Genomic DNA, 57,671 nt, shown 5'->3' with positions numbered 1-57,671 from the left:
CGGACAGCATCTGCGCCTGCGCCTTGGCGTTGCGCTCGATCGCCTGCAGGCCCTGGGTGAAATCGGCCTCGCGAGGCTGGCGCACGAGAATGTCGGCCCAGCCCAGGATCGCGTTGAGCGGCGTGCGCAGGTCGTGCGAGAGCGTCGACACAAACTGGTCGCGTACCCGGCGCGCGTTTTCGCTTTCGCGGCGTGCCGCGCCGGTCTGCAGCAGGCTCATGACCACGGTGCGCAGTACCGATTCGTCGATCGGCCAGGGCAGGTGGGGGATTTCCGACGCATCGGCAGTTTCGCTGCCGATGCAGAGGCTCATCGCCGCCGCCGCTTCGCAGTTCGGCGAGCAGCGGCCCAGGCTGATGTACAGATCGGCCTCGCTGCCGTCGACGCGCTGCAGTTGCCAGCGGCTTAGCCATGCATCGACGAGCCCGAGCATCTCCGCGTCCTCGCCGCTCAGCGCGACACGGCCCGTCTGCTCAATCGCAGGGGCGGTTGCTGAGGCGGTGGTCGAGTCGGGCATCGTAAGTCTTGGCGGCGCCAAACGGCGGCTGTGAAGAACTTTCTGGTCGGTCGAGAGCTTAGGCGTCTTAAGTGAATGAAGGCCGTCCGGACGCCGCCTGCGCGCTACGCGAACGCGACTCAGTGGCGGAAGTGGCGCATGCCCGTGAACACCATCGCCATGCCGGCCTCGTTGGCTGCGGCGATGACTTCGGCGTCGCGCATCGAGCCGCCCGGCTGGATCACCGCCGAGATGCCGGCCGCCGCGGCCGCGTCGATGCCGTCGCGGAACGGGAAAAAGGCGTCGCTGGCCATTACCGAGCCGCGCACTTCGAGCTTCTCGTCGGCGGCCTTGATGCCGGCGATCCTGGCGCTGTAGACGCGGCTCATCTGGCCGGCGCCGACGCCGATGGTCTGGCGGTTCCTGGCGTAGACGATAGCGTTGCTCTTGACGTACTTGGCGACCTTCCAGGCGAAGATCAGGTCGTCGATCTCGGCCGGTGTCGGTGCGCGCTCGGTGACGATTTTGAGATCGTCGGCCGTGATCATGCCGCGGTCCGCGGTCTGGATCAGCAGGCCGGAGCCGACGCGGCGCGAGTCGTTGCCCGGATGCGCGGCGCGCAGGTCGCCGTTCTCCGGCGGCGGAATCAGCAGCACGCGCACGTTGGCCTTGGCCGCGAAGGCCGCGAGCGCCTCGTCGTCGTAGCCCGGCGCGAGCACCACTTCGACGAACTGGCGGCCCGTGATGCTGCGCGCGGTTTCGCCGTCGACCGGACGGTTGAACGCGATGATGCCGCCGAAGGCCGAAGTCGGGTCGGTCTGGAAGGCGAGCTCGTAGGCGCGGCCGATGCCGTCGAGGCTCACGGCGACACCGCAGGGGTTGGCGTGCTTGACGATCACGCAGGCCGGCTTGACGAAGCTGCGCACACATTCCCAGGCGGCGTCGGCATCGGCGATGTTGTTGAAGCTCAGTTCCTTGCCCTGCAGCTGGCGAAAGGTGGCGAGCGTGCCGGGCGCCGGATACAGGTCGCGATAGAACGCGGCGCTCTGGTGCGGGTTCTCGCCGTAGCGCAGGTCCATGACCTTCACGAAGCGGCCGTTGACCTGGCCCGGAAAGGCCTCGCGCGAGGCGATTTCGCTCTGCGTGTCGTCGAGCTTGACCGAGGACAGGAAATCGCTGATCGCACCGTCGTAGTTCGACACGTGATTGAACGCGGTCACCGCGAGTTCGAAGCGACGCGCTTTGGTCACGCCGCCGGCCTGCCGCAGCTCGGCGAGCAGGCCCTGGTACTGCGAGGGCTCGGTCAGGATCGCGACGTGCGCCCAGTTCTTCGCGGCGGCGCGCAGCATCGCCGGGCCACCGATGTCGATGTTCTCGATCGCGTCCTCGAGCGAGACGCCGGGCTTGGCGACGGTCTTCTCGAACGGATAGAGGTTCAGCACCACGAGATCGATCGCGTCGATGCCATGCTGGGCCATGACCGCGTCGTCCTGGCCGCGACGGCCGAGAATGCCGCCGTGGATCTTCGGATGCAGCGTCTTGACGCGGCCGTCCATGATCTCGGGGAAGCCCGTGTGCTGGCTCACTTCCGTCGCCGCGATGCCGTGGTCGACGAGCAGCTTGTAGGTGCCGCCGGTGGAGAGCAGTTCGACGCCGAGTGCGTGCAACTGCTGGGCGAGGTCGACGACGCCGGTCTTGTCCGAGACGGAAATCAGGGCGCGGCGGATCGGGCACAGCCCGGTGGAGGTGACAGTGCTCATGGTCGGGCCTTCGACAGCAAAAAATGAAGAATCGGTGAGTGAGTCGGCGCCCGATTCATGTCGTCTCGAGAGCGCCCGACGGTCGACTCAGTGTTCGGGCTTCGCGGTGATGCGGTGCTGGCGCAGCTTCTTGCGCAAGGTGGCGCGGTTGAGGCCGAGCATTTCGGCGGCACGCGATTGGTTGTGGTCGCAATAACGCAAGGTGGCGCGCAGCAGCGGCGGTTCGATCTGGCCGAGGATCATTTCGTAGAGTTCGGCCGGCGCATGACCGTTGAGGCTGCTGAAGTAGTCGTCCAAGCACTCCGACACCGAATGGCTGAGCGGTTTGATGTCGTGAGACGACTTGTAAGCAGACATGCGCGGCCCTCGGGCACTACAACTGACTTTCCTGACGGCGAGAACATCCGCCCGGGTCATGTTTTTGGGGGCGCGAATGATAGCGCCAAGTCTGGACCGAAAAAAGCCAGCACCGAAATGTGGCGACGATGTTAAAGCCGGCGTTTTTTTCGGCTCAACTCTCGAGTTCCGCGGGGCTCGGTAAATCAAGGCCTCGCGTCGCGAGCTGCTCCGAAATGAAGCGTGACCAGACCGCGTCGGGCGTCCATACCGAATACAGATCGCGCGCAGCGTCGGCCAGGTTCACGCTGCGATGCAGCACGCGCCACAGGAACACGAAAGCCGAGACGCGCAGGTTGAGCGCGCAGTGCACGAGGCGGCGACGATCGCCGAGCTGATCCATGAGCACGCGAAAGCGTTCGAAGTCTGCGGCTGTCGGATTCGCCCACTCGATCGGTAGCCAGTGGTAGTCCATGCCGGCGGCGCGCACGAGATCGCCTTCGTTGGCGAGGAAGTTCGGCGAGGTCGGCATCGCCAGATTGATGACGGCGGTGAAGCCGCTGCCCGCGAGTACCGGGAAATGTTCGGGACGTGGCTGGCCGGCCGTGAGCAGTTCCGGGCCCAGGCGACGCGGGCTGATCATCGCCGGCATGCGGCAGCGGCCGGCCAGGCGGGTCCAGCCGTCGCGGCTGACGTCGGGTTCGAATTCGATCCAGGCCTCGTAGGCGCTGCGCACTTCGTCGGCCTGGCGATCAAGCAGGCCGGCGAGCACGATCCAGCCGCCCTGGCGCACGCTGGAGCACAGCAGCGGGGCGAGCGAGATCAGCGGCTTGGCGAGAATGTTGGCGAGCACCAGATCGGCCGGGAACGGCGTGACCGATTCTTCCGGCGGCACCGTGGTGAGCCGGGCGGCGACGCCGTTGGCGGCCGCATTGTCCTGTGACGCCTGGATCGCCTGCGGATCGATGTCGTAGCCGATGGCGCTCGCGGCCCCGAGCTTGAGCGCGGCGATCGCCAGGATGCCCGAGCCGCAACCGTAGTCGAGCACGCGCCAGTGATTGATTTCGTGCGTCGCCAGCCAATCGAGGCACAGCGCAGTCGACGGATGGGTGCCGGTTCCGAACGCCAGGCCCGGATCGAGCAGCAGGGTTACCGCGCCGGGCTCTTCGATCTTCTTCTCGTGCGGGCAGACCCACAGGCGATCGCCGAACTTGATCGGCGGACAATCCTTGAGCCAGACGCGCACCCAGTCGCGATCCTCGACGAGCTCGGTTTCGATCTTCAGGTGATCGCCATCGGGCAACTGCTCGGCCAGGGCTTCGAGCACCGGCGCGATGTCGGTCTGCTCCGCGAACAGGCCGAGCGTGACCGTATTGGTCCATAGCGGGGTTTCACCCGGCGCGGGTTCGAGCACCGGATCGTCCTCGGCATCGACGAAGCTCACGGCCGATGCGCCTTGAGCCTGCAGGATCTCGTCGGCGAACTCGGGGTATTCGGTGTGGATGCGCAGCTGGAGCCAGGCCATTTTTGCGGGGGACGGGGAACGAGAGACGGGAGACGTTACAGCAGCGGCATCGCGTTAACCAACACTTCTCGATGCCTCAAGCTTTTACGTCTCCCGTCTCCCGTCTCCCGTCTCCCGGCTTTTATTCCGTCTGCCACTCCGCGAGCATGTCCGCCAGATAGTGAATGTTGTGCTCGCCGCGCTGGAACACCTTGTCGGCCATGATCCGGCGCTGCAGGTTGATGTTGGTCTCGATGCCCTCGATGATCATCTCGGACAGCGCCACCTGCATGCGCGCGATCGCCGACTGGCGCGTGTTGCCCCAGCAGATCAGCTTGCCGATCATCGAGTCGTAATGCGGCGGCACGCGATAGCCCGCGTAGATGTGCGTATCCATGCGCACGCCCGGTCCGCCCGGCGGATGGTACTTGGTGATGGTGCCGGGCGAGGGCACGAAGGTGCGCGGGTTCTCGGCGTTGATGCGGCATTCGATCGCGTGACCGCGCATGCGGATGTTGCCCTGCTTCTTCGTCAGCGGCTTGCCGTCGGCGATGCGGATCATCTCGCGAATCAGGTCGACGCCGGTGACCATCTCGGTCACCGGGTGCTCGACCTGGATACGCGTGTTCATTTCGATGAAGTAGAACTGTCCCTGGTCGTAGAGGAACTCGAAGGTTCCCGCGCCGCGATAGCCGATGCGCTTGCAGGCCTCGACGCAGAGCTGGCCGATCTGGTCGCGCTGCTCGTCGGTGACGCCCGGAGCGGTGCATTCCTCGACCACTTTCTGGTTGCGGCGCTGCATCGAGCAGTCGCGCTCGCCGAGATGGATCGCGTTGCCCTGGCCGTCGGCAAGCACCTGCACTTCGACGTGGCGCGGCGTCTCGAGATATTTCTCGAGGAACACCGTCGCATCCTTGAACGCATTGAGCGCCTCGGTGCGCGCGATGCCGATCTTGTCGATCAGCTCGGCCTCGGTCTTGACCACCTGCATGCCGCGACCGCCGCCACCGGATGCCGCCTTGATCAGCACCGGATAGCCGACCTTGGCCGCGATCGCGAGGCACTCCTCGTCGTTCTCGGGCAGGGCGCCGTCGGAGCCCGGCACGCACGGCACGCCGGCCGCGATCATCTCGGCCTTGGCGTTGGTCTTGGAGCCCATCAGGCGGATGGTTTCCGCGCGCGGACCGATGAAGCGGAAGCCCGAGCGCTCGACGCTTTCGGCGAAGTCGGCATTCTCGGACAGAAAGCCGTAGCCCGGGTGGATCGCGTCGGCCTGCGTGACCTCGGCGGCGCTGATGATGGCCGCCATGTTGAGGTAGCTCTTCTGCGCGGCCGGCGGGCCGATGCAGACGGCTTCGTCGGCCAGCAGCACGTGCTTGAGGTCGCGGTCGGCCTGCGAATACACGGCCACCGTCTTGATGCCCATTTCGCGGCAGGCGCGCAGGATGCGCAGCGCGATCTCGCCGCGGTTGGCGATCAGGATTTTCTTGATGTCTTTCATGGCGCGATGCAGCCCATCGGCTTCGTCATGGGGGCGCTTACTCGATGACGAAGAGCGGCTGGTCGAATTCCACCGGGCGCTCGTTGTCGACCAGGATGTCGACGACCACGCCGGCGCGATCGGATTCGATCTGGTTGAGCATCTTCATCGCCTCGATGATGCAGAGCGTCTGGCCGACCTTGACGGTCTGGCCCACTTCGACGAACGACTTGGCGTTGGGCGACGGCGAGCGATAGAAGGTGCCGACCATCGGCGCGCGGACCACGTGTCCGCTCGGCTTCGGCGCTTCGGCCGGGGCGGGCGCAGCGGCCGGTGTGGCAGCGGGAGCTGGGGCGGCGGCTGGAGCGACGGCTGGCTGGGCGGCCGGAGCGGCGGCCGATGCGATGTATTGCACCGGCGCGGTCTGGCGGCTGATGCGCACCGATTCCTCGCCTTCGCGCACTTCGAGCTCGGAAATTCCGGACTGCTCGACGAGCTCGATCAGCGTCTTGATTTTTCTGAGATCCATTGTGATGTCTCTTCCCCTTAAATTTGACTGTGCAGCTCAGGTGTTGTTGGACAGGCGCGCATGCGCGGCCTGTAGCGCCAGGCTGTAGCCCTGGGCGCCGAGGCCCAGGATCACGCCCGCCGCGACGTCGGACAGATACGAGTGATGGCGGAAGCGCTCTCTCGCATGCACGTTGGAGAGATGAATTTCGATGAACGGGATGCAGACCCCGAGCAGGGCGTCGCGCAGGGCGATGCTGGTGTGCGTGTACGCGCCGGGGTTGATCAGGATGAAACCGACTTTTTCATCGCGTGCCCGGTGGACCCGATCGACCAGGGCGCCTTCATGGTTGCTCTGGAAGACCGACAGCTGATGGCCGAGTGCCTGGGCTTCGCGAGCCAGCTGGGTCTCGATGTCGGCGAGCGTGGTCGAGCCGTAGACCTCGGGCTCTCGCGTGCCGAGCAGATTCAGATTGGGGCCATTCAGCAGCAGCAGATGGCTCACGTGGCGATGGTCCGTGGTCGAGAGAACCGGATTCTGCCCTAGCTCTTGGCAAAAAGCCAAATTGCCAGATTTTGCCTACACGATGGGCGCCGATGGCATGGATTTAGCCGCAGGTTGGCCGTAGCGCCACTCGACCGCTCGTTCAACCGGCCTTCGGAAGATGGCTTGCGATGAGCTTTTCGAGCTCATCCCGCTCGAACTCGCCATGCTTGCGGAACACGATTTCTCCATTCGCATCAATCAGAACGGAGTATGGAAGCGCCCCGAGCGTGTCGCCGAGCGCCTGCATCGCATCGACGATTTCGGCGTCGCCGACGAGCACCGGGTACGGGATGCCGAGCTGCGGCGCCTTGTTGCGCACGGCCTCCGGAGTATCCATCGCCGGGCCGACGATCTGCAGGCCCTGTTCGCCGAAGCGGGTCTGCATGTCGATCAGCATCGGAATTTCCTTGAGGCAGGGCGTGCACCAGGTCGCCCAGAAATTCACCAGCACGAGCTTGCCGCGAAATTCCGCGAGCGTGCGCGGCTGGCCGGTCAGGTCGGGCAGCGAGATCGCGGGCGCCTGGCCGCCCGGCTCGTCGATGACGGTGGGGCTCGCGAGATAGCGATAGGCGCCGTAGCCGCCGGCGGCCGCGACCACGCCCAGGCCGAGCACCACGGCCAGCTGCGAGAACTTGCGTGACATCAGTTGAGCTTCTCCACGGTCAGGATGCGGGTCTGCGGCGGATAGCAGACGCGGTTTTCGGCACAGCCTTGGTAACGGACGCGAACCTGCTGCGGCGCGTTGGCGACCGCGGCGCGTGCGAGCACGCTACCGCGCAGCACGCGCACGTCGCCGAAGTGGTCGTCGTGATGCGGCTCGCCATCGGGAAGCTTGAGCTTGCCGAGCCTGGCGCTCGCGGGCTGCAGGGCCTCGAGGCTGAGCTTGTCGCGATACACATAGACGCCTTTGGCGGCTTCGAGGCCGACGCTGAGCTCGCCGTTCTGCCAGACCGCGGCCTGCACCTGAATCGCCTCGTCGGCGGGCAGCAGATCGTCGTCGGTTTTGGGCTTTAGCCAGTCGACGGCGGCCGCCGGCATCGGGGTCGCCATCGACAGCGAGCCGATCAGCAGACCGGCGACCAGGCTCAGAGTGTGTTTTCGAGAACCCATGCGAGATAAGGCGTGTGTGCGGGCGTGAGCTTGACCGCGACGATTTCGGGAAGTTCGTAAGGATGATGGTCGAGCACGAAGGCCTTGAGCGCTTCGAAGCGCGATTCGGCGGTCTTGATCAGCATCAGCGACTCGTCATCGCTTCGCACTTCGTTGTTCCAGCGATAGATCGAGCGCACGGTCGGCACGATGTTCACGCAGGCGGCGAGGCGGGCGTCGACGAGCTGGGCGGCGAGGGGCTCGGCGCGCTCGGGTGGACAGCTCACGGTGACCATGAGCACAGCTTCGGATGCTTCGGTGCTCATGGCGTTGTTGGGGAGGCCAAACCAGGACAGCACGCATTGTAGAAGCCATGGGCGCGCCGCGTCACAACGCCGCTTTGCCGTGATCAGTTCTTCTCGACGAATTCGGTGCCGAACGGCAGTTCCAGCGACAGGCCGATGTTGGTCGAGCCGTCGCGCGGCTTGTTCGGATCGATGCGTGGCCAGCTGTAGCCCGCGGCCCACTCCAGATACATCCTCCGCTTGAGGAACGGATGGCGGAACAGGATGCGCGCCCCGTATTCGTAGAGCGGCTCGGGCTCGTCGGTTTCGCCACGGATGAACGCTTCGTAGGCCAGGCCACGCCGGTAGTTGAGGTTTTGGTAGAGCACCAGCGAGTTGCGCCAGTTGAGTCCTTCGCTGCGCTCGGAGATGGTGCCGATGGTGTACCAGCGCAGCAGGTGCTTGGGCGTCAGCACGTGGCTGAAATCGAAGTTCTGGGTGATGCCGAAGCCATCGCGCGTGTTCCAGAACGGGGTTGTGCGCAGGTAGGCGACGTCATTGTCATCCGAGTAGAGCATGTAGCGAACGCGCGATTGCACGAACGCGCGAGGCGAGGTCGCCCCGCGCACGCCCACGCGAAACTGCGTCTGCAGGTTGGTGCTGGAAGGCAAGGCATAGCCAAGGCCGGCGAGCCATTGGTTCTGGCCGTCGAGCGTCGGAAAGGTATCGCGCAGTTCGGAGGTCTCGGTTCGGCCGCGCACGAAGTCTTCGTCGCTGTCGCGGCCGATGAAGGCTGAAAGCCGGTCTTCCATCGTCGGCAGGTCGAACTCGACGCGCATGCGCATGCGCGAGTTGTAGCCGTCGAACTCCGACCAGGTGTTGTTGAGCTGCACGAAACCGTGCGTGCGCTTGGCTGCTTCGACGTCGCCGCCTTCGTCGCCGAACAGGCCGTCGAGCCACAGCGCGGCGGTGCAGGTGCGCTTCTGCAGCATCACGCGCGTGTCGTCGATCACCGGCACTTCGTCTTCGCTTTGGAATTCGCAGGGGTTGTTGCGTTTGCGCTCGTCCTTGAGCCGGCGCTTACGTTCTTCCTTCTCGGCTTTGGCCTGCTCGGCCGCGATCGCTTCAGGGGAGCCGGGCTCTGGCTTGTGGCGGAACACTGAGCAGGCGTTCAACAACGCGAGACAGCCGAAGATCACCAGCAGGCGTTGCCATACGAGCCGTCCAGGACGATACGACGCGCACAGGCTGCGTGATGACTGGCCCCTCATTCCCCCTGTGTCCTCCTCGTTGTGACTCTGGCTACCGGTATCGATGACCGGTTTTCGGTCCTGCCGACCGCGCGAGTCTGAATCGGCCGGCTTGATCCGGGCTGAAGATCGGACCAACGGCGGATGCGAGTCCAGCGAGGGGCAGGCTGGGCGTTTTCCCGGCAGGTTCGATCGCCGTTGCAGGCCTAGAATCTCACGACACTATCGAGGAGCGCCGTCGTGACCGACTCCAGCGAATTCGTCGTCAGCCGTCCCGCGCCGTTGCGCGACGCTCTTTTCACCGCCATCACCTCGGCCTGGCTGGCCGATGAAACCAGCTTGTTGCACCGGCTTTGCGCCCTGGCCGAGCTGCCCGCGGAGCGCGCCGCGGCCGTGCAGGCGCAAGCGGTCGACTGGGTCCGGCGCGTGCGCGCGAGGCGCGACGATCAGAGCCCGCTCGATGCCTTCATGCGCCAGTACGATCTGTCGTCCGAAGAAGGTGTGCTGCTGATGTGCCTGGCCGAGGCGCTGCTGCGCATTCCGGACGACGACACCGCCGAAGCGCTGATCGCCGACAAGCTCGCGGGCGCCGACTGGGAAAGGCATCTCGGTCGCAGCGACTCGCTGTTCGTCAATGCCTCGACCTGGGGCCTCATGCTCACCGGCAAGATCGTGCGGGTAGCGCCGCAGACCGAAGGCAATTTCAAGTCGGCGATGAACCGTCTGATCGGCCGATCGAGCGAACCGGTGATCCGGCTCGCGGTACGCCAGGCGATGAAGCTCATGGGGCATCAGTTCGTGATGGGGCGCACGATCGCCGAGGCGCTCAAGAACACGCGCGATCGCGATCAGATCCGCTACCTGCATTCCTTCGACATGCTCGGCGAAGCCGCACTCACGCAGGCCGATGCGGATCGCTATTACCAGGCGTATCGCGATGCGATCGTGGCGATCGGCAGTCGAGCCGATTCGAACCGCGACGGTGATGTGGCCGAAAGACCGGGCATTTCGATCAAGCTCTCGGCGCTGCATCCGCGCTACGAGTTCGCCAAGCGCGAGCGCGTGCTCGCCGAACTCACGCCGCGCCTGCTGGTGCTCGCGCAGATGGCGCGCGAGCAGAACATCGGCCTGACCGTCGATGCCGAAGAAGCCGATCGGCTCGAACTGTCGCTCGACGTGATCGTGCCGGTGTTCCTCGATGCCTCGCTGGCCGGCTGGAGCGGCTACGGCCTGGCCGTGCAGGCCTTCCAGAAGCGCGCGCCGGCCGTGATCGACTGGCTCGAATCGGTCGCACGCAAGGCGGGCCGCAAGCTCGCGGTTCGGCTCGTCAAGGGCGCGTACTGGGACACCGAGGTCAAGCGCAGCCAGGAGCAGGGCTTGCCGGGCTATCCGGTGTTCACGCGCAAGCCCAACACCGATGTCGCGTATCTGGCCTGCGCACGCAAGCTGCTCGCGGCGCGCGACGTGTTCTACCCGATGTTCGCGACGCACAACGCGCACACGATCGCGGCCGTGCGCAGCTTCGCGGGCGATGAGCATGCGGCGCGAGCCGCAGCGGGTTATGCAGCCTCCGTCTCGACGGCGGCGTCAGGCTATGAGTTCCAGCGCCTGCACGGCATGGGCGAGGCGCTCTACGAAGTCGTGCGCGAGCAATGGCCGGTGCCTTGCCGCGTCTATTCGCCGGTCGGCTCGCACGAAGACCTGCTGCCGTATCTCGTGCGTCGCCTGCTCGAGAACGGAGCCAACACTTCGTTCGTCAATCGCATCTTCGACGAGCAGGCGCCGCCCGAATCGCTGGTCGCCGATCCGGTTGCGCAGGTCGCCGAGTTGCCGGTCAAGACCCATCCGAGTCTGCCGCTGCCGCGCGATCTCTACGGCGCCGCCCGACGCAATTCGGAAGGCTTCAACTTCGCCGACGAAGCGGGCGTGGCGGCGCTCGCGCAGGCGCTGCGTTCGGCTGCGGTTCCGACGCAGGCCGCGTCCCTGCTCGCCGAGGGTTTGCCGAACTCCGGGCCGCGTTATGCGATCACCGATCCGTCGGACCGCCGTCGTCGCTTCGGCGAATGGATGGCGCTCGACGTCGCCACGGTGCCGGCGGTGCTGTCGGCCGCGGCAAGAGCGCAACCGGCCTGGGCTGCGACGCCGGTCGCGCTGCGCGCCGATGCGCTCGATCGCGCCGCCGACCGGCTCGAAGCGCGTCGCGCCGAATTCCTGCACCTGCTCGTGCGCGAAGCCGGCAAGACCTTGCCCGACGCGATGGCCGAAGTGCGCGAGGCCGCCGATTTCCTGCGCTACTACGCGACACATGCGCGTCGTCTGTTGTCGACGCCCGAAGTCATGAACGGCCCCACCGGCGAACACAACGAACTGCAGCTGCATGGCAAGGGCGTGTTCGTCTGCATTTCGCCATGGAACTTCCCGCTCGCGATCTTCACGGGCCAGATCGCGGCCGCGCTGGTCTGCGGCAATGCGGTGGTCGCCAAGCCGGCCGAGCAGACCAACCTGATCGCGGTGCAGATGGTGCGCCTGCTGCACGAGGCCGGCGTGCCGGCCACCGTGCTGCAATGCGTGCTCGGCGACGGCGAGGTCGGCGCCGCGCTGTGCGCCGGCGTGGGCATCGCCGGCGTGGTGTTCACCGGCTCGGTCGAAGTGGCGCAGGCCATCAATCGCCAGCTCGCCGCAAGGCCCGGCGCGATCGCCACGCTGATCGCCGAAACCGGCGGCCAGAACGCGATGATCGTCGATTCGTCCGCCTTGCCCGAGCAGGTCGTCAAGGACGCGATCGCATCGGCCTTCCACTCGGCCGGCCAGCGCTGCTCGGCCCTGCGCGTGCTCTACGTGCAGGAGGAGATCGCCGACAAGGTCGAGCAGATGCTGCGCGGGGCGATGCAGGAACTCGCTGTCGGCGATCCGGGCCTGCTCGAAACCGACGTCGGCCCGGTCATCGACGACGCCGCGCTCGCACGGCTCAAGCGGCATGCGGACGAGCTGCGCTGGCAGGGGCGCATCGTCGCCGAAGTGGCGTTGCCACAGGCCTGCGCGCACGGAACCTATTTCGCGCCGACGGTGGCGAGGATCGAGGACATCGAGCAGCTCGACGGCGAGTATTTCGGCCCGATGCTGCACTTGGTGCGCTATCGCGCGAAGGATCTCGACCAGGTGATCGACGCGATCAACGCGACCGGCTACGGGCTCACGCTCGGCGTGCATTCGCGCATCGAAACCACCTGGCGGCGCGTGCAGGCGAGGGCGCGGGTCGGCAACTGCTACATCAATCGCGGCATGACCGGCGCGGTCGTCGGCGTGCAGCCGTTCGGAGGCGAGGGTCTGTCGGGAACGGGCCCGAAGGCGGGCGGGCCGCATTATTTGCTGAGGTTCGTGACCGAGCGGACCTTGACGGTGAATACGGCGGCGGTGGGTGGGAATGCGCGGCTGCTGGCGGGTGGTTGAAGGTTGGCAATGTCGAGCTGGACTGCCGTTCCTCTCTCCCGCTTGCGGGAGAGAGTCCTCGCGACAGCGAGGGAGAGAGGGGCTTTGTTCGTGGGCGCTCCGCTCGGGCTTCGTTGTGAACTTAGAGTTTCGACCTCGCCGGTCGGGCCCTACTTCTCTTTGCTCGTGCATCGATCCGTAGGCTAGAGAAAGCACGCCCCGAAGTCCGCGCCCGTTTGTCGGTTCCCGACAAACGGGCCCCCCGGCTGAAGCGCCGTGCTCGGGGTCGCTTCGACGCGACATCCTGTCGCGGCGAAGCTCAGCCGGCCGTCCTGGCCGGCTGAGCCGCTGCGCGCGACGCTTCAGCCGGCGCTGCCAGGGGTTGAACCTCTACAGCCACGGCAACGGCACAGTGACTCGCGCTGTTGTCGGTCTTGTCTTGGCAATGCAGTCTTCGGCCTCTACCATTCCGGCCCCCTGGTAGTCAGGGCAGTCCCAGTGACGCATCAGACGTCACGGCTTGCCCGAGAGGCGTCATGAAATCCTTCACCGTTCGGAGCCTCGTTCGCGAGGCCCGGGATAACCTGTTTCTCGCTGCGCCCCTGATCGCGGCCCAGCTGTCCTTCGTCGGCATGCATACCGTCGACACGATCATGGCCGGGCAGCTCGGCGAGACCGCGCTGGCGGCCGTCGCGGTCGGGGCCAATGTCTGGTTCCTGAGCTTCATCGTGTTCATGGGCCTGTTCATGTCGGTGTCCCCGATAGTGGCCCAGCGCGTCGGAGCCGGCCGCTTCGCGGCCGAGACCGGCGATTTCCTACGCAACACGCTGTTGCTCGCGGTCGGGCTCGGCCTGTCGTGGACCGCGATCGTGCATCTGATCGCCCATCCGGTCATGAGCCGGCTCGGCCTGAGTGCGGAAACGGCGCGGATCGCCGAGGCTTACCTGCGCACGATCTCCTACGGCGCGATTCCGTTCTGCCTGTGCTTCGCCCTGCGCAACGGCTGCGAGGGCCTGGGCGTGACGCGGGTTCCGCTGATCGCCGGCCTGGTGGGGCTCGGCACCAACATCGCGGTGAACTTCCCGCTCATGTACGGGGCCTTCGGCTGGCCCGGATTCGGAGCGGTTGGAACCGCCTGGGGAACGGTCGTCGCGATCAGCGCAATGCTCAGCGTCTACCTGGTCTGCTACCGCTTGGAGCCGACGCTGGCCGGGCTGCGGTTATATGCACACGCGCCACGCTGGAGGCCCGAGCTCTGGGAGATCTTCCGGCTCGGCGCGCCGATCGCCGCGACCGTGATCGCCGAAGCCTGGCTGTTCAATCTCGGCGGGCTGCTGATGGCGCGCTTCGGCGACACCGTGGTGGCCGCGCACCAGGTGGCGCTGAACTTCGCCTCGCTGGCCTTCATGGTGCCGCTGTCGATCGGGCTGGCGACGACGATCCGCGTCGGCCAGAAAGTCGGCGCGCGCGATACCGGGGCGGCGACCTTGAGTGGCTATGCGGGCATCTGGCTCGGCGCGGCGTTCGCACTGCTGTCGGCGGGGATCATGGTGCTGCTGCCGGGCGCCATCGTCGGGCTCTACACGAAGGTGCCCGAGGTCTCCGAGCTCGCGGTGCGCTTTCTCGGCTTCGCGGCGCTGTTCCAGATCTTCGACTGCGTGCAGGCCACGGCCAACGGGGCGCTGCGAGGGTTCAAGGACACGCGTGTGCCGATGGCGGTGACCCTGGTCGCGTACTGGTTCGTCGGCCTGCCGGTCGCCGCGCTGGTGTCGTTCCATACGCCGATCGGCCCCGCAGGCGTATGGTGTGGCTTCATCGCCGGGCTGTCGGTTGCGGCGGTCGGACTGGTGTTGCGCTTCCGTCGCCGGACGCGCCGACTGGCGTTCGATCGCAGTGGTTCTGTTCTTATGACTTGATCTTCCTTGTCAAGGAAGGAATAAGAGCCGAGGCTCGGCGGTCTCAGGAATCTGGCTGAACAGCCTGATACCGGTTCGACTGACAAGGAGATGAGCATGACCCTGCAACTCGGCGATATCGCCCCCGATTTTGAAGCGGACACCACCGAAGGCCGTGTGTCGTTCCACCAATGGCTCGGCAATTCCTGGGGCGTGCTGTTCTCGCACCCCAAGAACTACACGCCGGTCTGCACCACCGAGCTCGGCTACACCGCCAAGCTCAAGCCGGAGTTCGACAAGCGCAACGTCAAGGCCATCGGCCTGTCGGTCGACGAGCTCAAGGATCACGAGGGTTGGAGCAAGGACATCGCCGAGACGCAGGGAACGCCGCTGAACTTCCCGCTGATCGCCGATCCGGACTTCAAGGTGGCCAATCTGTACGGGATGATCCACCCGAACGCCTCGGACCGTTTCACCGTGCGCTCGGTGTTCGTGATCGACCCGAACAAGAAAGTGCGCCTGACGCTGACCTATCCGGCCAGCACGGGCCGCAACTTCGACGAGATCCTGCGCGTGATCGACTCACTGCAGCTCACCGACCAGTACAAGGTGGCGACGCCGGTGAACTGGAAGCCCGGCGACGACGTGATCATCGTACCGTCGGTCAATAACGAGGACGCAAAGAAACTGTTCCCAGGCGGATGGAACGAGATCAAGCCCTACCTGCGCGTGGTGCCGTCGCCGAAGCGCTGAGCCGGCACGCGGCACGGTTTCGACAGACGGGTGCCGGCCTTCGGCGCCCGGTGCGTAAAAACGGCGCCGGTGGCGCCGTTTTTTTGTCCATCATGCACACCCGACCGCTGTCACTCGCTGTGGAGAAGGCCATGCCGGCACGAAAGCCAATGATCGAGGGCGGCTGCAAGCCCACGCTGCTGCAGATCGTTCTGAGCGTTCTGGCGGCGTTCTTCGGAGTCCAGAACAGCCGCAATCGGGCCCGTGATTTCACGCATGGCAGCGCCATCCCCTTTGTCCTTGTCGGTATTTTACTGACGTTGCTGCTGGTCGGATTCCTGACCCTGCTGGTGAGGTTTGTGGCTTCGGTCCCAGGCTGATGGTGTGGCCCGCTTTCGGACGTAACTTGGATAACCGATATAAAAGAAGGAGTTCCGTTCAGCTTCTGTAGGAATATTGATATATCGAAATGAAAAGGCCGCGTGTAGCCTCTGAACGGTCGGTGAATATGCGAACCGGCAAATAAACTTACATATCAATAAGCGCTCACACGCCGAGGCCGCCCTTTTTCATGGCTGGACACAATCTCGTTTTCATCGTCATGGACAGCTGCCGGTTCGACAGCTATCAGCGCGCCAAGCGTCCGAACATGGATCGCATTGGAGCCGGTAGCCGCCGGTACTCCTATGCCTCCTGGACTTCGCCGTCGCACTACACCTATCTCATGGGAATGGTTCCGCATGAGAGCCCGCAGGGCGTCTTCGCTTCCGAGGTCTACAAGAAAGAATTCAGCCAGTGGGTCGGCCGGCTCGGCATCGCCGACCTGTCGTTCAAGAGCTTCGTGCCGCAGCTTTCGCTGCCCAAGGTGCTCAAGGACAACGGCTATCGCAACGTCGCGCGCGTGTCGATGCCGGTGCTCAATCCGTTCTCGCATCTGAACAAGCATTTCGACGACTACAAGCTCATGGCGAACCACAGCGATTTCGCCGGCATGGTCGAGGAGATCGAGTTCTACGATGACGAGCCCAGCTTCCATTTCCTGAACCTGGGCGAGACGCATTACCCCTACATGCTCGATCCCAAGTCGCTGCCGCACATCTCCGGCGTGCACGGCGTGTTCAAGCGCATGGATGACGAACTCGGGCATGCCAGCGACGACCGGTTCTTCGACGATGACCAGATGAAGGATCTGCATACCCAGCAGGTCAAGACCGTCGAATACGTCGATCAGGTGCTCGGCGCGCTGATCTCGAAAGCGCCCGTCGATACGCATTTCATCATCACCGCCGATCACGGCGAGTGTTTCGGTGAAGGGGGCTATTTCGGCCACGGTCCGATCGTGCACGAGAAGGTGCTCGAAGTGCCGTTTCTGGAAGGTCGCAAGCGATAGCGCAAAAGGCGTTTGCGGCCAGCGACGGCCGCTTGCGGCGTCGGCTGTTGCGTCTGATTGGTAGGGTGGTGTCATGAGCGAACCAAGCTTCGATGTCCTTGCATTGGCCCCCGCAGCCTGGGCGCATCCCGGAGTCGCCGTGTCGGCGGCGCGAGCGGGCGGCGTCGGTCTGCTGGATCTCGAGTTCTGCACCGACGCGGGGCTCGCGCATGCGAACTTCGCGCGACTGCTGAGCGCCACGTCGGGCTCCGTCGGCCTGCATGTTCCGGCCGCGCAATTCGAACTCGCGCGCGACTTGCTCGCGCATGCGGGCGAGCGCGCGCTGACCGTGCTGCTCTCGGGGCCGTTCGACGGCTTGAAGTCGCTCGACGGGGCCGTGCTTGCGCATCACCGCACGTGGCTGCAAGTCACGCGGGCCGACGATCTCGACGTGCAGCTCGCGGCGCTGCCGAAGGTCACCGGCCTCGTCGCCAAGGGCCATGAGGCTCCGGGCTGGGTCGGTGAGGATTCGAGCTACATCCTGATCCAGAAACTCCTGCGCAAGACCTCGCTGCCGATCTATGTGCGCGGCGGCGTCGGCCTGCACACGGCGGCCGGTTGTCGTGCGGCCGGCGCGGCCGGCGTGGTGCTCGACGATCAGGTTCTGCTGCTCGACGATTCGGCGCTGCCCGAAAGCCTCAAGAACGAACTCGCGCGCCTGGTCGGTGCCGAGACGCGGCTGTTCGGCGAGCTCATCGATGCGCCCTGCCGCGTTTATGCCAAGCCCGCTGCGGCACAGCTCAAGCACGCTGACGCGGATGCAAGGCTCGCCGAAGCCGGAACGCTGGCGATCGAATCCTGGCGGCAGGCCCTCGACGCGCGCATCGGCTGGGACGAAGCCTCGCTGCTTCCGGTGGGCCAGGGCATCGGTGCCGCGGCGATCTATCGCGCGCGTTTCAAGCGCATCGGACGCCTGATTCAGGCCTTGCGCAAAAGCAGTTTCGACGCGCTGCGGCAGGCTGCCGAACTCGGTCATCTGGCCGAAGGCAGCGCGCTCGCGCAATCGCAGGGCACGCGCTATCCGCTCGCCCAGGGGCCGATGACGCGCGTCTCCGACAGCCCGGCTTTCGCGGCGAGCGTGACCGAAAACGGCGCGCTGCCGTTTCTCGCGCTCGCGCTGATGCGCGGTGACCAGGTGCTCGACATGCTCGAGCAGACCGCGGCGCTCGCGGGCGATCGCGCCTGGGGCGTCGGCATGCTCGGCTTCATTCCGCAGGCCCTGCGCGACGAGCAGTGCGAGGCGATCTGGAAGTGCAAGCCGCCGTATGCGCTGATCGCGGGCGGGCGTCCGGACCAGGCCGCGGCTTTCGAATCGCGCGGCATCAAGACCTACATCCACGCGCCGGCGCCGGCGCTGCTCAAGATGTATCTCGAACAGGGCGCCAAGCGCTTCGTGTTCGAAGGCCGCGAATGCGGCGGCCATATCGGCCCGATCGCGAGTTTCCCGCTGTGGGAGCAGATGATCGAGGTGCTGCTCGAGAACGTGAAGCCCGGCAGCGAAGCCGACATTCACCTGCTGTTCGCGGGCGGCATCAGCGATGCGCGCTCGGGCGCGATGCTCGCCGCGCTGACGGCGCCGCTCGCCGCGCGTGGCATGAAGGTCGGCGCGCTGATGGGCACCGCGTATCTGTTCACGCACGAGATCGTCGCCACTGGCGCGATCGTGCAGGGCTTCCAGGAGCAGGCCGTGGCCTGCGCGCGCACCGTCAATCTCGAAACCGGGCCGGGCCATGCGACGCGTTGCGCGGACACGAAATTCGCGCACGACTTTTTCGAGGCGCGCCGCGCGCTCATGCGCGAGAACCGCAATGCCGACGAGATTCGAGACACGCTCGAAGACCTGAACCTCGGCCGTTTGCGCATCGCCTCCAAAGGCAAGAACCGCGACGAGTCCGGCAAGGTCGTCGACATCGATCCGGCGCAGCAGCTGACCGATGGCATGTACATGATCGGCCAGGTGGCGACGCTCACCGATGCGCCGCTGTCGATCGCCGAACTGCACGATCGCGTCAGCAACGGCGGCCACGCGCTGTTGCAGCGGTTCGACGACGCGGTCTCGGTCCGGATCGAAAAGGCGCAGCCGAGCGACATCGCGATCGTCGGCATCGGCCTGATGCTGCCGAAGGCGCAGGACGCCGAAGCGTATTGGGACAACGTGCTCGGCAAGGTCAACGCGATCACAGAAGTGCCGCGCGATCGCTGGGACTGGCGCCTGTACTTCGACGCCGACCGCAACGCCAAGGACAAGATCTACAGCAAGTGGGGCGGCTTCATCGACGAGGTGCTGTTCGACCCGACGCGCTACGGCATTCCGCCGAACTCGATGAAGTCGATCGATCCGCTGCAGCTGCTCACGCTCGAAGCGGTCAATCGCGCGCTCGAAGACGCCGGGCTCGACCAGAGCCATGCGGATTTCGATCGCGAGCACACCAGCGTGATTCTCGGTGCGAGCGGAGGCGCGGGCGACCTCGGCCTGCAATACGGCGTGCGCTCGGAGCTTCCGCGCTTCGTCGCCGATCTCGATGCCGACGCCTACAAGCGCCTGCCCGAGTGGAGCAACGAATCCTTCGCCGGCGTGCTGCTCAATGTGGCCGCGGGCCGCGTCACCAACCGCATGGATTTCGGCGGGCTCAACTTCACGATCGACGCGGCCTGCGCCTCGTCGCTCGCGGCGCTGTCGATGGCCTGCAACGAACTCGAATCGGGGCGCAGCAACGTCGCCATCACCGGCGGCGTCGACACCGTGCAGAGCCCCTATGGCTTCATGTGCTTCGCCAAGACCGGCGCGCTGTCGCCCGATGGCAAGGCCAAGGCTTTCGACAAGAAGGCCGACGGCATCGTGATCTCGGAAGGCGTCACGATGGTGGTGCTCAAGCGCCTGGCCGACGCCGAAGCCGCGGGCGATCGCATCTATGCGGTGATCAAGGCGGTGGCCGGATCGAGCGACGGCAAGGCGCTCGGCATGACCGCTCCGCGTCCGGACGGGCAGATTCGCGCGCTCAACCGTGCTTACGGCAAGGCCGGCTTCTCTCCCGCGACGCTCGGCATGCTCGAAGCGCACGGCACCGGAACCGCCGTCGGCGACAAGGCCGAAGCGGAGACGATCACGCGCGCGCTGAAAGCGCATGGCGCGTCGGCGAAAACGGTCGCGCTCGGCTCGGTGAAAACCATCCTTGGCCACACCAAGGCCAGCGCGGGTATCGCGGGCCTGGTGAAACTCGCGCTCTCGCTGCATCACCGCGTGCTGCCGGCGCACGCCAATGTCGACGATCCTCTGGATGCGATCGCCGAGCAATCCTCGCCGGCCTTCCTGCTCAAGGAGCCCAAGCCCTGGCTCGCGAACGTCGATGGAACGCCGCGTCGCGGCGGTGTCTCCGCGTTCGGTTTCGGCGGCACCAATTTCCATGCGGTGCTCGAGGAGTATCGCGACGGCATGGCGCACGCCGAAGTGCCGGGCGCTCGCAGCTGGACGCAGGAACTCATCGTGTTTCGCGCGGCCGATGCGGCGAGTCTCAAGGCCGATGTCGAACGCGTACTCGAACTCGCGAAAGCCGGCCCGCGACTCAAGCTTGCGCTGCTCGCCGCGAGCCTTGCTCGTGAAGCCGACCGCAAGCGGGGCTCGCGTGCGCTGCTCGCGTTCGCGACGCGCAATCGCGCCACGCTGATCGCCGATCTCGAACTCGCGCTCGCCAGACTCGCGGGCGATGCCAAGCCGCTGCCGCCGCACATCAAGCTCGCGCTCGAGCGTCCGCTCACGGCGCCGACGCTCGCCTTCGTGTTTCCGGGGCAGGGCGCGCAGTACGTCAACATGGGCCTGGAGTCCGCGCTGTTCGTCGAAGAACTGCGCTCCGCGCTCGAACGCGCCGATCGCACGCTCGCGACGCTGTTGCCCGAGCGCTTGTCGCGCCGCGTCTGGCCGGAGTCCGCGTTCAATGCGGCCATCGAGGTCGCGCAGCAACAGCAACTGACCGATACCCGTTACGCCCAGCCGGCGATCGGCACGCTCTCGCTCGGCTATCTCAATCTCGCGCGCCGGCTCGGCTTGCAGGCGGTTGCGACGGCCGGTCACAGCTATGGCGAATTCGCGGCGCTGCATGCGGCCGGTGTGATCGACGAAGCCGATTTCCTCAAGCTCTCGGCCACGCGCGGCAGCGTGATGGCCGCAGCGGCAAGCAGCGGAACGCCGGGCGGCATGGCGGCGGTCTCCGCTGCGCGCGACAAGGTCGCCGATGCGATCGCGGCATTCGCGGGTGTGAAAGTCGCCAATCACAACGCGCCCGAGCAGACCGTCATTTCGGGCCCGGCGGCGCAGATCGATGCGGCCGTCGCGGCCTTGTCGGCTGCCGGCTTGCGGGTGACCCGGCTGCCGGTTTCGGGCGCTTTCCATACCGAACTCATGGAGCCCGCGAAAGCGCCGCTGTCGGCGGCGATCGCCGACGCCAGCTTCAACGCGCCGACGATCGCGGTGTACTCGAACGGTAGCGGTGCGCGCTATCCGGAATCGATCGCCGCGATGCGCGCCCAGCTCGATGCGCATCTGCTATCCAGCGTCGAGTTCGTGCGCGAGATCGAGGCGATGTACGCCGATGGCGTGCGCGTGTTTCTCGAACTCGGTCCCAAGAGCATTCTGAGCAACATGATCGGCGCGACGCTCGCCGGTCGCGATGCGCGCTGCGTGTCGCTCGACGGGCAGGGCGGTGGTTTGCGCGGCCTGCTGTCGGGCCTTGCCGACTTGCTCGCGGCCGGTGTCGATTTCGAACTTTCGCGCTTGTTCGCGGGACGCCCGATCGAAGCCCTGCCGCTCGCTCGCGTCGCCGAGCTCGCCAAGCCCGCGACGGTCAAGCCCACCGCCTGGTATCTGTCGGGCGGCTATGCGCGCCCGCATGCCGACCCGATCAAGCGTACCGGCGTCGAGCCGCCGATGACGCTCGAAAAGGCCGCCGAGGCCAAGCAGGCGATCGTGCAGAAGATCGCCGATTCGCTGCCGAAGCCAGAGCCTGTCGTCGTGCAGGCAGCGGCTCCCGTTTCGGCGCCGGTTCACGCTCCGGCGATGCCGGTTGCGGCGTCGGCGCAAAGCGGCGATGCGCTCGCGGCGTATCACGAAACCATGCGCCAGTTCCTGAGCTTGCAGGAACGCGTGATGGCGCAATTCCTCGGTGGTTCTGCCGCGCCTGCGGCGATGCCGATGGCGGCTCCGGTGCAGATGCCTGTGCATGTGGTGGCGCCTGTGCAGGTTCCCGTTGCTGCGCCGGTTCAAATTCCGGCACCGGTCGTCGTGGTTGCTCCTGCCGTGATGGTTGCAGCCGTGCCGACACCGGCAGCATCCGCAGCGCCGACGCTCGACACCGCAGCGCTTTCCGCGATGCTGCTGCGTCTGGTCGCCGATCGCACGGGGTATCCGGAAGACATGCTGTCGCTCGATGCCGATCTCGAAGCCGAGCTCGGCATCGATTCGATCAAGCGTGTCGAGATCGCCGGCAGCTTGCAGAAGGCGCTGCCGGCCGCACTCGGCGAGGCGATGCAATCGCAAATGGAGCGCTATACGCGCGCCAAGACCTTGCGTGCGATCGTCGAGCCGCTCGCAGGCATCGCCTCGACCTTGCTGCCGGCCGCAGCGACGTCGATCGCGGTGACGCAGTCGGTTGCGTCGACGATGCCTTCCCCGGCGGCTCCGCCTGTTTCGATCGACGTACAGGCCTCGCTGCTCAAGCTCGTCGCCGATCGCACGGGCTATCCGGAAGACATGCTGTCGCTCGATGCCGATCTCGAGGCCGACCTCGGCATCGATTCGATCAAGCGCGTCGAGATCGTCGGCGCGTTCCAGAAATCGCTGCCGGCTTCGGTTTCCGAAGCCTTGCAGTCGCAGATGGAGAAGCTCACGCGGGCGAAGAACCTGCGCAGCATCGTCGATGCCGTGCAGCCGCTGCTGTCCTCCGCGGTGCCGGTCTCGATCACGGTCTCCGTGACGGCTCCCGCGCCGCTCGCAGTTGCGGCCGCCGTCTCGTTCGATGCGCGCGACCTGCTGCTGACGATCGTCGCCGATCGCACCGGCTACCCGTCCGAAATGCTTGCGCTCGATGCGGACCTCGAAGCCGATCTCGGCATCGATTCGATCAAGCGCGTCGAAATCGTCGGCGCGCTGCAGAAGCAGCTGCCGACCGAGATCGGCGCTGCGATGCAGGCCGCGATGGAAAGCTTCACGCGCGCCAAGTCGCTCGCGACGATCCTCGAACGCCTGTCCGCGCTCGGTGCTTCGTCGCCCGCATCGGCGGCCGTCGCCGCGGCGCCGGTCATCGTGCAGGCGAGCGTTGCGACGAGCTTCGATGCGCGCGAACTGCTGCTGGGCATCGTCGCCGATCGCACCGGCTACCCGGCGGAAATGCTTGCGCTCGACGCGGATCTCGAAGCTGATCTCGGCATCGATTCGATCAAGCGCGTCGAGATCGTCGGCGCGCTGCAGAAGCAGCTGCCGACCGAGATCGGCGCTGCGATGCAGGCCGCGATGGAGAGTTTCACGCGGGCCAAGTCGCTCGCGATCATTCTCGAACGCATCGCTGCCCTGGGCTCCGGGTCCGCTGCGCCGAGCATCCCGAGTGCACCGATCCCGACGGCTGCGAGCGAACCCGTCGTCGCGCAAGCCGCCGACGTGCCCCGATACGTGATCCGCCCGCGTCCGGCTCCGCTGACCGGCGCCCGCGTAAAGCTGAGCGGTCCGGTCATCGTCGCAGGCGGACGCGATGCCATCGTGCTGCCACTGATCAGGCGGCTCGAGAGCGCCGGGCTCAAGCCGATCCGCCTCGATGCGATCGATGCGGCGACGCTGGCGTCCTCGGTCGCCCGCATTCGCGCGGAACACGGCGTCATCGCTGGCGTGATTCATCTGCACGGCTTGTCCGAAGACCAGCCGCAGACGCTCGTCGAATGGCAGCAGCTCGGCGAGCGCAGCGTGATTTCGCTGTTCCGCCTGCTGCAGCCGATCGGCGAGGGGCTCGCGAACATTCGCGTGATCGCCGCGAGCCGTCTCGGCGGAACCTTCGGCCGCGATGCGGTCGGCCCCGGCACGCCGCTCGCGGGCGGCCTCAACGGCATGCTCAATTGCGTGCGCGACGAGTATCCGCAAGCGACTTTGCGCGCGGTCGACTTCAACGGCCAGACCGACGACACCATCGCCTCGCATCTCGCCGACGAGCTGCTCGCCGACGATCGCAGCGTCGAAGCCGGCCACACCGGCGATGCGCGCTACAGCGTGGCGACCGTCGAAGAAGCGCTGGCCGACACGCCGTTCGCACCGCATCTGCAACCCGCTGCGGATTGGGTCGTGCTGGCGACCGGCGGTGCGCGCGGTATCACCGCCGAGCTGCTCGAAGAAATGGTGGTTCCGGGCATCACGCTCGTGCTGCTCGGCCGCACGCCGGAGCCGGCACCTGAATCATCAATTTTTGGGGGCGCCATCGCGAGCGCGACCGACCCGGCCTCGCTCAAGCGCGTGCTGATCGAGCAGATGCGCGAGCGCGGTGAAATGCCCAAGCCCGTCGAGATCGATCGCGCGGTACAGAAGATCCTGACCGAGCGCGAAGTGCGCGCGAACCTGCAACGCCTGCGTGCCAAGGGGGCGACCGTCGGCTACTTCGCCTGCGACGTGCGCAACGAGGCGGCGTTCGGCGGCGTGATCGATGGCATTTACGCGAACTATGGCCGCATCGACGCGGTGCTGCATGGCGCGGGCGTGATCGAGGACAAGCGCATCGCCGACAAGTCCGACGATTCGTTCGCGCGCGTGCTCAACACCAAGCTCGATTCGAGCTTCATCCTCACGCAGAAGCTCAGGCCCGAAACGCTCAAGCTGCTGGTGTTCTTCACCTCGGTCGCGGGTCGCTACGGCAATCGCGGGCAGATCGACTACGCCGCCGCCAACGAGGCCTGCAATCGCCTGGCCTGGACGCTGTCGCGTCGCTGGCCCGAAACGCGCGTGATCGCGGCGAACTGGGGACCGTGGGACGCCGGCATGGCGAGCGAAGGCGTGAAGCGCCAGTTCCGCGAGCGCGGCATCGAGCCGATTCCGGTCGACGGCGGACGCCGCTACTTCCTGCGCGAGCTCGCCTGCGGACCCAAGCACGAAGTCGAACTCGTGATCGGCAAAGGGCCTTGGCAGCAAGCCGAAGTGGCGAGCGTGTCGAGCAAGGCGGCGGCTTCGCAGTATCCGCTCGTGCGTGGCCCTTTGCGCATGGGCGCGGGCGGCGCGCTCGTGCTCACGCATCGCTTCGGGCTCGACAGCGATCCCTATCTCGGCGATCACATGATCGACGGCAAGCCCGTTCTGCCTGCAGCGGCTGCGACCGAATGGGTCGCGCAGGTCGTCGGCCAGGGCTGGCCGGGCTGGCAGGTCGCCGAAGTACAGGAGCTGCGCACGCTGGCCGGCGTGGTGCTCGAACCCGGCGCGACGCGCGAGATCGAAATCCGCGCCAAGGCCACGAGCCATTCGGGCCCCGGCGAGCAGACCGTGACGGTCGATATCGCCGATCCAACGCGCAAGGCGCCGCTGTATCGCGCCTCCGTACGGCTCGTCGAACATCTCGAGGCGCCCGTCGTCGATGTGCCGCAGCCGATAGCAGGCCTGCGCATGGACCCGCATCAGACCTACGAGCGCATGCTGTTCCATACCGGTCGTTTCCGCCTGTTGACCGGGATCACGGCGGTGGCGCCGGCCGGCGTCGATGCGATGGTGTCGCCGAGTTCGCTTGGCGAGTGGATCGATGCCGAGGGCGAGTGGCTGTTCGACCCGGGCCTCATCGACGTGGCCGCGCAGCTCGCCTGGATCTGGGGACGCACGCACAGGCAGCAATCGGCGCTGCCGAGCCGCTTCGGACGTGTGCTGCGCGTGCCGGGCCTGCCGAAGCCCAAGGGCTCGCTGTCGCTGCGCTTCCGCATCAAGCCGGCCGATCACGATCAGGCGGTGCGCTACGATGCGGTGTTCATCGACGAAGAAGGGCGAGTGCGACTGGCGATGCTCGATGCCGAAAGCACCTTGAGCGCCGCGCTCAATCGCATCGGCAGCGAGCGTCTTTGATGGCCGCTCCGGTCGACATCGCGATCATCGGCCTGTCGGGCTGCTACGCGGGCGCGGCCAACGCGCAGCGCTATTGGCAGAACATTCTCGACAAGGTCGATGCGGTGGCGCCCGCGGATGAGGAGTGGACGCGTCACTTTCTCGACCGCGATCACTGGCAGCAGCGCAACGATCGCATCTACACGAACCGTGGCGGCTTTTTGCGCGATCTCGCGGTGATCGATCCGACCGAATATGGCGTGATGCCGAGCCAGGCCGACGGCGGCGACCCCGATCATCTGCTCGCCTTGAAGCATGCGGGCGATGCGCTCGCCGACGCGGGCTATCGCAAGAAGGATTTCGATCGCCAGCGCGCCGGCGTGATCCTCGGCCGCGGCACCTACACCAATCGCGGCCAGGCCAATGTGCTCGCGCATGCGCTGTTCGTCGACGAGCTGATGGATGCGGTGCGCGGCCTGCGGCCTGATTTTTCCGAAGCCGAAATGCGCGATCTGCATGCCAGGCTCAAGCAGCAGCTGCCGCCTTACAGCGGCGAACTCGTCGGCCAGCTCACGCCGAACGTCATCACCGGTCTGATCTGCAATCGTCTCGATCTGATGGGTCCCAACTACATCGTCGACGCGGCCTGTGCTTCGACGATGATGGCGCTCGACCAGGCGGTGCGCGAACTCGTCACCGGGCGCTGCGATCTGATGATCACGGGCGGCGTGCAGGCGCAGACGCCGCCGCAGCTCTATGTGCAGTTCACGCAGATCAAGGCGCTGTCGAACGGCCAGCTGCGTCCGTTCCAGAAAGGCCATTCGGGCACCTTGCTCGGTGAAGGCGTCGGCATGCTCGTGCTCAAGCGCCTTGCCGATGCCGAGCGCGACGGCGATCGCGTCTACAGCGTCATCAAGGGCATCGGCGTGGCGTCGGACGGTCGCGCCAAGGGCCTGCTGACGCCGCGGCCAGAAGGCGAAGTGCTCGCGATGCGCCGCGCCTACGAATCGAGCGGCATCGATCCGCATACGATCGATCTCATCGAAGCGCATGGCACCGGCACCGATGTCGGCGATCGCACCGAGATCGACACGCTCAAGGCGATCTACGGCGGCCGCGGCATCGGCCCGCAGATCGCGATCGGAACGGTCAAGTCGATGATCGGCCATTGCCTGCCGGCATCGGGCTCGGCTTCGCTGATCAAGACCGCGCTCGCGCTGCATCACAAGGTGCTGCCGCCGACGCTCTGCGACGAGCCCGATCCGGAATTGCGGCTCGACCAGTCGCCGCTGTATCTGAATACCGAAACGCGCCCGTGGGTGCACGGCAAGTCGCATGCGCGTCGGGCCGGCGTGAATGCCTTCGGCTTCGGCGGCATCAACGCGCACGTGATTCTCGAGGAATATCGCGGACCGTCGAAGACGCAGGTGCAGGTTCTGCACCGTCCTGCACCGACCGAACTCGTATTGCTCGCTGCGAATTCGCCCGCCGAACTCGCGAGCAAGGCAGCCGCGATGCTCAGGCACGTCGAAGCCGGCGCCGACCTCGCGGTGCTCGCCAAGGCCAGTGTCGCGCAGACCGCGGGCGCGCATCGTCTCGCGATCGTCGCAGACGACATCGCCGATCTCGGCAAGAAGCTCGCGCAGGCGATCGACAAGCTGCAGCGTGCGGATGCCAAGCCGTTCAAGACGCGCTCGGGCCTGCACTACGGAACGGGCGCCGCGCCCGGAAAACTGTGCTTCGTCTATCCGGGCGAAGGTGCGCAGTACCCCAACATGCTCGCCGATCTGTGCCTGCAGTTTCCGCAGGTGCGCGACTGGTTCGATTTCATCGAGCGCACCGCGCTCGAAACCGGCCGCGAATCACGCGCCTCGGCGGTCTTTGCGGCTCCGACCGGCTACGACGAGGCGCAGCGCAAGGCGCTCGAAGCACGGCTGTTCGAAATGGATGTGGCGGCCGAGAGTGTGTTCGCCGCGAGCATGGCGATTCAAAGCCTGCTCGATGACCTGAAGCTCGCGCCCGATGCGATGCTCGGCCACAGCACCGGCGAGAACACCGCCGTGACCGCCTGCGGCGTGCGCCGCTTCAAGACGCGCGAAGAGATCGCCGAATCGGTGCGCGACCTGAACCTGATCTTCCGCAAGCTCGAAGCCGAAGGACGCATCGCCGAAGGCACGCTGCTGACGATCGGCGCCCTGCGTGGCGAAATGCGCGAAGCGCTGCTCGCCGATCCGGGTTCGATGCAGGTGGCGATGGACAACTGTCCGAACCAGCTGGTGATGTTCGGTCCGCCGGATGAAGCGCAGGCGCTGGCCAAGAAGCTCGCGGAAGAAGGCGCGATCTGCCAGGAGCTGCCGTTCGGCCGCGCGTATCACACGCCGCTGTTCAAGCCGCTCGCCGACGCGTACCGCGAGTATTTCCGCGAGGCCGATTTCGGTCGCGGACGCACGACGCTGTATTCGGCGCGTTCGGTGGCGCCGTTTCCGACCGAGCCCGATGCGATTCGCGAGCTTGCGGCCCAGCAATGGGAAAACCCGGTTCGCTTCACCGACACGCTGCGCAAGCTCTACGACGACGGCTATCGCGTGTTCGTCGAAGTGGGCCCGAGCGGCAACCTGACTTCTTTCGTTTCCGACACCTTGCGCGGCGTCGACGACGTGATCGCGGTATCGAGCAACAGCCGCCGCAAGGCCGACATGGCGCAGCTGCATGCGATGCTCGCGCAGCTGTTCGCCTGCGGCGTGAGCTTCGATCCGGCCGCGCTGTATGCGCACCGGCGCATCGATGGCGAGATCGATCTGCTCGCCGAGCCCGTCAAATCCACGCGCCGCACGATCACGCTCAAGCTGCAGATGCCGACGCTGCGCATGCCGCAGGACTGGGCTCCGGCCAAGCGTCCGCTGCCGGTGCCGGCGAGCGAAGCGCCGAAGCCTGCGGTCGTGGCCGGGCCCAGGCCGGTCGACGCGACGCTGCCACAGGCGGCGATCGCCACGCCCGCGACACCGATCGATCCGCGCATGGCCGCGCTCCAATCGCACTTCGCGCTGATGCAGGATTTCATGCAGTCGCAGGCGCGCGTGCTCGGCATCAGCGCCGGCATCGGTAGCGGTGCAGCGGCCGCCGTCGCCTCGGCCGCGCCCCTCGCGACGAGGGGCGATGATCTCGATCCGCAGTATCCGCTGCTCGGCCGCATCGTCGAACTCGACGCCGCGCATCTGCTCAGCGAACGCGTCTACAGCGTCGAAACCGATCCGTTCCTGCTCGACCACGCGATGGGCGAGGCGCCGTCCGGGCGCAACGCCAAGCTGCTTCCGCTGATCGTGGTGCCGTTCACCTTCAGCGTCGAGATCATCGCCGAGGCCGCCTGCCGGCTCTGCGGCGATGCGCTCAAGGTCACCGTGGTCGAGAACGCGCGCGGCCATCGCTGGCTGGCGCTCGACGAGCTCGGAAAGCTGTCACTGCGCATCGTTGCCGAGCGCCAGCCTTCGCCCGATGCGACACCGCGCGTCGCGGTGAAGCTGTTCCAGCTCGATACGAACGAGGCCAAGCCCTTGCTCGTGTTCGAAGGCCATGTCTTGCTCGCGGATCGCTATTTGCTTGCACCGACGCCGATGCCGGCGCTCGCGCAGCCGCTCAACGCGGCGCGCAACAATCCGGCCGGCGAGCTCTACCGTCATGGCATGTTCCACGGTCCGCGCCTGCAGGGCGTCAAGCGGCTGCGCGGCTGGAACGAGCAGGGCATCGAAGCCGACATGGCGACGATTCCGACGCACGATTATTTCGGCTTCACGCAAACGCCGCGCTTGCGCACCGACCCGGCGCTGCTCGATGCGGCCGGCCAGCTCGCCGGATTCTGGCTCACCGAGAAACTGAGCTGGGAGTACAACTGCTTCCCGTTCCAGATCGGGCGCTACGAGCAGTACGCCGATCCGCAGCCCGCGTCGCGCGCGATGCTCGGCCGCGGCGAGTTCCGTCTCGAAGGGCTCAAGCTCGATTGCCAGTTCGATCTGCTCGATGCCCATGGCGCGCTGCTCTCACGCGCTACCGGCTGGGAGGATCGCAAGTACGCGGTGCCGCAGAACCTGTTCCAGCTGCGCCTGGCACCCTTGCGGCACTCGCTGTCGCTGCCGACGCTGCAGCGCGAACTCGCGTCGTCGGGGCTCGTCGCACGGCGCATCGATGCCTTCGACGAGGGCTATCTCGAACAGGGCGGGGCGGTGTGGATGCGCCTGCTCGCGCATCTGACGCTGACCGAGCGCGAGCGTCACGAGTTCTATCGCGTGCTGCCGCGCAGCGGCCCGCGCCGCGAGGAATGGCTGCTCGGCCGCGTCTGTGCCAAAGAGGCCGTGCGCGAATGGGCCGCACGCGAATGGCAGCTCGATATCGCGGGCGCGGATATCGAGATCGGCTATCGCGACAGCGGTGCGCCTTGCGTCGTTTCGGTGCCCGGCTGGCCCGAAGGCATGGCGCTGCCGGCGGTTTCGATCAGCCATAGCCGCCGCTCGGCGGTGGCGGTCTGCGGCAACAGTGCGATGCTCGGCATCGATTTTTTGCCGCATCAGGCGATCGAGCGCGTCAACGTGGACGACTTGATCGCCGGCGCATTCACGCTCGCGGAGGCGCAGGCCTTCATCCACGGCTGGCCCAAGAGCGATCAGCGCCGCGCCGCGACGGCGCTTTGGTGTTCGAAGGAAGCCGCCGCCAAGGCATCCGGCACGGGTCTTGAAGGAAAACCCCAGGAGTGGGTGATCGCCAGCGCGAATCTCGAGCGCCGGGCATCCAATCAGCCACTCGTGAGCGTACGCAGGGGCGGAATCGATTACGACGTCGAGCTCTACTTCGGCGGCGATGCCCTGATCGCGCTGTGTCGAAAGGCCAGCGCGGCGACGGTGAAGGCCGTGGCGCAGCCGCGTGAGATGAACGATGGCGCGGTGCAGCGCATCAGCTGATCGCCCGGTGATCATCGGGCGATCCACGATGCGCGAGGCGAACCATAACGAGATGGATAACGAACAAGCGAGGAACCTGCCATGAGCGCGCAGAACAGCAAGACCAAGACACTCTTCATCGGCCTCGACGGCTGCACCTACACGGTGCTCGACGAGATGACGCGCGAGCTGCCGGACGTGGGCGTGACCATGCCGTTTCTCGCCAGGCTGCTCAAAGGCGGCGTGCGCGCCAAGCTGCGCTCGACGCCGAACCCGCTGACGCCGCCGGCCTGGACCAGCATCATGACCGGCAAGAATCCGGGCGCGCACGGCGTGTTCGATTTCATCCGCGCCGAAGACAAGGGCGGCGAGGTCTACTGGACGCTCTACGACAGCCGCGACGTCGATTCGGAAATGATCTGGTCGATCGCCAATCGCAACGGCAAGAAGATCGCGGCGCTCAATTTTCCGCTCACGGCGCCGCCGCCTCCCGAAACCAGCGGCGTCATCGTTCCGGGCTTCATTCCGGCCAAGCATCTGCGCCGCAACAGCCATCCGAGCGGGCTGTTCGAGACGCTCAAGAGCGAGATTCCGGGCTTCGATCCCAAGGAACTGGCCTGGGATTTCGACAACGAGAAGCAGGCTACCGAAGTGCTCTCGGAGGAAGAGACCTACAAGTGGGTGAGCTATCACCTGCCGCGCGAGCACCAGTGGTTCCAGGTCGCCGAGTACGTGCTCAAGACCGAGCAGCCCGAGCTCATGGCGGTGATGTTCGACGGCACCGACAAGATCCAGCATCAGGCCTGGCCGTATCTCGATCCGGCGCTGCTCAAGAACGATCCGAGCGCGCACGACCTGCGCATGCGCGAGGTCTGCCTCGAATACTTCCGCAACGTCGACGATTACATCGAGCAGCTCGTCAAGCTCTGCGGCCCGGACGTGCAGGTGTTCTTCGCGTCAGACCATGGTTTCACCGCCTCGGTCGAAGTGCTGCGCATCAACGTGTTCCTCGAAGAGAAGGGTTACCTGAAGTGGGCCGTCAACGACGGCAGCGAGCAGGCGCTGCGCCGCGAGGCTTCTGATTTCGCCAACCTGGACTGGAGCAAGACCACCGCGTACTGCCGCACGCCGTCGAGCAACGGCATCCATATCCGCGTGGCGAACCAGCCCGGCGAGCCGGGCATCAAGCCCGAAGAATACGAGAGCTTCCGCGAAAGGCTCATCGCCGATCTGAAATCGCTGCGCAACGAAGACGGCGAGCCCGTGGTCGTCGACGTGCTCAAGCGCGAGGAGTGGTTCCCGGGCGCGCACATGGACAAGGCCTGCGATCTGACGCTGGTGCTGCGAGACAACGGCTTCGTCTCGATCCGCAACATCCAGCCGGCCGTGGTCAAGCGGCCGACGCCGGCCGGCACGCATCATCCGGACGGCATCTTCATGGCGGCGGGCGCGGGCATCGTCGCGGCCGACATGGTCGAGCGCCGCGATATTCGCGATGTCTGTCCGACATTGCTTTACAGCCTCGGTCTGGCGATTCCCAAAGACATGGAAGGCAAGGTCGCGGATACTTTCTTTACCGATGCCTACAAGGCCGCCCATCCGCAGAAAAAAGGCGCGCCGACCAGGAAGTCCCAGCGCCAGGCCGGCGAAGACATGGATGCGTCGGAGAAGCAGCAGATCATCGAGCAGCTGCAGATGCTCGGCTACATGGAATGAATCTATAGGGGAGCCAGTTCTGGCGGGTCATGGAAGAACATAGTGTGGGCGAGGGAAGGCCTCTGTTCGAGGCCGGGTTGGGCGGGGTTGGTATCGGTGCAGGACTGCATGGAAGCTTGCGCTTCGAGCGGCCGTGCTGGCCGCAGGGGCACAGGCTCAAGCACTGCACCATGGGGGCCTTCACGTTCTTCAACGCAGCGGGCATGACGAGCGCGTTCCGTGTGCATTTCGGGCGCTACGCGCAAATCGGCGAATCGTCGATCCTCGGTCCGCCCGAGCATCCGCAGGACTGGTTCAGCTCGCACCCGTTCGCGTTCACGCGGCCGCGTTTCACGCCGGGCATGTACGAATTCGAGGAGTTCGCGCGGCTCGCGCCGGAGGCCGAAGGCGGGCCTTCGTACGTCGATACCGTGCCGTCCGAGACCTTCATCGGCCACGAGGCCTATGTCGGGGCGGGCTGCTTCGTGAAGCGCGGCGTCACGATCGGCCCGGGCGCGACGATAGGCGCCCGCTCGGTGGTCACGCGCGATATTCCGGCCTATGCGATCGCGGTCGGCTCTCCGGCTCGCGTGATCAGGCTGCGCTTCGGCGAATCCATCGTCGAACGCCTGCTCAAACTCGAGTGGTGGCGCTACGACCTGGCTCCGTTCAAGAAGCAGGTGGACTATTCCAAGATGGAAGCGACACTGGCCTTCTTCGAGCAGAAGCTCGCGGACGGCGAGCTCGAAGCGCTGCGGCCGCCGACCTACCACGTCTCCAGGAGCGCACAGGGCCTGCGGATCGATAAACTGGCGACACCTCTCTACTACAACGATTAAAACCTTATGAGCGCCACGAGCGAGGAACTGGTCGGCAAGCTGGCCGAGCTGTTGCAGGATTTCACTCAGGACTGGGATAACGAATTCGAAGGCGAGATGACGCGGCAGACCAAGCTGCTCGCCGACCTCGGCTTCGAGTCGATCGACATCATCCAGCTCGTCGTCGCCATCGAGGAGATGGTCGGCAAGCGCAAGCTTCCGTTCAACGAGCTGCTCATGCGGGACGGCCGCTACGTCGACGATCTGTCGATCGGCCAGATCGCCGATTTCCTCGCCACCAAGCTCTGAGTCGCGGCACTTGAAGCTCGCCTGGCAGCAGATCGGCGAAGGGCCCGATCTGGTCTTCGTGCATGGGCTCGCGGCGAGCCGGGCGTTCTGGTTCGCGCAGTACGCGCTGCCGCTCGCCGGCCGCTATCGCTGCACGCTCTACGATTTGCGCGGGCACGGCTACAGCGAGGCGGCGGATGCGGGCTATTCGGCGAGCGCGCAGGCCGATGATCTCGCCGCGGTGCTCGACGAGGCCGGCATCGAGCGCTGCGGGCTCGTCGGGCATAGCTACGGCGGCGGCGTGGCGCTGGAATTCGCCGTGCGCAATCCGCAGCGTGTTTCGTCGCTCTGCATCATGGATACCAAGGTCAACGCCTTGCAGCCCCGGCAGATGCTCGCCGACATGCCGTATCTGTCCGCGTTCGAGATCGAAGTGGCCAAGCGTTCCGGCATCGATTGGGATCGGGAGGAACAGATCGGCCTGCGCTTCCTCGAAGCCGTGGCCCGGCTCAAGACCTCGGGTGAAGAGATTCCGACGCGCGATTCGGTGACGCCGTTCGGCGAAGGCCGCGGCGCCCTGCGCACGGCCAGGGCCTGGGTCGAGCTGATCGACAAGCCCGGCGTACGCGAGGAGCTGCTGATGGCGGGCGCCGATGCGCAGACCATCGCCTCGCGGCTGGCCGACGTGCGCCTGCTGCTGATCTACGGCGAGCTGTCGCGCTGCATGCCCTCGTGCCGGAGCTTGCAGGGCCTGCTGCCGAAGGCCGAAGTCGAGATCGTGCCGGGCGGCGGGCATTTCTTTCCGCTTTCTCACGCGCAGAGCGTGCGGTCGCGGCTGGAAGCTTTTGTTGCGGTCTGAGCTGGAGGCTATCGAGTGTCGATTCCGAACTATCGCGGCTACGTGTTCACGCTGATCGCGATCTACGCGGTGCTTTGGGCGGTGCTGGCGATCGCGCCGTTCGATCGCCACGACTGGCTGCTCGAAAACGTGCTCGTGCTGCTGTTCGGCGTCGGCCTGTTCGCCCTGCACAGGCAGTTCGTGTTCTCGCGCATTTCGTACACGCTGATCTTCGTCTTCATGTGCCTGCACGCGGTCGGCAGCCATTACACCTACGCCGAGGTGCCGTACGAGCAGGCCTGGCAGGCGCTCACGGGGCGCAGCTTCAACGCCATGCTCGGATGGGAGCGCAACAACTTCGACCGGCTCGTGCACTTCTCGTACGGCCTGCTGCTGGCGTATCCGCTGCGCGAAATCTTTCTGCGCGTGGCCGATGCGCGCGGCTTCTGGGGTTACTTCCTGCCGCTGGACTTCACGCTGTCGACCTCGGCGCTTTACGAGCTCGTCGAGTGGGCAGCGGCCGAGTTCTTCGGCGGTGATCTCGGTGTGGCCTACCTCGGCACCCAGGGCGACGTCTGGGACGCGCAGAAGGACATGGGCTGCGCGGGAACCGGGGCGCTGATCGCCATGCTGATCACCGCTGGGCTCAACTTCCGGCTGCAGCGGGATTTCGCCCGCGAATGGAGCGAGAGCCTGCGCATCAAGAGCGAGCTTCCGCTCGGCGAAAACGAGATCGCGCGCCTGCTCGGGGAGCGGCGCGGGCGGGTCGACTGAAGGCTCCAGCCTCGCCCGGATGGGCGATGGTAAATGCCGATCCAGCTGGGCCGAAGCGATCCGGCGCTTGGTATAGTTGAGAAGAATTCTCAATTGTCGGGGCGTCTGGGGAGATGGGTACGACGTGGAAGAAGGCTCGGGGCTGGCCTGCGCTGATGTTGATCGCCTGCGCGGCGGCCCAGGCGCAGAGCGCGGATGAGAGCCAGCCTGCGCGGGAGCCGGTTTCCGCGATCCCGCTCGAATCCCCTGCCTCCGAGACGCTCGAGCGCTCGACGGACGAACCCTCCGATCGGGTCGAGACGGCCATCGAAACGGTGATCGTGACGGGCGAGCTGCTGCGTCGCGAGATCGTCCAGACCACCAGCAGCGTCGCGGTCAGGAGCGGGGCCGAGATCGAGCGCAGCACCGCGCGCGATGTCTACGACGTGATCCGCGCCACGCCCAACGCAAGCCTCGAAGACAGTGACTACGGCGTCGGCGGCATGACCCTGCGCGGCATCGGCAGCTACGGGGCCAGCGGCTCCGGCGCGTATGCGTCGTACGGCACCACGTCGGTCGTCGTGCTCGATGGCGTCGGCCTGCCGCGCTCGGCGCTCGCGTACGCCGATCTGTCCGCCTTCGATCTCGATACGGTCGAAATCTTCCGCGGTCCGCAGTCGACCAGCCAGGGCCGCAATGCCATGGCCGGCGCGGTGATTCTCAACAGCGTCGCTCCGCAAGCGCTGGCTCGCTTCTCGCCGCAGTTGCGCGGGCGCTTCGCCGCCGGCGAACACGGAGTGCGCCAGTACGCCGGCGCCGCCGAAGCCACGCTGTGGCCGGATGCGCTGGCGATGCGCGTGGTGATCGACGATCGCCGCGACGACGGCGACATCACCAACGCGACGCGCGACGACGACCACGCGTCGCGGCGTGACAGCCGCAGCCTGCGCGCGAGGCTGGCGTTTACGCCAGGCGGTGCGGACGGCGCCTACAAGGCGCTGCTGAGCGTGATGGACCTGCAGCGCTTCCAGGGCAGCACCTATGTTCCGCTCGCCAACGAGCGCAGCCGCGTCTCGCTGAGCGATGCGCCGCAGGATTACGACAACCAGGCCCAGCTCTACGCGCTGAACCAATCGCTGCGCTTCGGCGATGCCTGGGAGCTGCGTGCCGTCAGCGCCTGGTTCCGCTCCAAGACCCTGAGCCATTTCGATATCGACTACGGCGCCGAATCCGGCGGCGCGACCACGCAGTGGGAAGACTCCGACGGCTTTTCGCAGGAGCTGCGGCTGAGCTATCTCGGCGAGCGCCTGCACGGCACTTTCGGCGCGTACTACTACGACGAGAAGAACCGCGACGATTCCAGCGGCTTCATCAACCTCAACTTCCTGATCGGCCTTCCCGCGCCGCAGCTCGGCAACGTGGTGTACGACTCGGGCTCGCCGTCCAAGGTGAAGGACATGGCGCTGTTCGGCGAGCTCGACTGGCTGCTGACCGAGCGGCTCACGCTGACCGGCGGACTGCGCGTCGATCGCGAGAAGAACAGCCGCGTCACCACCTCGAGCTACGACGGCGACTCACTCGCCTCCAGGCTGCTGGTCGCCTCGCTGCAGGGCTCGGTGCTGCCGCCGGACGGCTCGGTGCCGGTGTCGCGCGAGTTCTCCGAGGTGATGCCCAAGCTCGGCCTTCGCTACGAGCTGTTCGACGGCTGGTTTCTCGGCGCCACGTATTCCGAGGGCTATCGTCCGGGCGGCGACGGCTACAACGCGGTGTCCGGACGCCAGTTCAGCTTCGATTCCGAGCGCACGCAGAACACCGAGCTGTCGCTCAAGGGCAGCTACCGGCCGTGGCGCGTGCAGAGCGCGCTGAACCTGTTCTACACGCGCTGGAGCGACATGCAGATCCAGCTCGGCGAAGGTGTCGACAACTACATGGGCAACACCGGGCCGGCCTACGTTCGCGGCGGCGAGTTCGAGTTCCAGTGGCGCGCGCATCGCATGCTGCAGCTCATCGGCGGCTACGGCGTCACCTGGGGCCGCTTCGCGAGCGACATGGCGCCGGTGGCCAACGGCGCCGACTATTCCGGCAACCGCCTGCCGAAAGCGCCCGAATACACCGGCACCGTCGCGCTCGAGATCAACCCCTGGCGGAGTCTGCTGATCCGCCCGGACATCACCTTCGTGGGCAGCGCGGCGGCCAACTCCGACAACGAGCCGCTGCACGAGCTGCCGGCGTTTCACCTGGTCAATGTCGCCGTGCGCTGGCAGATCGGCCATTTCGGGCTGTTCTTCTCGGGCACCAACCTGACCGACGAGACGTATCGTCGCGATGCCAACCGCTACAACACCTCGCAGATCGATGTCGTCAGCCTCGGCGAGCACCGGCGCATGGTCGGTGGCTTCGAGCTGCAGTTCTGAGCAGGGTCCGGGCATGAGCAAGCCCACGCAAAAGAGCGGCGCCTCGCGCTGGTTTCGCGCCAATCTCTGGCTGCATCGCTGGGCCAGCCTCGTCGCCACGCTGCCGTTCCTGGTGCTCTGCATCACCGGAACCGTGCTGATCTTTCACGAAGAAATCGACCATGCCTTGGGCGTGGTGCCGACCGCGCAGAGCACGGGCGGCGACGCGCAATCGATGGCGCGTGCGATCGCCACCGTGCAGGCCGCGTATCCGGACGAGCGCGTGCTCAGCACGGGTATCGATCCGGACGATCATCCGGGCGTGCAGCTCGTCGTCACCGGGCCGAAGGCGAACCAGGATTTCACCGGCGCGCAGCTGCGCTTCGTCGATCTGGCCTCGGCGCAGCTGATCGGCGAATCGAATCCGCAGAAGACGCTGACGGGCCTTCTGCTCGAGCTGCATGCGCAGTGGTTTCTCGGGCCGGCGGGCGAGCTGCTCGGCGCGCTGATCGCGCTGTTCGTGCTGCTGTCCCTGCTGTCCGGGCTCGTCGTCTACGCGCCTTACGTCAAGCGCATCGCCTTCGGCGTCCTGCGTCGTGGCAAGGATGCGCGTCTGCTGCAGCTGGACCTGCACAACTTCATCGGCATGGTGGTGCTCGGTTGGGCGCTGGTGGTGACGATCACGGGTTTTCTGCTCGGCTTTTCGACGATCGCGATCGGGGTCTGGCAAGCGACCGAGCTGCACGACTTGCAGCGCATGGCCGATGCGGCCGAGCCGGTCGACGTGCTGAATCCGCCGATCGACCTCGATCGCGTATTCGCGGCGGCACGCTCCACGGCCGAAGCGGGCTGGCACGTGGAGACGGTGATCTTTCCGGGCACCACGTTCTCGACGCCGCGCCACTACACCGCGCTGCTCGTCGGCGACGAAGGCATTCAGCAGCGCTTGTTCCGCGTCGCGGCGATCGATGCGGCAACCGGCGAAGTCGCCGCCGCCGTGCAGCCGCCCGCATATCTGAAAGCCATCGTGCTGTCGCAGCCGCTGCACTTCGGCGACTACGGCGGCTTGCTGCTCAAGCTGCTGTGGACGCTGTGCAGCTGGCTGACCCTGTTCATCACCGCGAACGGCGCCTGGCTCTGGTGGGATCGGCGTCGCAGGCGCGTACCGAAAGCGGCCGGAGCGCCGGCATGAGCGCGCGGTCCCGTCTGTTGCCGCTGCTCGCGCTTTCGCTGCTGAGCGCGGGCGCCATCATCGGCATGCTGCTCGTTGACGGCGTCTGGGACTATGCGCTTCTGCTGTTCGCGGCTTCGCCGCTGATCGTGGGCGCGGAACGCGCCTGGTTGCAGCGCAAGGCGCGAGCGAAGGAGTCGAAAGCATGAGCACGGACATCGCCGACGTCGCCGGTCTCGAAGCCTGCATCGGCAAGACGCCAGGGCCGATGCATCTCAAGGTCATCGATCATCTCGACGCCGGTGCGCAGCGCTGGGCGGCGAGCTCGCCATTCTGCTTCGCCGCATTTGGAAATCGCAGTGGCGAAAGCGATCTGCGCATCAGCGCATGCGGCGGTGAGCCTGGATTCACGCATGCGATGGACGCCTCGACGCTGGCCTTGTCGCGGGCCGCGATGGACGATGCGGGCATCGCGCGGATCGGGCAGGGTTTCGGCGCCTTGTTTCTGACGCCCGGCATCGGCGAAACCTTGCGCGTCAATGGCCGCGTCGCAGGCATCGATCGCGACCGCATCGAGATCGCGGTCGAGGAATGCTTCGTGCATTGCGCGAAAGCCTTGATTCGCTCGGGCTTCTGGTCGGCACGGCCGGCGACGCCAGCGACGAACGGCGACGAGGCGTTTCTGTTCGCAAGCCGCTTCATGGCGCTCGCGACGATGGATGCGCAAGGCCACGCCGACGTGAGCCCGAAGGGTGATCCGCAAGGCGCCCTGCTGCGTCTGCACGAAGGCGCGGTCTGGTATGCGGACAGGCCCGGCAATCGTCGTGCGGATGGCTTTCGGAACATCCTCACGCAGCCGCGCATCGCCGCGGTGGCGCTGATCCCGGGCTCGACGCGGATTGCGCTCGTAAGCGGTATCGGGCGCATCGGCACCGATGCACGCATGCGCGAGCTGTTCGCTGTGGAAGGCAAGACGCCCATCGTGGCGACGCGCGTCGAGCATCCGCGCATCGAATTGCGTGAGAGCCAGGCCGTGGCGCGTGCGCGCTTGTGGCCGGTCGGAGAGGTCGCCCAAGGCATCGATCCGGCGGCGCTGATGGTGGCGCACGTCAAGCACAGCAAGCATAAAGGCCTGCAGGCGAGTCTCGTGCGTGCCGCGATCTCGATTCCGGGCTTCATGGAGAAAGGCCTGGCGATCGACTACAAGCGCAATCTGTACTGAAGGCTTCGCCGACAGCGGCCCAACAAAAACGCCGCCCTTGCGGGCGGCGTCTGCATCTGCATCGGTTCGAGTCGGGCTTCAGCGGTGATAGCGCACCTGCTCGTAGCGGTCATGCTTGTGATCATGCTGGTGGTTTTTTCGATGATCGTAGCGACGGTTGTCGCGGTGGTCGTGACGATGGTCATGGCGATGATTGTCATAGCGCGAATAGCGATAGTCGCGGTTGCGCTGATCGTAGTAGCGAGCCTCGTTGCGACGATCCTTCTTGTCGTCGTAGTGATCGCCAACCGCCACGCCCAGGCCCGCGCCGGCCACCGCGCCGATCGCAGCGCCCTGGTTGCCGCCGACGCTGTGGCCGACGACACCGCCCAAGACCGCGCCGATCACGCCGCCTGTGGCCTTGTCGCTGGCGGAGCTGGGGGCCGACACCCCGGCCATCAGAACGGCGGCCAGGACAATCGCGGGCTTGAAGATCTTGTTCATGACGTTGCTCCTTTCTGCATTGAACCTCTCTTGAGGTCGAGTCCAGACTAGGCCTGGACTGCGCAGACAATGTGCAGCGAATGTGGAATCGAGATGCGGGGTGCGGACAGCCGAGATTCAGTGGCGAACTGTCGGGGATAGACGGGCAGGCATTGCGACGATGCAAGGTTTTGACTGCCCGATCATGTCCGTTCGCATCGGCTTGTCAGGAGCGTATCGCCGTCGAGCCGGCAGCTGCGTACACGATCGGGGTCTTGGCCCGGTTTCAGCGCTGCGTGAATCCACGCGCGGTGATGAACAGTCTTTTGAGATCCACGCCCTGCGCCATCAGTGATTCGTAGACCGCGCTCTGCAGGGCCAGCAGGCCGATCTGGTCGCCCTGTATCGTCAGCGACTGGCGGTTGGCGTTGGTCACCGCAGTGACGATGCCGAGCGTCTCGGACGAACGCTGTTTTTCGATATCGGACATCAGCATGATTTCGGGGCTGCGCGATAGCGAGCGCGCCACTTGGTTGCGCACTGCGCGCCAGCGATCAGGCGTGACCACCGACTGGTTCACGATCTCCCAGGAGCCGATGTAATACGAGGTCAGCACGTCGGCGACGTTACGGCCTGAGTAGCCGAGCCGATTCAGCAGCGCATCGTAGTCGCGCCAGATCGCCCCGCTGAGCATCAGCGATTGGATGCGCGGCGCCTGCTTGGGATCGTAGCGCATCATGCGGCCGGCGATCTGCTCGTGCAGCGTGCGGCTGATGCTGTCGTTGGCCATGTAGAACAACTGCGCCGAAGCCACCGGCGCCAGTCCCATGGCCTGAACCGTCGAGGCCGAGGCCGGGGCACTGTTGCCGAGCACGCTGCGCTGTCCGGCTGCGAGCATCGGTCGTCCGACTTTCTCCAGCAGATCCTTCTGGCAGGAAGCCGACAGATAAAGCGCCGCCTGATCGGTCAGCTCGGGCTGGTTGAACGGTGAGGGTGCAGACCTTGCGGGGCCGACGACGAGCGCGGCGACGACAGCCAGCACATACGAAATTTTCATGGTTCTTCAGCGGCGGCGCTTGGGGGATCATCGCCATTGACGATCCTCGAAGTTTCAATGCAAGCGGTTTGCCGACTCGTGACGGCCCGGTGCTCGCCGGTGATCGGAGCCGGATTTTAAATGCTGAGGCCGCTGGAGGGCGATTCAGGCGGCTGCGAAGCTCGACATCAGGCCGCACAGCAGGGCCGCGAATACGATGGCTCGGGGGAATCGTCTTTGATTCAATGCCTTGCGGCGCACCGGAATGGCGACCGTAACGGTTCCCTGCACGCCGCTGACGATTTGGACGGTGGTCAGACCGATCATGGCCGTTCGCTCCCTTCGGCTTCGAAATCCGGGCCGCCCGAGGCGGCGTCGCGTGGTGATGCCCAGATGCTGTAGCCCCGACGCTCTGAATTCAAGCTGACCTCCAGCCAAAGCCGAGCCCACTCCGTCGAATCCGCGCCGCCGCGTCCAGAAAAAAGCCCGGTACGAGTCCGGGCTTTTTTTGCGGCTGAAGGGTCTGGCGCGGCTTAGAACGAATCGCCCGGCACGCGCACCCAGCCTTCCATCAGCACGCGCGCGGAGCGGCTCATGATGGCTTTCTTGACGACCCACTGGCCGTTCTCCTTCACCGCCGCCGCGCCGACGCGCAGCGAGCCCGACGGATGGCCGAAGCGCACCGCCTCGCGCTCGCCGCCGCCCGCCGCGAGATTCACCAGCGTTCCCGGAATGGCGGCGGCGGTGCCGATCGCCACTGCGGCCGTGCCCATCATCGCGTGGTGAAGCTTGCCCATCGACAGCGCGCGCACGTTGAGGTCGATGTCCTCGGCATTCACCTGCTTGCCGCTCGACGACAGGTAGCTCGCCGGCGGGGCCACGAACGCGACCTTGGGCGTGTGCTGACGCTTGGCGGCTTCGGACACGTCCTTGATCAGGCCCATGCGCAGCGCGCCATAGGCGCGAATCGTCTCGAACTTGAGCAGCGCCTCGGGACTGGTGTTGATCGCCTCGCGCAGCTCGGTGCCGGTGTAGCCGATCTCCTCGGCCTTGATGAATACGGTCGGGATGCCCGCATTGATCATCGTCGCCTTGAGCGTGCCGATGCCGGGCACTTCGAGATCGTCGACGAGGTTGCCGGTCGGGAACATCGAGCCGCCCTCGTCGCCTTCTTCGGCCGGATCGAGGAATTCGATCTGCACTTCGGCGGCCGGGAAGGTCACGCCGTCGAGCTCGAAATCACCGGTTTCCTGCACTTGTCCGTCGGTGATCGGCACGTGCGCGATGATGGTCTTGTTGATCTGCGTCTGCCAGATGCGAACGATGCAGATGCCGTCCTGCGGAACGCGCGCCGCGTCGACCAGACCGTTGCTGATCGCGAACGATCCGACCGCCGCCGTGAGGTTGCCGCAGTTGCCGGACCAATCGACGAAGGCCTTGTCGATCGATACCTGGCCGAAGCGATAGTCGACGTCGTGATCGGCCTTGTTGCTCTTGGACAGGATCACGGTCTTGGACGTCGAAGACGTGGCGCCGCCCATGCCGTCGATCTGCGCGCCATACGGATCGGGCGAGCCGATCACGCGCAGCAGCAGCTTGTCGCGCGCTTCGCCGGGGACTTGCGCCGCTTCGGGCAGATCGCTGAGCTTGAAGAAAACACCCTTGCTGGTGCCGCCACGCATGTAGGTGGCGGGGATTTTGATCTGGGGGACGCGGAGCATTGGTCTGTCCTCAATTCTCAAAGAAAAGAGGCGGCGCGTTGCCGGGCCGCCTCGGGAATCACCACTGTGGGGCCAACTCAGGCGGCCTTGTTCGAAGCCAGGAAGTCCACCGCGAAGCGTTGCAGCACGCCGCCGGCTTCGTACACCGACACTTCTTCGTCCGAATCCAGGCGGCAGGTCACCGGAATCTCCACCTTCTCGCCGTTCTTGCGCGTGAACACCACCGTCAGCGTGGCGCGCGGCGTGAGCTTGCCGATCACGTCGTAGGTTTCGGTGCCGTCGATGCCGTAGGTGTTGCGGTTCTGGCCCGGCTTGAACTCCAGCGGCAGCACGCCCATGCCGATCAGGTTGGTGCGGTGAATGCGCTCGAAGCCTTCGGCGACGATCGCTTCCACGCCCGCCAGGCGCACGCCCTTGGCCGCCCAGTCACGCGAGCTGCCCTGGCCGTAGTCGGCGCCGGCGATGATGATCAGCGGTTGGCCGCGATCCATGTAGGTTTCGATCGCTTCCCACATGCGCATGACGGTGCCTTCCGGCTCCACGCGAGCGAGCGAGCCCTTCTTCACCTTGCCGTCGACCACGGCCATCTCATTCACCAGCTGCGGGTTGGCGAAGGTCGCGCGCTGAGCGGTGAGGTGATCGCCGCGATGCGTGGCGTAGCTGTTGAAGTCCTCTTCCGGCACGCCCATCTTGTGCAGGTAAGCGCCGGCGGCGCTGTCCATCATGATCGCGTTCGACGGCGACAGATGGTCGGTGGTGATGTTGTCGGGCAGCACGGCCAGCGGGCGCATGCCCTTGAGCGTGCGCGGACGCGCGGCGAGCGCGCCCTGACCTTCCTTGTCCCAGTACGGCGGACGGCGGATATAGGTGCTCATCGGGCGCCACTCGTACAGCGGGCTGACCTTGTCTTCGATGACCTTGAACGTGAACATCGGGTCGTAGACCTGGCGGAACATCTCGGGCTTCACGCTCTTGGCGATGATCGCGTCGATCTCCTCGTCGGTCGGCCAGATGTCCTTGAGCGTCACCGGCTGGCCGTTGCCGTCGAGGCCCAGCACGTCCTTCTCGATGTCGAAGCGCACGGTGCCGGCGATGGCGTAAGCCACCACCAGCGGCGGGCTCGCGAGGAAGGCTTGCTTGGCGTACGGATGGATGCGGCCGTCGAAGTTGCGATTGCCGGACAGCACGGCCGTCGCGTACAGATCGCGGTCGATGATTTCCTGCTGGATCTTCGGGTCCAGCGCGCCGCTCATGCCGTTGCAGGTGGTGCAGGCGAAGGCGACGACGCCGAAGCCGAGCTGCTCCAGGTCGCCCAGCAGATTGGCTTCCTTCAGGTACAGCTCGACCGCCTTGGAGCCGGGCGCCAGCGAGGTCTTGACCCACGGCTTGCGCGCGAGGCCCTTGGCGACCGCGTTGCGCGCCAGGATGCCGGCGGCGACGACGTTGCGCGGGTTGCTCGTATTCGTGCACGAGGTGATCGCCGCGATGATCACCGCGCCGTCGGGCATCTTGCCATCGGCCGGCAGCTCCCACGGTGCGGCGATGCCGCGCTCGGCCAGGGCCGAAGTGGGCAGGCGCTTGTGCGGGTTCGACGGGCCGGCCATGTTGCGCACGACCGTCGACAGATCGAACTTGAGCAGGCGCTCGTATTCGGCGGTTTTCAGCGCATCGGCCCATAGGCCGGTGTGCTGCGCGTAGGTCTTCACGAGCTTCACCTGCTCGGCTTCGCGGCCGGTCAGCGTGAGGTAGTCGAGCGTGTTCTGGTCGATGAAGAACATCGCCGCGGTGGCGCCGTATTCGGGCGCCATGTTGGAGATGGTGGCGCGATCGCCGAGCGTGAGCGCCGCGGCGCCGGGGCCGTAGAACTCCAGGTAGTGGCCGACGACTTTTTCCTTGCGCAGGAATTCGGTCAGCGCGAGCACCACGTCGGTGGCGGTGATGCCGGGGTTCGGCTTGCCGCTGAGTTCGACGCCGGTGATGTCGGGCAGGCGCATCCACGACGCGCGGCCGAGCATGACGTTCTCGGCTTCCAGGCCGCCGACGCCGATCGCGATCACGCCGAGCGCATCGACGTGCGGCGTGTGGCTGTCGGTTCCGACGCAGGTATCCGGGAACGCGAGGCCGTCCTTGGTGTAGATGACCGGCGACATCCGCTCCAGATTGATCTGATGCATGATGCCGTTGCCGGGCGGGATCACGTCGACGTTCTTGAACGCGCCCTTGGTCCAGTTGATGAAGTGGAAGCGATCGTCGTTGCGACGGTCTTCCACCGCGCGATTCTTGGCGAATGCATCCTTCTCGAAACCGCCGTGCTCCACCGCGAGCGAGTGATCGACGATCAGCTGCACGGGCACCACCGGATTCACCTTCGCAGGATCGCCGCCCATGTCGGCGATCGCATCGCGCAGGCCGGCGAGGTCGACGAGCGCGGTCTGGCCGAGGATGTCGTGGCACACCACGCGCACCGGGAACCACGGGAAGTCGAGATCGCGCTTGCGCTCGATCAGCTGGCCCAGATAAGCGTTGAGCTGCGCAGGATCGGCCTTGCGGACGAGGTTCTCGGCTTTGACGCGCGAGGTGTAGGGGAGCTTGTCGTAAGCGCCCGGCTTGATGGCGTCGACGGCGGCGCGCGCATCGAAGTAATCGAGCGTCGTGCCGGGAAGGGATTTGCGAAAGGCGGTGTTGGTCATGGCTTGCACTTTAAGCTGGCAACAACAGTGAATGACGCATGGTGAGTCGCAGCGCTGGTGCCTCTCTACGCGAGGCACCAGCGGCGCAGACTCGCGACGCTAGGATCCCAGCGCTTGCGCGCTGGGGCCCTCCACGCTGCTCGCTGCGCTACTTGCGATCCTTGATCGGCACGAACTTCAGATCTTCCGGGCCCACGTAGTTGGCCGAAGGACGGATGATCTTGCCGTCGATGCGCTGCTCGATGATGTGCGCGCTCCAGCCGGAGGTGCGGGCGATCACGAACAGCGGGGTGAACATGTCGGTCGGCACGCCCATGACGTGGTAGCTGACGGCGGAAAACCAGTCGAGGTTCGGAAACATCTTCTTGATGTCCCACATCACCGTTTCGAGACGCTCGGCGATGTCGAACATCTTGGTGCTGCCGGCTTCCACCGATAGATCCTTGGCCACCTGCTTGATGACCTTGTTGCGCGGATCGGCGATCGTGTAGACCGGGTGGCCGAAGCCGATCACGACTTCCTTCTTCTCGACGCGGGCCTTGATGTCGGCTTCCGCTTCGTCGGGGTTGTCGTAGCGCTTCTGGATTTCGAAGGCGACCTCGTTGGCGCCGCCATGCTTGGGACCACGCAGAGCGCCGATGCCGCCGGCGATGCACGAGTACATATCCGAGCCGGTACCCGCGATTACGCGCGAGGTGAAGGTCGACGCGTTGAACTCGTGTTCGGCATAGAGCACCAGCGAGGTGTGCATCGCCTTGACCCACGAAGCCTTGGGCTTTTCCTGATGCAGCAGCTCCAGGAAGTGACCGCCGATGGAGTCTTCGTCGGATTCGTCGACTTCGATGACCTTGCCGTTGTAGGCGTAGTGATACCAGTACAGCAGCATCGAACCGAGGCAGGCCATGAGCTTGTCGGCGATGTCGCGAGCGCCGGCGTGGTTGTGATCGTCCTTCTCGGGCTTGACGCAGCCGAGTACGGAGACGCCCGTGCGCATCACGTCCATCGGATGCGAGGACGGCGGCAGCTGTTCGAGCGCGGTCTTGACCGCGGCGGGCAGGCCGCGCAGCGACTTGAGCTTGGTCTTGTAGGCGGCCAGTTCGGCCGTGGTCGGCAGCTTGCCGTGCACGAGCAGGTGGGCGATCTCTTCGAATTCGCACTGGGCGGCGACGTCGAGGATGTCGTAGCCGCGATAGTGCAGGTCGTTGCCGCTGCGGCCGACGGTGCACAGCGCGGTATTGCCCGCAGCGGTGCCGCTCAGCGCGACGGACTTTTTGGGCTTGAAGCCGCCTGCGGCGGGTGCGGTGGTTTCGCTCATCTTGATCTCCGTTGGATGTTTGTCTTTACGGTGAAAGCGCAAAGCGGTGCTGCAGAGTCCTTACTTCTTCTTGGCGGCGAACAGCGCGTCGAGCTTGTTCTCGAAGGCGTGATAGCCGATGCGGTCGTAGAGTTCGGCGCGCGTCTGCATGAGGTCGAGCACGTCCTTCTGATGGCCCTGCGTGCGGATCGAGGTGTAGACCGCTTCGGCCGCCTTGTTCGCGGCGCGGAAGGCGCTCAGCGGATACAGCTGGATCGCGACGCCGACGCTGGCGAGTTCGTCGCGCGTGAACAGCGGCGTGGCGCCGAATTCGGTGATGTTGGCGAGCACCGGAACCTTCACCGCATCGACGAACTTCTTGTACGTCGGCAGATCGTAGGCGGCCTCGGCGAAGATCGCGTCGGCGCCGGCTTCGACGCAGGCGATGCTGCGCTCGATCGCCGCATCCACGCCTTCGGCCTGGATCGCGTCGGTGCGCGCGATGATGAAGAAGTCCGGATCGGTCTTGGCGTCGGCGGCGGCCTTCACGCGATCGACCATTTCGTCCTTCGACACGATCTCCTTGCCCGGACGATGGCCGCAGCGCTTGGCGCCGACCTGGTCTTCGATGTGGCAGGCGGCCGCGCCGGCCTTGATCAGCGTCTTGATCGTGCGCTCGATGTTGAACGCGCTCGCGCCGAAGCCGGTGTCGATGTCGACGAGCAGCGGCAGGTCGCAGACATCGGTGATGCGACGCACGTCGGTCAGCACGTCGTCGAGATTGTTGATGCCGAGGTCGGGCAGGCCCAGCGAGCCCGCGGCGACGCCGCCGCCCGACAGGTAGATGGCCTTGAAGCCGGCGCGCTTGGCGAGCAGGGCGTGATTGGCGTTGATCGCACCGATGACCTGCAAGGGTTTTTCGGCGGCGAGGGCGGCGCGGAAGGCTGCGCCGGCGGAAGTCGTCATGAGCGGCTCCGATGGTTGAGGGGCAAGGCGGCCGGCCGGACCGTGCGGGTGGGTGACCGCAGGTTCGCGGGTGCCGTCGGGTTTCAAGGCTTGTGCCACGCCCGGCCCGCGATATCCGCGACTGCTAACTGACTGAATCTGAAATGACTTTGTCCTCGCGCAAGTCCATCGGACATTCAGCTGGCGTTTCATTCTGAGTTTCATGAAACAATGAAACGTCGATTGCGACATAATCCGAAACATGCAAACCCAGGACAGCAGCCTGCCCATCATCTGGACGGTCAGCGTGACCCGGCTTTCGAGCCTGCTGCGCGACGTCACGCCCGAGTTCGACGGACGGGCTCAGATCGACACGATCAATCTCGGCTTCGAAGAGGCCGTCACGCTGATTCGCGAGCGCCTGCGCACCGAAGACTGCGACGTGCTGCTGTCCGCCGGCGCCAACGGCGAATACCTGCGCAATCGCATCGACAAGCCCCTCGTGCTGATCCAGCCCGATGGCTTCGACCTGATGCAGGCGCTCGCGCGGGCAAGACGCCACTCGAATCGCATCGGCGTGGTCGTCTACGGCACCGATCTGCCGGCGTTCACCGCGTTCAAGCAGCAGTTCGGCCTGCAGATCGAGCTGCGCTCGTATACGAACACCGAAGAGGCGCGCGACCTGGTGGCCGAACTGATCGCGCTGGGCTGTGGCGCGATCGTCGGCACCGGCTTCATTTCCGAGCTCGCCGAGCGGCTCGGCGTGGTCGGGATCCTGATGTATTCGGCCGATTCGATCCGCAAGAGCTTCCAGCAGGCGATCGATCTCGCGCGCATGCTCTCGGCGGCTCGCAGTGGTCCGCGTCGCGCGCTCGCGGCGAAGCCGGCCGACTCGAAATTCAGCCTGCGCCGGCTGATCGGCAACAGCGAATCGACCACGGTGCTGCGCGACCAGATCCGCCTGTATGGGGCGAGCGATCGCACCGTGCTCGTGACCGGCGAAACCGGCACCGGCAAGGAACTCGTCGCCCAGGCCCTGCATGGCGCGAGCGCGCGTCGTTCGTCGCCGTTCGTGGCCGTGAATTGCGGCGCGATCGCCGAATCGCTGCTCGAATCCGAGCTGTTCGGCTACGAGGAAGGCGCGTTCACGGGCTCGCGTCGCGGCGGGCGCGTCGGCCTCATCGAAGCGGCCAACGGCGGCACTTTATTCCTCGACGAGATCGGCGAAATGCCGCTGGCCTTGCAGACGCGTCTGCTGCGCGTGCTCGAAGAGCGCGAGGTACTGCGCGTCGGCAGCGTGCGACCGACGCCGGTCGACGTGCGCGTGATCGCGGCCACACATGTGGAACTCGATGCACGCGTCGCCGACGGGCGTTTTCGTCGCGATCTTTACTACCGTCTCAACGTGCTGCGCATCGCGCTCGCTCCGCTGCGCGAACGGGTCGACGACATCCCGCTGCTGCTGATGAACTTCCTGCGCGCGGCCGGCGCCGGCGCGATGGTGCTCGACGGTCCCGCGCATGCTTTGCTGCAGCGCCACGGCTGGCCCGGCAACCTGCGCGAGCTGCGCAATCTCGCCGAGCGCCTCGCCGTGCTCGCACATGCCGAATCGCCACTGTCCGCGATCACGCGTCCGCTGCTGCTGCGCTGCGCGCCGGAGCTGTTCGGAGGCGCGCAGACGATCGCGGAGCCGGCCGGCTCGCTGTCGAACGACACGGCGCGCCTGCAGGCCCACGCACTGTCCTCGCGCGTCGTCAGGCCCGACGCCGCGAGCTTGCAGCGTGCGCTCGCCGCCGTCGGCGGCAGCCGCGAAAAGCTGGCCGACCAGCTCGGAGTTTCGCGCACCACGCTGTGGCGTTGGCTGCGCGAGCGATCGCTGGGATAGGCCGCTTACGAAGCGCGATCAGAACAGCTGGGCTTCGCCGCTTTCGTGCGCGAGCAGCCAGCGCTTGCGCTCGATTCCGCCACCGTAGCCGGTCAGCGAGCCGGTGCTTCCGACCACGCGATGGCACGGCACGATGATGCTGATCGGATTGCGCCCGTTCGCGAGCCCGACCGCGCGTGAGGCCTTGGCATCGCCGAGCGTTCTGGCGAGTGAACCGTAGCTCACGGTCTCGCCGTACGGAATCCTCAGCAGCTCATCCCAGACGCGTTTCTGGAACGGACTGCCGACCACCGACAGCGGCAGATCGAAATCGCGCAGCTCACGGCCGAAATAGGCGCGCAACTGCTGCTTGGCCCGGGCAAAGCGGGCCTCGTCGTGTTGCCAGTCGGCCGCGATGGGCGGATAGCGGCGGTACTCCATGTAGAGCGCGCGCAGCCCGAACTCGTCGGCGAGCAGCAGCAGGTCGCCGACCGGGCTTTCGAGCGTCGATGCGAACAGGGCGCTGCTCATTTGCGGACCCCCAACAAAAAAACCGGGGCGCAGGATGCCATAGCGGCATCCCGGCCCCGGTGGGGTCAAGCGAAAGACTTAGAAGCGGGCGCGGATCGTCAGACCGTAGGTCTGCGGGTCGCCGGGCTGGCCGACGTACAGGCCGGTGCTACCCGAAGCGGCGGCCAGCAGTTCGAAGTAATCCTTGTCCGTGAGGTTGCGGATCCAGAACGAGAATTCCCAGCCGTCGTTGGCGCGGAAACCGGCGCGGGCGTTGTACAGCGTGTAGCCGCCCACGTTCAGATAAGCCGACTCCGTTGCCGCCGACGAGAAGTCGGAACGCGAGCTCGCATCGGCCCCGATGTAGTAGTCGCCAGCGCGACCGAGCAGGCCGCCCGTGATCACGTATTCGCCGCCGAGCGACCCCGCCCACTTCGAAATGCCGGGCAGGCGCGTGCCGGAGGCATCGACGACCTGGGTCAAGGGGTCGCTGCCGCCGCTGCGCTCCAGCGGGGCCGGCGCATCCTTGAACGAGCGGTACTCGCCGTCGGTGTAGGCCGCGTTCGCGAACAGGCTGAAGGCGCCGAGGCGGGCGCTGCTGTCGAACTCGACGCCGCGCACGCGCACCTTCTTGGCGTTGGCGAGGTAGCCGCGCAGCGCGCCGACCGCGTTGTTCTGTACCTGCGCCTGGAAGTCCTCGATGTCGGTGTTGAACACCGACAGGTTGGCGGTCACGCCGGGCAGCGGCTGGGTCTTGATGCCGACTTCGTAGTGGTTGACGTCTTCGGGCTTGACCGTTGCCGCGCTCAGCACCGGAACTGTTTCACCCGTTTGCGCATCGGTGACGGTCGGCAGGGCCGCACTGTTCATTCCCACCGACTTGTAGCTCTTGGCGTAAGTCGCATAGGTATTGATGGTGTCGGTCACCGAATAGGCGAGCGTCAACTGGCCCGAAACGTTGGTGTCGTCGACATCGGCTTTATAGGCCTGCGGCGACAGCACGCCGAGAAGCAGTGTGCGCTCGGCAGGCGTCGGGTTGGCCGGGCCACCATAGGTGGTGGCCGCGAAGTCCATCTTCTTCTTGTCGTAGTTGAGGCGCAGGCCGGGCAACAGGTGCAGCTTCTCGGTGATGCTCCAGTCGAGCTGGCCGAACAGCGCGGCGCTCTCGGTATCGAAGTCGATCTTGGTGTTCTGACCGTAGCCGGTCAGCAAGTCGGCGCGATAGCCCGCGGCGCCTGGGTTCAGCAGGAAGCGCGCAGCGGCGGCGCCCTGCTCCTGCACGTGGACCGGGTCGGACTTGATGTTCTGGTAGAAGCCGAACACGCCGACGACGTAGTTCAGGCTCGGCGTGATGTCGCCGGTGAGGCGGACTTCCTGCGTCCACTGTTCCTGGGTCGACGGAGCGGCCGAGATCGTCGTGATCGGCAGGCCGAGGTAGTCGCGGTCGTTGGACGGATCCCAGTTCCAGAAGCGCCAGGCGGTGATCGAAGTCAGCTGGCCGATGGCGGTCTTGTAGTCGGCGGTCAGCGAGATTCCGCCCATGTCCTGGCGCGAGCGCCAGGCGGTGTCGGTGTCGGTCAGGCGATCGAACGGGTTGGTGCTCGGCACCGTGTAACCGAGATCGGCGGTGATCGCGGCGTACTGGCGGTTGGGTGCACGCAGTGTCGGCGCGACGCCGGCGTAAACCTGCGCATAGCCTTCGGGACGCTGGCGGGTGAGGTCGCCGGCCAGGATGAACTGCAGATCGTCGCTGGCGTTGTAGAGCAGCTGGCCGCGGAAGCCGAGGTTGTTCAGGTCGTTGAGGTCGTCATCGGTGGCGACGTTGTGCAGGAAGCCGTCCCGCTGGGTGCCGGCGAACGACAGGCGCGCGGCGAGCTTGTCGCTCAGGCCGCCGGTGATCGAAGCCTTGGACTGGATGAATCCGTAGTTGCCGAACGACTGTTCAAAGCGCGTTTCGGGCGTGAAGCTCGGCTTCTTGGTGGTGACGTTGATCGCGCCGGCGGTGGTGTTCTTGCCGTACAGCGTGCCCTGCGGGCCGCGCAGCACTTCGATCTGCTGCACGTCGATGAAATCCAGCGTCGCGGCGGCCGGGCGCGCGTTGAACACGCCATCCACGTAGAGGCCGACGCCCGGTTCGAGGCCGTCGTTGGTGAGACCGTATGGCGCACCGAGACCGCGGATGTTGATCGCCGAATTACGCGGATTGGTGGAGTAGAACTGCACCGTCGGAATCAGCTCCTTCAGGCGGTTCACGTTGAAGGCGCCGGTCTGCGTCAGCAGGGCGTCGTCGACGACCGAGATCGGGATCGGCACTTCCTGCACGCTTTCTTCGCGACGGCGTGCGGTGACCAGAATCTCCTCGACCTGTGAGCTGGCCTGGACGGCCTCCGGGGCCACGGCGACTTCGATGCCTCCTGCGGAGCTTTCCTGGGCGAGACCCGGCGCGGTCCAGAGGGACAGCACGGCGACCGAGGCCATCGAGACGAGCGACGGCGTCACACGGTTCGTGAATTCTTTAGTAATAACTTTTTGGTATTTCAAAGTGCTCATCCCCAATAAAAATGATCTTCCCACTGAGGCGCGCACTCTAGGTATCTAAGAATTTTTCGAGAAATAACTTATCGAGCTATCTAAAGAGCCGGGAAACAGCGCGGGCCGCTGCCTCGGCCGCGATCGCCACGGGCGCATAATCGGAACATGCAATACCGCCTCGATCTCGCTGCCCTGCGGCAAGGCCGGGATGGTCCGTTCCATCCCGCCGTCACCCGATGGCTTCACTCCCGCTTCGGCCAGCCCACCGAGGTGCAGCAGCGCGCCTGGGCGGTCACCTCGCAGAACCGCCATGCCCTGATCGCGGCCCCGACCGGCTCGGGCAAGACGCTCGCCGCGTTCCTCGCCGCGATCAACGATCTCGTCGAAGAAGGGCTCGAGCAGCCGCTGCAGGATCGGGTCTATGTCTTATATGTGTCGCCGCTCAAGGCGCTGTCGAACGACATCCAGAAGAACCTGCAGGAACCGCTGAGCGGCATCCGCGCCCAACTGGCAGCGATGGGTTTGCCCGATGTCGGCATTCGCGATGCCGTGCGCACCGGCGATACGCCGATGTTCGAGCGCGAGCGCATGCGCAAGACGCCGCCGCACATTCTCGTGACCACACCGGAGTCCTTGTTCATCCTGCTGACCTCGCAGGGCGGCCGCGAGATGCTGCGCTGCGTGCGCTCGCTGATCATCGACGAGTTGCACGCGGTCGCCGGCGGCAAGCGCGGAGCGCACCTGATGCTCACGCTCGAACGGCTCGCCGCCTTGTGCGACCGGCCGTTCGTCCGCATCGGCCTGTCGGCGACGGTCAAGCCGCTCGAGGCGATGGCGCGCTACCTGATCGGTGGGCGCGATGAACCCGTCACCATCGTCGACACCGGTCATGTGCGTCAGCGCGACATCGCGATGGAGCTGCCGAAGTCGCCGCTGACCCCGGTGATGTCCGGCGAAGTCTGGGGCGAAACCTACGATCGTCTCGCCGAACTCGTCGCCGCGCACAAGACCACGCTGATCTTCGTCAACCAGCGTCGCATCGCCGAGCGCACCGCGCGTCACCTGGCCGAGCGCATCGGCGCGGAGTTCGTCACCTCGCACCACGGCAGCTTGTCGCGCGAGCATCGGCTGCGTGCCGAGCAACAGCTCAAGAACGGCGAGCTCAAGGCGCTCGTCGCCACGAGTTCGCTCGAGCTCGGCATCGACATCGGCGACGTCGATCTGGTCTGCCAGCTCGGCTCGCCGCGCGCGATCAATGCGTTTCTTCAGCGCGTGGGCCGCGCCGGCCACGCCATCGGCGCGATTCCGAAAGGTCGCCTGTTCCCGCTTACGCAGGACGACCTGCTCGAATGCACGGCCTTGCTGTCCGCGGTCAGCGCAGGCGAGCTCGACCGCATCCGGCTGCCGCAGCGGCCGCTCGATGTGCTTGCGCAGCAGATCGTCGCCGAGATCGGTTGCGGCGAATGGGGCGTCGACGAGCTCTATGCGCTGGCTCGCCGCGCTGATCCTTATCGAACCCTGCTCAAGGAAGATTTCGAGCAGGTGGTTCAAATGCTCGCCGATGGCTATGTCACGCGGCGCGGCCGGCGCGGCGCCTATCTGCATCTCGACGCGGTGAATCGACGCCTGCGTGCGCGGCCCGGCGCCAAGCTTGCGGCGGTCATGAACGCCGGCACGATTCCCGATCAGTTCGACTACGACGTCGTGCTGCAGCCCGAAGGCCACCGCGTCGGCTCGCTCAACGAAGACTTCGCGTTCGAGAGCATGGCCGGCGATATCTTCCAGCTCGGCAATACCTCGTATCGCATACTCAAGGTCGAAACCACGCGCGTGCTCGTCGAGGACGCGCAAGGCTTGCCGCCGAGCATTCCGTTCTGGTTCGGCGAAGCGCCAGGCAGAACCGATGAGCTCAGCGCCGCGGTTTCCAAGCTCAGCACGCAGGCCGAAGCGAGGCTCGCGCAAGGCATTGAGGCTTGCGCGCGATGGCTCGCGCAGGAGCTCGGCGTCGCCGAAGCCGCAGCGCAACAGCTCGCCGAATACTGGGCGAGCTCATACGCCATGCTCGGCGCCTTGCCATCCGAGAACTGCGTCATCTTCGAGCGCTTCTTCGACGAAGTGGGCGACACGCATCTGGTGATCCATTCGCCGTTCGGCTCGCGCGTGAATCGCGCCTGGGGCCTCGCGCTGCGCAAGCGCTTCTGCCGCACCTTCAACTTCGAACTGCAGGCCAGCGCGCTCGAAGACAGCATCGTGCTGTCGCTCGGCCCCACGCACAGCTTTCCGCTCGACACGATCCAGCATTACCTGAAGTCGGCGACGGCGCGTGACGTCTTGATTCAGGCGCTGCTCGATGCCCCGATGTTCGGTACGCGCTGGCGCTGGAACGCTACCGTCGCGCTCGGCATTCGGCGCATGAACGGCGGCAAGCGCGTGCCTCCGCAATTCCAGCGCTCGGATTCGGAGGACTTGCTGACGCTGGTGTTCCCGGACCAGGTGGCCTGCGCCGAGAACCTCGTTGGCGAACGACAGATCCCGAATCATCCACTCGTGCAGCAGACCATCGACGATTGCCTGCGCGAAACCATGGATGTCGAAGGCTTCGAGCGCGTGCTCGCGCGCATGGAATCCGGCGAGATTCGCGTGATCTGCTGCGATCTCGCATCGCCATCACCGCTGTCGCAAGCGATCCTGAACGCCAAGCCGTCGGCCTTCCTCGATGACGGCGCCGCAGAAGAGCGACGCACGCGCACGCTCGCGATGCAGCCGCTGATGGATCTGCCGACCGCCGAGCGCATGGCCAGACTCGATATCGAGACGATCGAGCGCGTGCACGGCGACGTCTGGCCGCTGATCCGCAACGCCGACGAGCTGCACGATGCGCTCGTCGTGCACGGTTTCCTGCTCGAGGGAGAGATGCTCCAGGGGCGCGTGGGCGGTGTTGGCCGGCTCGATGAGACGAACTGGGCCGGTCGTGCCTGGCTCGACACGCTCGTCGCTCAAAAACGCGTGACGCGACTGCATCCCGCGGGCGGCGAGCCGCTGTGGCTTGCAGCGGAACGCTGGCACGAGGCGCGTGTGGTTTGGCCCCAAGCCACGCCATCGCATCCGATTCGCGCAGTGACGATGGCGGAGCCCGATGCCGGATCGGCATTGCAGGAGCTCGTGCGCAGCCGGCTCGAACTCATTGGCGTCATCAGCCTGCAGCAGCTCGCCCGCCCGCTGGGCCTCGATGTCTCTGCAATCGAAGCCAGTCTTTATGCACTCGAGGCGGAAGGCGCGATCGTGCGCGGATACTTCACCGGAGCGGGGATCGAGGAGTGGTGCGATCGCCGATTGATGGCGCGCATCCATCGGCAGACACGCGACAAGCGCCGCTCGGAGATTGCGCCGGTGCCGCCAGCGGGCTTCATGCGCTTTCTGTTCGCATGGCATCGGCTCGCGGGCAGTGCGGCCGAGATCCGATATCAGGGCGACAACGGGCTGCTCGCTTCGCTGCAGCAACTGGAAGGCTATGCGGGCGCGACGGCTTCGTGGGAGGACGATCTGCTGCCGACGAGAGTCGAAGCGTACAACCCGATGATGCTCGATCGCCTTTGCGCGAGTGGCCGCATCATTTGGCAGCGCCCGGCGAGTGAGCTCGACCCGGGCAAGAAGCGCAGCGGCCCGGTTCGCAGCACCCCCATTCTGTTTTGTGAGCGCGAGTTCCTGCCCATGTGGCAGCTCGCAGAAGAAGCGCCGCCTGGCGAGCGCAAGCTTTCGTCGAGGGCCGAGCGCCTGCTCGAAGCCTTGCAGCAATGTGGTGCGAGTTTCTTTGCCGACTTGCTCGCAGATAGCGGATTGCTCGGCGCGGAGCTCGAAGAGGCGCTCGGCGAACTCGTGAGCCAGGGGCTCGTGAGTTGCGACACTTTCGCCGGCTTGCGGGCGCTCACGATGAGTGGCGACAAGCGCGATCGCCTGCGCCGGCATTTCGGTCGCGGAGACGTCGCATTCGACGATGCGGGTCGCTGGGCGCTGACGCGCCATCGGCGCAAACCCGCTTCGCAGCTCAACGTCAACGCTTTGGCCGATCCGCGCGTCGAGCATGTCGCGCGCGTTCTGCTGCGCCGCTACGGCGTCGTGTTTCGCGCACTGCTCGAGCGCGAGACCGGCTTGCCGCCGTGGCGGGAGCTGCATTACGTCTATCGGCGGCTCGAGGCGCGTGGCGAGGTGCTCGGCGGACGTTTCGTCAGTGGATTCGCCGGGGAGCAGTTCGCCTTGAGCGAAGCGGCTGGCGCGCTGCGCCGTTACGGACAGCAAGCGCAAAGCGGGCGGGGGGCGATCGAGCGCGTCTGCATCGGAGCGAGCGACCCCCTCAATCTGGTCGGCGTGATCGTCCCGGGCGAGCGGGTGCCGCGGGTGGCCGGCAACCGCATCCTGTTCGAAGACGGAGTGCCCGTCGCCGTTCAGTCAGGCGGTGACACCCAATACCTGAAGTCGGCCGATCTCCATGATCAGTGGGAGATTCGCAATCTGCTGCTTCGGCAGCAGAAGTCGATCAGCTACCTGGCCCAGCCGCGGTTGCCCCAATAAACGAGACAGATGAGCGGAAAATGACCAAAGTGGCCGGATCGAGGCATTTTCAAGCAGCGGGGATTCTTCTGTCCGTGTCATTCCTGAACTAAAAAACCTTTGCATTCATGTAATTGCAATATTCGGCGAAATCTCCTGTTGACGCACTCCGTCACTTC

Annotated in this window: 38 protein-coding genes (1 of these 38 running past the window's edge); 18 read left to right on the top strand and 20 right to left on the bottom strand. The window is 65.9% G+C overall.

Translation table 11 applies throughout. From position 1 onward, the window contains the following. The 11 genes from WQQ_RS00185 to WQQ_RS00135 form a co-directional block, all read right to left on the bottom strand. Positions 1 to 517, bottom strand: partial view of a sensor histidine kinase gene (locus WQQ_RS00185; RefSeq protein ID WP_007183186.1) — the 5' portion only. 515 nt of this gene lie to the left of the window's left edge; 517 of the gene's 1,032 nt are visible here — the first part of the coding sequence; the start codon lies at positions 515 to 517; its stop codon lies beyond the left edge, outside the window. 119 nt (positions 518 to 636) lie between these two features. Continuing rightward, the gene (purH, locus tag WQQ_RS00180) at positions 637 to 2,256 is read right to left on the bottom strand and encodes a bifunctional phosphoribosylaminoimidazolecarboxamide formyltransferase/IMP cyclohydrolase (RefSeq protein WP_007183185.1); all 1,620 of its coding nucleotides are present in this window, start codon (positions 2,254 to 2,256) and stop codon (positions 637 to 639) included. Between the two features lie 87 nt (positions 2,257 to 2,343). After that, the gene (locus tag WQQ_RS00175; protein WP_040452754.1) at positions 2,344 to 2,613 is read right to left on the bottom strand and encodes a helix-turn-helix domain-containing protein; all 270 of its coding nucleotides are present in this window, start codon (positions 2,611 to 2,613) and stop codon (positions 2,344 to 2,346) included. 154 nt (positions 2,614 to 2,767) lie between these two features. After that, positions 2,768 to 4,117, bottom strand: a complete 1,350-nt coding sequence (gene prmA, locus WQQ_RS22705; protein ID WP_007183183.1) for a 50S ribosomal protein L11 methyltransferase — start codon at positions 4,115 to 4,117, stop codon at positions 2,768 to 2,770. Between the two features lie 121 nt (positions 4,118 to 4,238). After that, complete coding sequence (accC, locus tag WQQ_RS00165) at positions 4,239 to 5,597, bottom strand: acetyl-CoA carboxylase biotin carboxylase subunit (protein ID WP_007183182.1); 1,359 nt, start codon at positions 5,595 to 5,597, stop codon at positions 4,239 to 4,241. A 37-nt stretch (positions 5,598 to 5,634) separates the two neighbouring features. After that, entirely contained in the window at positions 5,635 to 6,105 is a 471-nt protein-coding gene (accB, locus tag WQQ_RS00160; protein WP_007183181.1) for an acetyl-CoA carboxylase biotin carboxyl carrier protein, read from the bottom strand. 36 nt (positions 6,106 to 6,141) lie between these two features. Continuing rightward, positions 6,142 to 6,588: a type II 3-dehydroquinate dehydratase gene (gene aroQ, locus WQQ_RS00155; protein WP_007183180.1), complete on the bottom strand. Its 447-nt coding sequence runs from the start codon at positions 6,586 to 6,588 to the stop codon at positions 6,142 to 6,144. A 142-nt stretch (positions 6,589 to 6,730) separates the two neighbouring features. After that, complete coding sequence (locus WQQ_RS00150) at positions 6,731 to 7,273, bottom strand: TlpA family protein disulfide reductase (RefSeq protein WP_007183179.1); 543 nt, start codon at positions 7,271 to 7,273, stop codon at positions 6,731 to 6,733. Continuing rightward, positions 7,273 to 7,740, bottom strand: a complete 468-nt coding sequence (locus WQQ_RS00145; protein ID WP_007183178.1) for a protein-disulfide reductase DsbD N-terminal domain-containing protein — start codon at positions 7,738 to 7,740, stop codon at positions 7,273 to 7,275. Before WQQ_RS00145 ends, WQQ_RS00150 begins: the two co-directional genes overlap by 1 nt. After that, positions 7,716 to 8,045, bottom strand: coding sequence for a divalent-cation tolerance protein CutA (gene cutA, locus WQQ_RS00140; RefSeq protein ID WP_040452751.1), 330 nt, complete (start codon positions 8,043 to 8,045; stop codon positions 7,716 to 7,718). Before cutA ends, WQQ_RS00145 begins: the two co-directional genes overlap by 25 nt. Positions 8,046 to 8,128: 83 nt before the next feature. Beyond that, positions 8,129 to 9,274 carry a hypothetical protein gene (locus WQQ_RS00135; protein ID WP_007183176.1) on the bottom strand — a complete coding sequence of 382 codons (1,146 nt, stop codon included), beginning with the start codon at positions 9,272 to 9,274 and terminating at the stop codon, positions 8,129 to 8,131. 219 nt (positions 9,275 to 9,493) lie between these two features. Between WQQ_RS00135 and putA the strand changes: the two genes are divergently transcribed. The 16 genes from putA (at position 9,494) to WQQ_RS00055 (ending at position 39,890) form a co-directional block, all read left to right on the top strand. Further along, complete coding sequence (gene putA / locus WQQ_RS00130) at positions 9,494 to 12,703, top strand: bifunctional proline dehydrogenase/L-glutamate gamma-semialdehyde dehydrogenase PutA (protein WP_007183175.1); 3,210 nt, start codon at positions 9,494 to 9,496, stop codon at positions 12,701 to 12,703. A 515-nt stretch (positions 12,704 to 13,218) separates the two neighbouring features. Continuing rightward, entirely contained in the window at positions 13,219 to 14,598 is a 1,380-nt protein-coding gene (locus WQQ_RS00125; RefSeq protein ID WP_007183173.1) for an MATE family efflux transporter, read from the top strand. Between the two features lie 96 nt (positions 14,599 to 14,694). Continuing rightward, positions 14,695 to 15,330, top strand: a complete 636-nt coding sequence (locus WQQ_RS00120; protein ID WP_007183172.1) for a peroxiredoxin — start codon at positions 14,695 to 14,697, stop codon at positions 15,328 to 15,330. A gap of 131 nt (positions 15,331 to 15,461) precedes the next feature. Then, a complete protein-coding gene (locus WQQ_RS00115; protein WP_237714993.1) occupies positions 15,462 to 15,689 on the top strand; it encodes a DUF2970 domain-containing protein in 228 nt (75 codons plus the stop codon). Positions 15,690 to 15,880: 191 nt separating this feature from the next. Beyond that, on the top strand, positions 15,881 to 16,699 hold the full coding sequence (locus WQQ_RS00110) for a sulfatase-like hydrolase/transferase (protein WP_007183170.1): 819 nt from the start codon (positions 15,881 to 15,883) through the stop codon (positions 16,697 to 16,699). A 73-nt stretch (positions 16,700 to 16,772) separates the two neighbouring features. Continuing rightward, positions 16,773 to 25,805, top strand: coding sequence for a type I polyketide synthase (locus tag WQQ_RS00105; RefSeq protein WP_040452747.1), 9,033 nt, complete (start codon positions 16,773 to 16,775; stop codon positions 25,803 to 25,805). Next, positions 25,805 to 30,733, top strand: a complete 4,929-nt coding sequence (locus WQQ_RS00100) for a type I polyketide synthase (protein WP_007183168.1) — start codon at positions 25,805 to 25,807, stop codon at positions 30,731 to 30,733. Before WQQ_RS00105 ends, WQQ_RS00100 begins: the two co-directional genes overlap by 1 nt. 81 nt (positions 30,734 to 30,814) lie before the next feature. Beyond that, positions 30,815 to 32,428, top strand: coding sequence for an alkaline phosphatase family protein (locus WQQ_RS00095; protein ID WP_007183167.1), 1,614 nt, complete (start codon positions 30,815 to 30,817; stop codon positions 32,426 to 32,428). Positions 32,429 to 32,598: 170 nt separating this feature from the next. Continuing rightward, positions 32,599 to 33,246, top strand: a complete 648-nt coding sequence (locus WQQ_RS00090; protein WP_237714992.1) for a CatB-related O-acetyltransferase — start codon at positions 32,599 to 32,601, stop codon at positions 33,244 to 33,246. A 6-nt stretch (positions 33,247 to 33,252) separates the two neighbouring features. Further along, positions 33,253 to 33,534: an acyl carrier protein gene (locus tag WQQ_RS00085; RefSeq protein ID WP_007183165.1), complete on the top strand. Its 282-nt coding sequence runs from the start codon at positions 33,253 to 33,255 to the stop codon at positions 33,532 to 33,534. Positions 33,535 to 33,544: 10 nt separating this feature from the next. Further along, complete coding sequence (locus WQQ_RS22700) at positions 33,545 to 34,372, top strand: alpha/beta fold hydrolase (protein ID WP_007183164.1); 828 nt, start codon at positions 33,545 to 33,547, stop codon at positions 34,370 to 34,372. A gap of 15 nt (positions 34,373 to 34,387) precedes the next feature. Further along, on the top strand, positions 34,388 to 35,125 hold the full coding sequence (locus WQQ_RS00075; protein ID WP_007183163.1) for a DUF2238 domain-containing protein: 738 nt from the start codon (positions 34,388 to 34,390) through the stop codon (positions 35,123 to 35,125). A gap of 113 nt (positions 35,126 to 35,238) precedes the next feature. Then, positions 35,239 to 37,518 (top strand): TonB-dependent receptor, encoded by a 2,280-nt coding sequence (locus WQQ_RS00070; RefSeq protein ID WP_040452745.1) that lies wholly within the window; start codon positions 35,239 to 35,241, stop codon positions 37,516 to 37,518. A 13-nt stretch (positions 37,519 to 37,531) separates the two neighbouring features. Beyond that, entirely contained in the window at positions 37,532 to 38,689 is a 1,158-nt protein-coding gene (locus WQQ_RS00065) for a PepSY-associated TM helix domain-containing protein (RefSeq protein ID WP_007183161.1), read from the top strand. Further along, a complete protein-coding gene (locus tag WQQ_RS00060; RefSeq protein ID WP_007183160.1) occupies positions 38,686 to 38,877 on the top strand; it encodes a hypothetical protein in 192 nt (63 codons plus the stop codon). The genes WQQ_RS00065 and WQQ_RS00060 overlap by 4 nt, the downstream gene beginning before the upstream one ends. Beyond that, a complete protein-coding gene (locus tag WQQ_RS00055) occupies positions 38,874 to 39,890 on the top strand; it encodes a PNPOx family protein (protein ID WP_007183159.1) in 1,017 nt (338 codons plus the stop codon). The genes WQQ_RS00060 and WQQ_RS00055 overlap by 4 nt, the downstream gene beginning before the upstream one ends. Before the next feature lie 78 nt (positions 39,891 to 39,968). On the opposite strand, the gene WQQ_RS00050 is transcribed toward WQQ_RS00055, so the two are convergent. The 7 genes from WQQ_RS00050 to prpB all read right to left on the bottom strand — a co-directional run bounded on the left by WQQ_RS00050 (position 39,969) and on the right by prpB (position 48,059). Continuing rightward, a complete protein-coding gene (locus WQQ_RS00050; RefSeq protein ID WP_007183158.1) occupies positions 39,969 to 40,373 on the bottom strand; it encodes a YMGG-like glycine zipper-containing protein in 405 nt (134 codons plus the stop codon). A 265-nt stretch (positions 40,374 to 40,638) separates the two neighbouring features. Then, positions 40,639 to 41,409 carry a DUF6683 family protein gene (locus WQQ_RS00045; protein ID WP_007183157.1) on the bottom strand — a complete coding sequence of 257 codons (771 nt, stop codon included), beginning with the start codon at positions 41,407 to 41,409 and terminating at the stop codon, positions 40,639 to 40,641. A gap of 144 nt (positions 41,410 to 41,553) precedes the next feature. Beyond that, positions 41,554 to 41,715 carry a hypothetical protein gene (locus tag WQQ_RS24065; protein WP_007183156.1) on the bottom strand — a complete coding sequence of 54 codons (162 nt, stop codon included), beginning with the start codon at positions 41,713 to 41,715 and terminating at the stop codon, positions 41,554 to 41,556. A gap of 206 nt (positions 41,716 to 41,921) precedes the next feature. After that, complete coding sequence (prpF, locus tag WQQ_RS00040) at positions 41,922 to 43,109, bottom strand: 2-methylaconitate cis-trans isomerase PrpF (protein ID WP_040452737.1); 1,188 nt, start codon at positions 43,107 to 43,109, stop codon at positions 41,922 to 41,924. Positions 43,110 to 43,186: 77 nt separating this feature from the next. After that, the gene (gene acnD, locus WQQ_RS00035) at positions 43,187 to 45,799 is read right to left on the bottom strand and encodes a Fe/S-dependent 2-methylisocitrate dehydratase AcnD (RefSeq protein ID WP_007183154.1); all 2,613 of its coding nucleotides are present in this window, start codon (positions 45,797 to 45,799) and stop codon (positions 43,187 to 43,189) included. A gap of 148 nt (positions 45,800 to 45,947) precedes the next feature. Further along, positions 45,948 to 47,114 (bottom strand): bifunctional 2-methylcitrate synthase/citrate synthase, encoded by a 1,167-nt coding sequence (gene prpC, locus WQQ_RS00030; protein WP_007183153.1) that lies wholly within the window; start codon positions 47,112 to 47,114, stop codon positions 45,948 to 45,950. A gap of 60 nt (positions 47,115 to 47,174) precedes the next feature. Then, positions 47,175 to 48,059 carry a methylisocitrate lyase gene (prpB, locus tag WQQ_RS00025; RefSeq protein WP_007183152.1) on the bottom strand — a complete coding sequence of 295 codons (885 nt, stop codon included), beginning with the start codon at positions 48,057 to 48,059 and terminating at the stop codon, positions 47,175 to 47,177. Positions 48,060 to 48,300: 241 nt separating this feature from the next. Here prpB and prpR point away from each other — a divergent pair, with 241 nt between their 5' ends. Continuing rightward, positions 48,301 to 49,923 carry a propionate catabolism operon regulatory protein PrpR gene (prpR, locus tag WQQ_RS00020; protein ID WP_007183150.1) on the top strand — a complete coding sequence of 541 codons (1,623 nt, stop codon included), beginning with the start codon at positions 48,301 to 48,303 and terminating at the stop codon, positions 49,921 to 49,923. An 18-nt stretch (positions 49,924 to 49,941) separates the two neighbouring features. Here prpR and WQQ_RS00015 read toward each other — a convergent pair whose 3' ends face one another. Together WQQ_RS00015 and WQQ_RS00010 are read right to left on the bottom strand one after the other, a co-directional pair. Then, positions 49,942 to 50,433, bottom strand: a complete 492-nt coding sequence (locus tag WQQ_RS00015) for a methylated-DNA--[protein]-cysteine S-methyltransferase (RefSeq protein WP_007183149.1) — start codon at positions 50,431 to 50,433, stop codon at positions 49,942 to 49,944. Positions 50,434 to 50,511: 78 nt separating this feature from the next. Continuing rightward, complete coding sequence (locus WQQ_RS00010) at positions 50,512 to 52,911, bottom strand: TonB-dependent receptor (protein ID WP_202800591.1); 2,400 nt, start codon at positions 52,909 to 52,911, stop codon at positions 50,512 to 50,514. A 198-nt stretch (positions 52,912 to 53,109) separates the two neighbouring features. Here WQQ_RS00010 and WQQ_RS00005 point away from each other — a divergent pair, with 198 nt between their 5' ends. After that, a complete protein-coding gene (locus WQQ_RS00005) occupies positions 53,110 to 57,513 on the top strand; it encodes a DEAD/DEAH box helicase (RefSeq protein WP_007183147.1) in 4,404 nt (1,467 codons plus the stop codon). The last annotated feature ends 158 nt before the right edge of the window (positions 57,514 to 57,671 follow it).

It is taken from the genome of Hydrocarboniphaga effusa AP103, from assembly GCF_000271305.1.
Classification (GTDB): Bacteria; Pseudomonadota; Gammaproteobacteria; order Nevskiales; family Nevskiaceae; genus Hydrocarboniphaga; species Hydrocarboniphaga effusa.
The sequence above is the reverse complement of the archived record's forward strand: the minus strand, read 5'-3'. Positions and strand labels throughout refer to the sequence as shown.

Bases quoted from the DNA above. Each gene is read 5' to 3' on its own strand.
- WQQ_RS00145 (WP_007183178.1), bottom strand. From the start codon at position 7,740: ATGGGTTCTCGAAAACACACTCTGAGCCTGGTCGCCGGTCTGCTGATC.
- WQQ_RS00070 (WP_040452745.1), top strand. From the start codon at position 35,239: ATGGGTACGACGTGGAAGAAGGCTCGGGGCTGGCCTGCGCTGATGTTG.
- WQQ_RS00050 (WP_007183158.1), bottom strand. From the start codon at position 40,373: ATGAACAAGATCTTCAAGCCCGCGATTGTCCTGGCCGCCGTTCTGATG.
- prmA (WP_007183183.1), bottom strand. From the start codon at position 4,117: ATGGCCTGGCTCCAGCTGCGCATCCACACCGAATACCCCGAGTTCGCC.
- WQQ_RS00015 (WP_007183149.1), bottom strand. From the start codon at position 50,433: ATGAGCAGCGCCCTGTTCGCATCGACGCTCGAAAGCCCGGTCGGCGAC.
- WQQ_RS00095 (WP_007183167.1), top strand. From the start codon at position 30,815: ATGAGCGCGCAGAACAGCAAGACCAAGACACTCTTCATCGGCCTCGAC.
- WQQ_RS24065 (WP_007183156.1), bottom strand. From the start codon at position 41,715: ATGATCGGTCTGACCACCGTCCAAATCGTCAGCGGCGTGCAGGGAACC.
- prpC (WP_007183153.1), bottom strand. From the start codon at position 47,114: ATGAGCGAAACCACCGCACCCGCCGCAGGCGGCTTCAAGCCCAAAAAG.
- prpF (WP_040452737.1), bottom strand. From the start codon at position 43,109: ATGCTCCGCGTCCCCCAGATCAAAATCCCCGCCACCTACATGCGTGGC.
- cutA (WP_040452751.1), bottom strand. From the start codon at position 8,045: ATGAGCACCGAAGCATCCGAAGCTGTGCTCATGGTCACCGTGAGCTGT.
- WQQ_RS00120 (WP_007183172.1), top strand. From the start codon at position 14,695: ATGACCCTGCAACTCGGCGATATCGCCCCCGATTTTGAAGCGGACACC.
- WQQ_RS00055 (WP_007183159.1), top strand. From the start codon at position 38,874: ATGAGCACGGACATCGCCGACGTCGCCGGTCTCGAAGCCTGCATCGGC.
- WQQ_RS00115 (WP_237714993.1), top strand. From the start codon at position 15,462: ATGCCGGCACGAAAGCCAATGATCGAGGGCGGCTGCAAGCCCACGCTG.
- WQQ_RS00150 (WP_007183179.1), bottom strand. From the start codon at position 7,273: ATGTCACGCAAGTTCTCGCAGCTGGCCGTGGTGCTCGGCCTGGGCGTG.
- WQQ_RS00060 (WP_007183160.1), top strand. From the start codon at position 38,686: ATGAGCGCGCGGTCCCGTCTGTTGCCGCTGCTCGCGCTTTCGCTGCTG.
- WQQ_RS00110 (WP_007183170.1), top strand. From the start codon at position 15,881: ATGGCTGGACACAATCTCGTTTTCATCGTCATGGACAGCTGCCGGTTC.
- WQQ_RS00005 (WP_007183147.1), top strand. From the start codon at position 53,110: ATGCAATACCGCCTCGATCTCGCTGCCCTGCGGCAAGGCCGGGATGGT.
- purH (WP_007183185.1), bottom strand. From the start codon at position 2,256: ATGAGCACTGTCACCTCCACCGGGCTGTGCCCGATCCGCCGCGCCCTG.
- WQQ_RS00090 (WP_237714992.1), top strand. From the start codon at position 32,599: ATGGGGGCCTTCACGTTCTTCAACGCAGCGGGCATGACGAGCGCGTTC.
- WQQ_RS00135 (WP_007183176.1), bottom strand. From the start codon at position 9,274: ATGAGGGGCCAGTCATCACGCAGCCTGTGCGCGTCGTATCGTCCTGGA.
- WQQ_RS00085 (WP_007183165.1), top strand. From the start codon at position 33,253: ATGAGCGCCACGAGCGAGGAACTGGTCGGCAAGCTGGCCGAGCTGTTG.
- prpR (WP_007183150.1), top strand. From the start codon at position 48,301: ATGCAAACCCAGGACAGCAGCCTGCCCATCATCTGGACGGTCAGCGTG.
- WQQ_RS00125 (WP_007183173.1), top strand. From the start codon at position 13,219: ATGAAATCCTTCACCGTTCGGAGCCTCGTTCGCGAGGCCCGGGATAAC.
- prpB (WP_007183152.1), bottom strand. From the start codon at position 48,059: ATGACGACTTCCGCCGGCGCAGCCTTCCGCGCCGCCCTCGCCGCCGAA.
- accC (WP_007183182.1), bottom strand. From the start codon at position 5,597: ATGAAAGACATCAAGAAAATCCTGATCGCCAACCGCGGCGAGATCGCG.
- WQQ_RS00065 (WP_007183161.1), top strand. From the start codon at position 37,532: ATGAGCAAGCCCACGCAAAAGAGCGGCGCCTCGCGCTGGTTTCGCGCC.
- WQQ_RS00105 (WP_040452747.1), top strand. From the start codon at position 16,773: ATGAGCGAACCAAGCTTCGATGTCCTTGCATTGGCCCCCGCAGCCTGG.
- WQQ_RS00045 (WP_007183157.1), bottom strand. From the start codon at position 41,409: ATGAAAATTTCGTATGTGCTGGCTGTCGTCGCCGCGCTCGTCGTCGGC.
- WQQ_RS00175 (WP_040452754.1), bottom strand. From the start codon at position 2,613: ATGTCTGCTTACAAGTCGTCTCACGACATCAAACCGCTCAGCCATTCG.
- accB (WP_007183181.1), bottom strand. From the start codon at position 6,105: ATGGATCTCAGAAAAATCAAGACGCTGATCGAGCTCGTCGAGCAGTCC.
- WQQ_RS00100 (WP_007183168.1), top strand. From the start codon at position 25,805: ATGGCCGCTCCGGTCGACATCGCGATCATCGGCCTGTCGGGCTGCTAC.
- acnD (WP_007183154.1), bottom strand. From the start codon at position 45,799: ATGACCAACACCGCCTTTCGCAAATCCCTTCCCGGCACGACGCTCGAT.